Below are 57,671 nucleotides of genomic sequence, written 5' to 3'. Positions count from 1 at the left end.
CATGGCGATGGTTTGGGGTATGGCTGCAGTAATGTTGTTTACTCTGCTTTACTACCGTACTTTCGGTTTGATTGCGAACGTTGCGCTAATGGCTAACTTGGTGTTGATTATCGGTGTTATGTCGATGATTCCGGGGGCTACCATGACCCTGCCAGGTATTGCCGGTATCGTATTAACGGTCGGTATGGCAGTTGATGCCAACGTACTGATCTTTGAGCGTATACGTGAAGAACTTCGAGATGGACGCAGTCCACAACAAGCGATTCACCAAGGTTACGCGAACGCATTCAGCACTATCGCCGATGCCAACATCACCACACTACTAACAGCAATCATTCTATTTGCTGTGGGTACTGGTGCTATCAAAGGCTTCGCGGTAACGCTGTCTATCGGTATCTTGACTTCAATGTTTACAGCTATTGTCGGAACACGTTGTATCGTGAACCTGATGTATGGCGGTAAACGCGTTAAAAAACTGTCGATCTAAGGCTAGGAATTAATATGTTTCAGATTCTAAAAGCAGACAAAATGATCGACTTTATGCGTTGGTCAAAGGTTGCCTTTGTTTTTTCTATCTTGATGATTGGTACTGCTATCTTCACCCTAACAACGAAATCGTTGAACTGGGGGCTAGATTTTACTGGCGGTACTCTGATTGAAGTTGGTTTTGAACAGCCGGCACATCTTCCTGATATCCGTAGTGCACTAGAAGCAGAAGGCTTTGGTGATGCAACGGTACAGAACTTCGGTTCAGCTCGTGATGTAATGGTTCGTTTACGTCCACGTGATGGCGTAGCGGGCGAAACGCTTGGTAACCAAATCCTTTCTGCTATTGAGAATGGTACTGGTGAGCAAGTTGAAATGCGTCGTATCGAGTTCGTTGGTCCTAACGTGGGTGACGAATTAACAGAAGCGGGTGGCCTTGCTATCCTAGTTTCTCTTATCTGTATCTTGATCTACGTGTCAGTGCGATTCGAATGGCGTTTGGCGGCGGGTGCGGTATTAGCATTGGCGCACGATGTTATCATCACACTGGGTGTGTTCTCGATGATGCAAATCGAAGTGGACTTAACCATTGTCGCGGCATTGCTAACGGTAGTTGGTTATTCCCTCAATGATACCATCGTTGTATTTGACCGTATTCGTGAGAACTTCCGTAAGATGCGTAAAGGCGAAGCACCTGAAGTACTAAACAGCTCAATCACACAAACATTGAGCCGTACATTGATCACTTCTGGTACAACGTTATTCGTAGTTATCGCACTGTTCGTTCAGGGCGGCGCTATGATTCACGGATTCGCAACTGCACTTCTACTCGGTATTACTGTTGGTACTTACTCTTCTATCTACGTTGCATCTGCACTAGCAATGAAGTTGGGTATTACGCGTGAACATCTAATGCCACCACAAGTAGAAAAAGAAGGTGAAGAGTTTGACGAAATGCCTTAGGCCTTGGCTTAACAAGTTTCGCTAAACCAGAAAAACCGCTAGGTAACTAGCGGTTTTTTTACGTCTGTATTCTACGGGGAAGCTCAATGCAATTTAACGTTGAAGTGAGTTGTACTTCATTTCACTAAGAGACATTCGGATCGTATCTCGCATCTTGGAATCGCAGATACAAAAAAGCCTCGCAATCGCGAGGCTTTAGAATTTCTACGCTCTGCTATAAGAGAGCTTTAACGTAAGGTCTGAATTACTTCAGCATACCTTCGTTAGCGTTCTCACGAACGTGCTTAAGAATAGACTTAACACCACGTGCGCTTGAAGCAACAACATTACCAGAAGTCATGTAATCAGTACCGCCAGCAAAGTCAGTCATGATAGCACCAGCTTCACGAGCGATTAGGTCGCCAGCTGCTAGATCCCATGGCTTAAGGCCAAGTTCTAGGTAACCATCAACACGGCCAGCTGCTAGGTAACATAGGTCAAGAGCAGGAGAACCTGTACGACGGAAATCAGCACAGTCAATGAATAGACCAGAGATGATCTTCATGAAAGATTCAGAGTGTTGTTTTTGCTTGAATGGGAAACCAGTCGCTAGAACAGTACCTTGAAGGTCTTTTAGTTGAGTAACACGCATACGAGCGTTGTTAAGTTGAGCGCCAGCGCCACGTTGAGCTGTGAATAGCTCGTTTAGCATTGGGTCATAAACACAAGCAACTTCTGTACGACCGTTCATACGAACAGCGATAGATACAGAGAAGTGAGGGAAACCTTTTACAAAGTTGTTGGTGCCATCTAGTGGGTCAACGATCCATTGTACGTCAGAGTCTTTACCTTCAGTCAGGCCTTTCTCTTCAGAAATAATGCTGTGCTCTGGGTAAGATGCTTTGATTGTCTCAATAATCATGTACTCAGCTTCTTGAGCAATGTTAGTAACGTAATCGTTGTTACCTTTTAGAGACGATTCGATCTTATCAGTTGTTTCTAGAGATTTAGCAATATGGTTGCCAGCTTTACGCGCAGCGCGTATCGCAATGTTTAGCATTGGATGCATATGGTTTTTCCCACAAGATGTTAAAGAACAATTTAAAGCGGCGGCGAGTATACCAAAGTTTTACCAAAAGGGAAGTGGTTATTTTTTGAACTCTTGGTTTCACATTCCGCGAAGGGTCTGACCATTTTACTTTGCTATGTGTTAATATCTCGCGATTATTTTTAAAGTGGTGTCATATAGCATGTTAGACAATGTAAAAGTCGTTCTGGTTGGTACGTCTCATTCGGGAAATATCGGATCAGCAGCTCGCGCAATGAAAGTGATGGGTTTGAGTCAATTAGTTCTTGTAGACCCTCAATGTGAAGTTGACGAGCAGACCTTAGCACTGGCTGCTGGTGCAGGTGACATCGCAGAAAACGCGATGATTGTTTCTACTCTTGAAGAAGCAGTAAAAGACTGTGGCTTGGTTGTGGGTTCAAGTGCTCGCTCTCGTACGCTTGAATGGCCAATGCTTGAGCCTCGTGAGTGTGGTGAAAAGTTTGCGGTTGAAGGTCAGAAGCACCCAGTAGCATTAGTATTTGGCCGTGAACGTACTGGCTTAACTAATGATGAACTTCAGAAGTGCCACTTCCATGTATGTATCCCAGCTAACCCTGAATACAGCTCGCTAAACCTAGCAATGGCAGTGCAGACTCTGAGCTATGAAGTGCGTGTAGCTCACCTTGATATGGTCGCTAGCCAATATCAGCCACAGCAACAAGATGAGTACCCTCGTCACGAAGAACTAGAAATGTTCTACGAGCACCTTGAAAAAGTGATCATTGATACCCAATTTATCTCTAAGGATAAGCCAGGTCAGGTGATGAATAAGCTACGTCGCCTATTTAGTCGTGCTCGTCCAGAACTGCAAGAAATCAACACGCTTCGCGGTATTTTGACTTCGATTGAGAAGAGCAAAAACGACAAATAAAGCCCATACAACAGTTAAGGGTGAATACCTGACTAAAATAGTCAACTAAATACTTGACCAATTTAGTCGGGTATGGGAAGATTCCAACCACATAAACAATGTGGATACGGTGTGATATGAAACTTACATCTAAAGGAAGATATGCGGTAACAGCTATGCTAGATGTAGCACTGCATTCGCAAAAAAGCCCAGTTCCTCTGGCTGACATTTCAGAGCGACAAGGCATCTCGTTATCTTACTTAGAGCAACTATTTTCTAAGTTACGTAAAGCTGGCTTAGTTGCTAGTGTTCGCGGCCCTGGTGGTGGTTACCGTTTAGGTGCTGAAGCGAGCGACATCGCTGTTGGAACTGTGATTGCAGCAGTAGACGAATCAGTGGATGCGACTAAGTGTCACGGTCGAGCAGATTGCCAAGGTGGTAGTCGTTGTTTAACTCACACTCTATGGCGTGATTTAAGCTCCCGAATCAGCAGCTTCTTAAACGACATTACGCTCGGTGAGCTAATGAAAGATAACGAAGTTTTAGAAATTTCTGATCGCCAAGATATCGATCTTGCGGTTAATAATGGTTTTGCACATAAAAATACGAGCACTACAACGATTAGTGCAGCACCTCACGGTGTTAATGCCCGCTCTTAGCGGTCAGTTTTTACATTGGAGTAGAAAATGAAACTGCCTATTTACTTTGACTATTCAGCTACATGCCCAGTCGATCCACGAGTTGCTGAGAAAATGGTTCAGTGCATGACGATGGACGGTAACTTCGGTAACCCTGCATCTCGTTCACACCGTTACGGCTGGCAGGCAGAAGAAGCAGTAGATAATGCTCGTGAGCAAATTGCTGACCTACTAAATGCAGACCCACGTGAAATTGTTTTCACTTCTGGTGCTACAGAGTCAGATAACCTTGCTATTAAAGGTGCAGCGCACTTCTACGAGAAGAAAGGTAAGCACGTAATTACGTGCAAAACAGAACACAAAGCGGTTCTTGATCCATGTCGCCAACTAGAGCGTGAAGGTTTTGAGGTAACTTACCTTGAGCCAGAAGCAAACGGCATCATCGATCTAGACAAGCTACAAGCTGCAATGCGTGAAGACACTGTTCTAGTTTCTATCATGCACGTTAACAACGAGATTGGTGTAATCCAAGATATCTCTGCAATCGGCGAACTATGTCGTTCACGCAAGATCATCTTCCACGTTGATGCGGCTCAGTCTGCGGGTAAAATCCCACTAGACGTACAAGAGATGAAAGTTGACCTAATCTCACTTTCAGCTCACAAAATGTATGGCCCTAAAGGTATCGGTGCACTTTACGTTCGTCGTAAGCCACGTATTCGTCTTGAAGCACAAATGCACGGCGGCGGTCATGAGCGTGGTTTCCGTTCAGGTACGCTTGCTACTCATCAAATCGTGGGTATGGGCGAAGCTTGTGCTGTTGCTAAGCAAGACATGCAGAAAGATTACGATCACGCACTAGCACTTCGTGAGCGCCTATTGAAAGGTGTTCAAGATCTAGAAGCGGTAACGGTAAACGGTGACTTAGACCAACGTGTACCACACAACCTAAACGTGAGCTTTGCTTTCGTTGAAGGTGAATCTCTGCTTATGTCTCTAAAAGACCTAGCAGTATCATCAGGTTCTGCATGTACATCAGCAAGCCTAGAGCCTTCATACGTTCTTCGTGCTCTTGGTCTGAACGATGAACTGGCACACAGCTCAGTACGTTTCTCATTCGGCCGTTTCACAACGGAAGAAGAAATCGACTACGCGATTGCACAAATCCGTGTAGCGGTAAACAAATTACGCGACATGTCTCCTCTATGGGATATGTATAAAGAAGGGATTGATTTGAACACTGTTGAGTGGGCTCATCACTAATCTCACGGAAATAGAGGATTCGAGGTAACTATCATGGCATATAGCGAAAAAGTAATTGATCACTACGAAAACCCACGTAACGTAGGTTCGTTTGATAAAGAAGACCCAAGTGTAGGTAGCGGCATGGTTGGCGCACCAGCTTGTGGTGACGTAATGAAACTGCAAATCAAAGTATCTGCAGAAGGTATTATTGAAGACGCAAAATTCAAGACTTACGGTTGCGGTAGCGCAATCGCTTCTAGCTCACTAGTAACTGAGTGGGTTAAAGGTAAAAGCATTGATGAAGCAGCGGCTATCAAAAACTCTGAAATTGCAGAAGAACTAGAGTTGCCACCAGTGAAAGTTCACTGTTCAATTCTTGCTGAAGATGCAATCAAAGCAGCAGTTGCGGATTACAAAAAGAAGCACTAATCGCTTCTACAAGGTAATCACTTCAAAAAGTAATATTTGGGAGCACCCTTTGTGCTCCCCCTGAGTTCTCAATTTATATAAAACACAAGGTTGTAGTATGGCCATCACCATGACAGATACGGCAGCAAGCCGAGTTCAAGCTTTCCTAGATAACCGAGGTAAAGGTATCGGGTTGCGCTTAGCGGTAAAAACTACTGGCTGTTCGGGTATGGCGTATGTACTGGAATTCGTTGACGAGCTTAACGAAGAAGACGAAGTGTTCGAGCATTCAGGTGTTAAGGTCATCATTGATCCAAAGAGCCTAGTTTACCTCGACGGTACTGAGCTTGATTACGTAAAAGAAGGCCTAAACGAAGGTTTTGAATTCAACAACCCGAACGCGAAAGGCGAATGTGGTTGTGGTGAGAGCTTCAACGTATAAACGCTTCAATCGTTAAGCGTTTATAGTGAGCGAAGAATAAAATTAGGCTCTGATTGAAGAGCCTAAACTTAGGACCACCGTTACATGAATCATTTCGAATTATTTGGGCTACCACTTCAGTTTCAACTGGATGGTAGCCTTCTTTCTTCTCAGTTTAGAGATCTGCAACGCCAATTCCACCCTGATAAATTTGCCACTGCTTCTGAGCGTGATCGCTTGCTAGCCGTGCAAAAAGCTGCGCAAATCAATGATGCGTATCAGGTATTGAAACATCCAATCAGCCGAGCTGAGTACCTGTTAGTGCAACATGGTGAGGATATTCGCGGCGAGCAGCAGACCCTGCAAGATCCTATGTTCCTGATGGAGCAAATGGAATTGCGTGAAGAGCTTGAAGAGATCGCCGACAGTTCTGAACCTGAAGATGCTTTGTTTGCATTTGAAGGAAAGGTTAGCAAAATGTATAAACAACAATTAAGCGCTATCCAACAAGAACTCGACAGCGAAGCTTGGTTAGAAGCTGCAGACCGAGTAAGAAAGCTTAAGTTTATTGCAAAATTAAAGAATGAAATCGAATTAGTTGAAGATCGTTTGATCGGCTAGTTCGTATAACAAGGACACATCCATGGCACTACTTCAGATTGCAGAACCAGGGCAAAGCGCCGCTCCTCACCAGCACAAGCTTGCTGTGGGTATTGATTTAGGTACAACAAACTCATTGGTTGCGGCAGTGCGCAGTGGTGAGGCGAGCACACTGGTTGATCAACAAGGTCGCAGTATTCTGCCTTCCGTTGTTCACTATACGTCAGAGTCGTACACGACTGGTGATGAAGCTCGTGCAAATGCACAGACTGATCCTAAAAATACCATTATCTCGGTGAAGCGATTAATCGGTCGTTCATTGTCAGATATCCAACAGCGATACCCGTCTCTGCCATATCAGTTTGAAGAAAGTGATAATGGTCTGCCTGTGATTCGCACAGAACAAGGCAACAAGAACCCAATTCAAGTATCAGCAGACATTCTGCGAGCGCTAGGTCAACGTGCTGAATCAACACTTGGTGGCGAGTTATCTGGTGCTGTTATTACCGTTCCTGCTTACTTTGATGATGCACAGCGTGCTGGTACGAAAGACGCGGCGCAACTTGCTGGTCTTCACGTGTTACGTCTTCTTAATGAACCCACTGCAGCTGCGATTGCTTACGGCTTGGATTCAGGTAAAGAAGGAGTAATTGCTGTTTATGACTTAGGTGGTGGTACGTTTGATATCTCTATCCTACGCCTTTCTAAAGGTGTCTTTGAAGTTTTAGCAACAGGCGGCGACTCTGCATTAGGCGGCGATGACTTTGACCATTTAGTTGCGGATCATTTCCAAGAGCAAATGGGCTTATCAGAGCTAACTGCAGAACAGAATCGTATTCTTCTCGATGCCGCAACAGAAGCGAAGATTGGCTTATCTGAAACGGAAAGCGTTGAGGTTGACGTACTAGGTTGGTCTGGTTCATTAACTCGTGATGAGTTCGAAGCGATCATTAAACCTCTAGTTAAGAAAACACTGCTTTCATGCCGTCGTGCACTGAAAGATGCGGAAGTTGACGCGGATGAAGTACTAGAAGTCGTGATGGTCGGCGGTTCTACTCGCACATTGCTTGTACGTGAAATGGTGGGTGACTTCTTTGGTCGTATGCCATTAACCAGCATTAACCCTGATGAAGTGGTTGCGATTGGTGCATCGATTCAAGCGGATATCTTAGTCGGTAATAAGCCTGATTCTGAAATGCTGCTACTGGACGTTATCCCCCTGTCTCTTGGCATCGAAACCATGGGCGGCTTGGTCGAAAAGATCATCCCTCGTAACACCACAATCCCAGTTGCTCGCGCACAAGAATTTACCACGTTCAAAGACGGTCAAACTGCAATGACAGTGCACACCGTTCAAGGTGAACGTGAGATGGTTGATGACTGTCGTTCACTGGCTCGATTTGCTCTAAAAGGCATCCCGCCGATGACTGCTGGTGCGGCGCATATTCGTGTGACTTACCAAGTAGATGCAGATGGTCTACTATCGGTCACCGCTATGGAGAAGAGCACGGGTGTTCAAGCTGAAATCCAAGTTAAGCCTTCTTATGGCCTAAGTGATAACGAAGTAGCGAGCATGCTGAAAGACTCGATGACGTTTGCAAAAGAAGACATGCAAGCGCGTGCTCTTGCTGAGCAACGCGTAGAAGCGGATCGCGTTATTGAAGGCCTAATTGCTGCAATGCAAGCTGATGGCGATGAGCTGCTGGATGAGCAAGGTAAACAACAACTGGTTCAAGCGATTGAAGCACTGATTGAAGCGCGTAATGGCGATAATGCCGATGCCATTGAACTAGAAATTAAGAATACCGACAAAGCGAGTCAAGACTTTGCTTCTCGTCGTATGGATAAATCAATTCGTGCTGCACTGTCAGGTCAGTCAGTCGATAATATTTAATAGTTAGAGAATAGATAAACATGCCAAAGATTATTGTTTTACCTCACGAAGATCTATGTCCAGAAGGCGCTGTTTTAGAAGCAAAAACTGGTGAGACGGTTCTTGATGTTGCACTGAAGGCCGGTATTGGTATTGAACACGCATGTGAAAAATCGTGTGCATGTACGACATGTCACGTTGTGATTCGTGAAGGTTTTGATTCTTTAGAAGAGAGTGATGATCTAGAAGATGACATGCTAGATAAAGCATGGGGCTTAGAGATGGAATCTCGCCTTGGTTGCCAAGCAAAAGTGGCTAATGAAGATCTTGTAGTAGAGATTCCAAAGTACACATTGAACCTAGCGTCTGAAGATCACTAAGAACTTCTCTATGGTCATGGTGGTTTCGCCATGACTGATATTACGGTTTAACAAAACTGGCCTAAAATATAGATCATAAAGGTGACCAAGCGTCGCTAATAAATATAAGGAAGTGTTATGAGCTTGAAGTGGATTGATTCGCGAGATATCGCAATTGAGCTATGTGATTTGTACCCTGATACTGATCCTAAAACGGTACGTTTTACCGATCTACACCAATGGGTATTAGACCTTGAAGAGTTCGATGACGAGCCTAACCACTCGAATGAGAAAATCTTAGAGGCTATTATTTTATGTTGGATGGATGAGATGGATTAATCCTCTTGTCTAATTACTTGGTCGCGGGTTGGTATCAGTCAAATATAAAACGCAGCCAAGTTAACAATTCTTACCAAAAAAAGCGGACCTTATGGTCCGTTTTTTTATCAAAATGACATTTTCCTCCTACATAATGCTAACATCAGTGCGCTAATAAAAAATAATCAGAATCACACACTCAAAGTGGTTCATGACAAGGAGAAATCATGTCTACACAGATGTCAGTATTTTTAAGTCAAGAAGCTGCCCAGCCTCAGTGGGGAGCAAGAGCTATTTTATCGTTCTCAGAAGCAGGAGCGACCATTCACATTGGTGAAGGCCACGATCTAGGCGCAGTTCAACGTGCTGGTCGTACGCTTGACGGACAAGGTATCGCATTCGTTTCACTTCGTGGTGAAGGTTGGGATCTAGAAAGCGTTTGGGCTTTCTACCAAGGCTACCGTGGACCAAAGAAAAAGAATGCATTGGAATGGGATGCTCTTTCAGAAGCTGATCAAACTGAGCTTGAAGCTCGTATTCGTGCAACTGACTGGACGCGTGACATTATCAACAAAACCGCTGAAGAAGTGGCGCCTCGTCAATTAGCGACGATGGCAGCTGAATACATCAAATCAGTGGCGCCAGCGGGCACAGTAAAAGCAAAAATCGTTAAAGACAAAGATCTCCTAACTGAAGGTTGGGAAGGCATCTACGCGGTAGGCCGTGGCTCTGAGCGTACATCAGCAATGCTGCAACTGGACTTCAACCCAACAGGCGATGAAAACGCACCTGTATTTGCTTGCTTAGTGGGTAAAGGTATTACGTTCGATTCGGGCGGCTACAGCATTAAACCAGGTCAATTCATGACAGCGATGAAGGCTGACATGGGCGGCGCAGCAACGATTACGGGTGGTTTAGGTCTAGCGATTGAACGTGGCCTGAATAAGCGTATCAAGCTTATTCTATGTTGCGCAGAGAACATGATCTCTGGTCGCGCATTGAAGCTTGGCGACATCATTACTTACAAAAATGGTAAGACAGTTGAGATCATGAATACCGATGCGGAAGGTCGCTTGGTACTTGCTGATGGTCTGATGTACGCAAGTGCACAAAATCCTGAGTTGATTATCGACTGTGCAACGCTAACAGGCGCCGCTAAAAATGCATTAGGTAACGACTACCACGCACTATTAAGCTTCGACGATGAGCTGTCTCACCAAGCGCTAACGGCGGCAAACCAAGAGAAAGAAGGCCTATGGCCACTGCCTCTTGCTGATTTCCACCGTGGCATGTTGCCTTCAAACTTTGCTGATCTTTCAAACATCAGCACGGGCGATTACACGCCGGGTGCAAGTACAGCGGCTGCGTTCCTTTCTTACTTTGTAGATGACTACAAAAAAGGTTGGATTCACATGGATTGCGCAGGTACTTACCGTAAATCAGCAAGTGACAAATGGGCTGCAGGCGCAACCGGTATGGGCGTTCGTACACTAGCTCGTCTTCTTGTTGACCAAGCAAAATAATAATAAGAGTGAGCGGTATTTCGGTGTCGCTCATTCCTAAAACTCAGATCGAAAGATCTCAGTAATTTCAGTATTTAATAACAAAAAAATGAAGTGAAGGAATCCCTATGGCTCTAGAAAGAACGTTCTCAATTGTTAAGCCAGATGCAGTTAAGCGTAACCTTGTTGGTGAAATCTACCACCGTATCGAAAAAGCAGGCCTAGAAATTATTGCTGCTAAGATGGTTCGTCTTACTGAAGAGCAAGCGAGTGGCTTCTACGCAGAACATGAAGGTAAAGAATTCTTTGGTCCGCTAAAAGAGTTCATGACTTCTGGTCCTATCATGGTTCAAGTACTTGAAGGCGAAAACGCAATCGCTCGTTACCGTGAACTAATGGGTAAAACTAACCCAGAAGAAGCGGCGTGCGGCACTATCCGTGCAGACTACGCAATCAGCATGCGCTACAATTCAGTACACGGCAGCGACAGCCCTGAGTCTGCAGATCGCGAAATCGAATTCTTCTTCCCAGAATCTGAAATTTGCCCACGCCCAGCTCAATAATCGGCACAGCAAATCATTCTAAAGGCTTCACTTCGGTGAGGCCTTTTTTGTATGTGGATTTTACGTTAGAGATAGTTTACCTAGTCGTCATTCCCGATAGCGACGAAGGAGCGTAGTAGGGAGTCTGAGTTTGTTATTGGAGATTCCAGATACCCTCGTTCCTCAATTCTGGAGTGACGGGCTTTGAGGAGCTCGTGACCTGATGACGATGAATTGCGGGGACCACAATCTCGTAGTAAATCTTACCGAGCTGTTGGAGATTATTTACGTCATTCCCGAAAGCGACGGAGGAGTGTAATCGGGAATCTTTTCTTTAGATTGGGTAATCTCAAGCCGATAAATACAATTGTGCAATTTTTAATCGCTTAAGTTTGAATGTCTTAATAAACACAGGGTTTTACAGTGCTTGTTGAAGTTGCGTAAAGCCTGTACAATTCGCGCCCTTAATTATTGTTCCGTCATTGAGAGGCATCATGACCACAGCTAAAGTCAATCTACTCGATTTTGATCGTAAAGGTCTTCGTAAATTTTTCACAGAAGAACTGAATGAGAAAGCGTTTCGAGCAGAGCAAGTGATGAAGTGGATTTATCACTTCGGTGTCGATGACTTCGAACAGATGAACAACATCAACAAAAAACTGCGTGAAAAACTTCAACGTCGTTGTGAGATTGTTGCACCTGTTGTTTCTGAAGCTCAACACTCTTCAGATGGCACAATTAAATGGGCGATGAGCGTTGGCGACCAAGATGTTGAAACGGTATACATCCCAGATGGTGACCGTGCGACGCTGTGTGTATCTTCACAGGTTGGTTGTGCACTTGAATGTAAGTTCTGCTCTACAGCTCAACAAGGCTTCAACCGTAACCTAAAAGTTTCAGAGATTGTTGGCCAAATCTGGCGTGCATCTCGCGAAATCGGCCTAGAGAAAGAAACAGGTCGTCGTCCAATTACTAACGTCGTAATGATGGGTATGGGCGAGCCTCTATTGAACATGAAGAACCTAATGCCATCATTAGAAATCATGCTTGATGACCTAGGCTTCGCACTGTCTAAGCGTCGTGTAACTGTATCAACTTCTGGTGTTGTTTCTGGCCTTGACCAAATGACTGACAACATCGATGTGGCACTGGCTATTTCTCTACACGCGCCAAACGATGAACTTCGTAGCCAAATCATGCCGATCAACGATCGTTGGGATATTCAAGACTTCCTAGCATCTGTTCGTCGTTACATTGCATCTTCAAATGCTAACCGCGGTAAAGTGACGGTTGAGTATGTTCTATTGGATCATGTGAATGACGATATGGACCACGCTCGTGAACTTGCTGAGCTAATGAAAGATACGCCATGTAAGATCAACCTGATTCCATTTAACCCTTACCCGGGTTCGCCATACAAGAAGCCAAGCAACTCTCGTATTGACCGCTTCCAAAAAACGCTGATGGAATACAACTACACAGTAACCGTTCGTAAGACTCGTGGTGATGATATTGATGCCGCATGTGGTCAGTTAGTCGGTGATGTGATTGATAGAACCAAACGTACCAAAATGATCAAAGCAGCCTCAGAAGCGAACTTGATTGCCGGTGGTGTGATTGAAGTAAAAGCGGTATAAAACGCGAATTAAACCTAAACAAGCCAGAAGTCTTACTTCTGGCTTGTTGCTTTTCTGGGGTATAGTTTTTCTATTTTTGGACTTCTTGCCCACGCTTTCTTACATTTTTCGTCAAATTTTGGACAAAACCATGAGCTGACGGTAAATTTTGTTTAAAGTGTTTTTGCCTTGTAATGGCATTAGCTTATGATTAACTAATCTTAAATTAATTTAAGTGCTCGCTTGCTACTGATCATCAATATGTCTATTTAGGTTGGCTACTTGATAAACTAGCTTCCTGAGAAGGTCATCCATAACCATATGCGTGACGTTCGTCTTTAAGGGTTGATGATTTAGGTAACAGGAAAAATTCCACATAAAGTGGGTTGTTAGATTGAGCTTAAACGACAATAAAAACCGCTCTCGTCAACCTGCGATAATACTTTAGAAGTTCACTCTCTATGAACACAGAACACGAAACACAAACGCAAGAAACGATTGCTCCTGCTTTAGAAGCGGGAACGCTGCTTAAGAACAAGCGCGAATCTCTTGGTTTAACGCAAAAGCAGATTTCAGACCGCCTGAAACTTCGTATTACGTTGATCCAACAAATTGAAGAAAACCAATTCGAATCAGACCAAGTAGCGACGTTCATGCGTGGTTACATTCGTTCATACGCGAAATACGTCAATCTTGATGAAAAAGTGGTACTGAACGCACTTCACCATGCTGGTGATGCTCAACATCAAGAACAAGAAATGCTGAGCTTCTCTCGTAAAACAAAAACCGAGAAGCACAACAGCCGCATTATGATCCTTACTTGGAGCATTTTTGCTGTGATTGCTGGTATCTCTTCACTTTGGTGGTGGCAGAACCAACAACAAGACACGCTTTCTCAATCTCTAGTGAATACTGAGAGCTCAGAAGAGCTCGCTGTAGAAGAGTCACTTGATCCTGAATTTGCTTCTTTAGAAGTGATTGAAGCGGAGCAAAACGATGCAGCTGCCTCTGTTATCGAAGATACAGAAGGCCTTACTGCAATCAGTGACGCAGCAGATACTTCAGAGGCTTTAACGCAAACTGATGAGACTAACGCACAATCAGCAACAGAAACCGCAGATATAGCTGCTGCTGAGCCTGAAGTGGTTGAAGCAAGCACTGCTCCTGAAGCTGTAGCGAACGAGTTAGTGATGCAGTTCTCTGCTGATTGCTGGATCCAAGTAAAAGATGCAACGGGTAAAACCCTGTCGACTGGCATCAAAAAAGCAGGTCAGTCATTAAATCTATCAGGAACTGCGCCATATAAAGTGATTCTAGGTGCGCCAGAGGGCGTATCAATGACATTTGCAAGTGAACCTGTCGACCTTTCTGGGTATACTTCAGGCAAAGTAGCCAGAATAACCTTACCTTAGAGTTAATATGCAACACGAATCTCCTATTATTCGTCGCAAATCAACCCGTATTTATGTGGGTGATGTGCCGATCGGTGATGGTGCACCAATTGCTGTGCAATCCATGACCAACACAAGAACAACAGATGTAGCCGCGACCGTTGCTCAAATTCGAGCTTTGGAAAAAGTTGGCGCTGATATCGTTCGCGTATCTGTACCGACTATGGATGCCGCTGAAGCCTTTAAGCTAATCAAGCAGCAGGTCTCTGTTCCTTTGGTTGCTGACATTCACTTCGACTACCGTATTGCACTTAAAGTGGCAGAGTACGGCGTTGACTGTCTGCGTATCAACCCAGGTAACATCGGTAACGAAAGCCGTATCCGCTCAGTTGTTGATTGTGCACGCGATATGAATATTCCGATTCGTATTGGTGTTAACGGCGGTTCTCTTGAAAAAGAGATCCAAGAGAAATACACAGAACCTACAGCAGAAGCACTTGTTGAATCTGCAATGCGTCACGTAGACATCCTAGACCGTTTGAACTTTGATCAATTTAAAGTCAGCGTTAAGGCGTCTGATGTATTCCTTGCCGTCGGTTCTTACCGCTTGCTTGCTAAGCAGATTGACCAACCTCTTCATCTTGGCATTACCGAAGCGGGTGGTGCGCGTGCTGGTTCTGTGAAGTCCGCGGTAGGTTTAGGTATGCTTCTTTCTGAAGGTATCGGCGACACGCTGCGTATCTCGCTAGCGGCTGATCCTGTTGAAGAAATCAAAGTTGGTTTTGATATTCTTAAATCTTTGCGCATTCGTTCGCGTGGCATCAACTTCATTGCGTGTCCGAGCTGTTCTCGTCAAGAGTTCGATGTTATTAACACTGTTAATGCCCTTGAAGAGCGCTTAGAAGACGTGATCACTCCAATGGATGTGTCAATCATCGGTTGTGTGGTTAATGGCCCAGGTGAAGCTGAAGTGTCTCATTTAGGTCTTGCAGGTAGTGCACGCAAGAGTGCTTTCTACGAAGACGGTAAGCGTCAGAAAGAGCGATTCGACAACGATGACCTTGTCGACAAACTTGAAGCTAAGATTCGTGCAAAAGCATCAGTGCTTGATCAAGCAAATCGCATTGATGTAGAAAACTTAGAAGATTAATACAACGCGATGGGGTGTGATTGTCTATTCGCACTAACACCTGGTCGTGAGAAATTACGGAATAAATACTGTGGCTAAAAATATCCAAGCAATTCGAGGCATGAACGACTGCCTTCCAACTCAATCACCACTGTGGCAGAAAGTAGAAAGCGCAGTTAAAAACGTGGTGAGCGCATACGGTTACAACGAAGTACGTATGCCTATCGTTGAAGAAACAAACCTATTTAGCCGTGCAGTTGGTGAAGAAACTGACGTTGTTTCTAAAGAGATGTACACCTTTGATGACCGTAATGGCGACAGCCTAACGCTGCGTCCAGAAGGCACAGCTGGTTGTGTACGTTCATGTATTCAAAACAGCCTTATCAACCGTGATGAACAGCGCCTATGGTACATGGGCCCGATGTTCCGTCACGAGCGTCCTCAAAAAGGTCGTTACCGTCAATTCCACCAATGTGGTGTTGAGGTGTTTGGCCTAGACGGTCCAGACGTTGACGCAGAACTTATCATGATGACAGCACGTCTATGGCGTGAGCTAGGTATCGATAAGCACGTTCGCCTAGAGCTAAACTCAATCGGTTCTCAAGAAGATCGCGTAAGCTACCGCACTGCGTTAGTGGCTTTCCTTGAGCAACACATTGATGTGCTAGATGAAGACTGTAAACGTCGCATGCACACTAATCCTCTACGTGTACTTGATACTAAGAACCCTGATGTTCAAGCTATCTTAGGTGACGCACCTCGACTATCTGAATATCTAGGTGAAGAATCGAAGCAACATTTTGCTGGTTTATGTGAACTTCTTGACGCTGTTGGTATCGAATACCAAGTTAATGAGCGTCTAGTTCGTGGCCTAGATTACTACAACCGCACCGTATTTGAGTGGATCACTGATAGTCTTGGTGCTCAAGGTACAGTATGTGGCGGCGGCCGTTACGATGGTCTTGTTGAGCAATTAGGCGGCAAAGCAACCAATGCAGTTGGCTTCGCAATGGGTCTAGAGCGTCTGGTTCTGATGATGGAAACGCTAGAGCTAACAGAAGTTCGCCGTAGCGTTGATGTATACGTAGTTGCTGCTGGCGAAGGTACTATGATCGCGGGCATGCAGTTAGCGAATCAATTACGCGATACCGTTGAAGGCGTACGCGTAATGAACCACTTCGGTGGTGGTAACTTTAAGAAGCAATTCAAGCGTGCTGACAAAGTAGGTGCTGTTGTAGCACTGGTACTTGGTGAGAACGAAGTTGCTGACAATACAGTTGTGCTAAAAGATCTGGTTGGCGGCGAGCAAGAAACCGTGTCTCAAACGGAAGTTGCAGAGAAAGTTGCTGCGCTAATCTAATTAGCCATTGAGCAAACGCTCATAATGAATACTAACGTCAGCACTATGCTGGCGTTTAAAGAATTAAAGAGGACAGGAAGTGGAACTTTACGATAGCGAAGAGCAACAAGTTGAAGCCATTAAAGATTGGTGGAAAGAGAACGGTAAAGCCGTAATCTTTGGTGCGGTTATTGGTTTAGGTGGTCTATTTGGCTGGCGCTATTACCAAGATTCAGTCGTTGAAGCGCGTGAAGCTGCTTCAGAAAGCTACACCTCTGTAATTTCAGCTCTTGATGCTAAGGGCGTTGATGCTCAATCTGATATTCAAGCTTTCATCGACGCAAACAAAGATGCTGAGTACTCAGTACTTGCTGCTATGCAATTAGCAAAAGTACAAGTACAAGCGGGTGAGCTAGCAGCAGCACTTGAACAGCTAGAGTGGGCAAAATCGGCAACTAAGGACGCGGCACTTGCGCCACTACTTACTTACCGTGTTGCACGTATTAAAGCTGAGCAAGGTGAATTTGACGCAGCACTGGCTGATCTTGCTGCTATGACAGATGAATCTTGGAAAGGCCGTGTTGCCGAACTGCGTGGTGATATCTCACTTCGTAAAGGCGACACTGACGCAGCATACAGTGCTTACACAGAAGCACAGCAAGCTGTTGACGCTAGCCAAACGCTTCAAATCAAACTTGACGACCTAGCTAAATAAGGCGCTTTGAATGAAGAAGATGTTTCCAAAAGCGGCGTTGTGTGCGATTGCTCTTGGCCTACTAGCTGGCTGTGCGGGTGAAGAAGACACCGTAATCATGGCTCCAGTACCAACGGTAAACAGCGAGTTCACTCCTAGTCAGGAATGGTCTACGTCGGTTGGTGATGGTGTTGGTCACTACTTTTCAAAACTATCGCCAGAACTGGCTTATGACAAAGTGTTTGTTGCGAGCCGTGAAGGTATGGTTAAAGCGCTTGACCCTGAAACAGGTAAAGAGCTGTGGAAAGTCGATCTTGAGAAAGATGTACTGGCTCGTTTATCGGGTGGTTTAACGGCGGCTTACGGCAAAGTATTTGTTGGTTCTGAAAATGGCGAAGTGATCGCGATGGATGAATCAACAGGTGAAGAGCTGTGGCGTGTATCAGTGAATGGCGAGGTGCTTGCATCCCCTGCAACTGATAGCAACATGGTTATTGTTCATACCAGTCGCGGTATGTTGATCGCGTTAGATCAAGTAAGCGGCGAACAAAAATGGACCATCAGTACTGAAGTACCAAGCCTAACACTTCGTGGCGATAGCTCGCCTGTTGCGGTTTCTGGCGGTGTATTCTGGGGAACTGCAAATGGTCGTCTAGCTGCAGCTATCGTTGACCGTGGTCAGCTTATTTGGCAACAGCCAGTAGGTACGCCAAAAGGTGCAACGGAAATCGATCGTTTGGTTGATGTTGATGCATCTCCAATTGTTCTTGGTGGAACCCTGTATACTGTAGGTATCAACGGTCAGCTGATTGCAATCGATCTTCGTTCTGGTAAGCCAATTTGGAAACGTAACTATTCGTCAGCGATTGATTTAGCAAGTGATGGCAGCCGTTTGTTCGTTGTTACCGACAAAGACCATGTGGTTGCAGTTGATGCACGTAGTGGTACTGAACTTTGGAGCACTCCATTGTTAGAAAACCGCTTACTGACAGCACCTGCTATTATTAATGGGTATGTAGTCGTGGGTGATACAGAAGGTTATCTGCACTGGTTAGATCGTTCATCGGGTGAGTTTGTTGCTCAACAGCTTGTCGATGATAGCGGCTTTGCGGTTGCACCAATTGAACTGCCTGAAGGCTACTTAGTGACGACTCGCAATGGCGATGTAAAGAAACTAACGATTAGCCAATAAAAGCGTGATATAATTCACAGTCGGCTCCTGGTTGGTAACAGCCAGGAGCCGTTTTGTTGTTAAAAATTAATAAACCGTGTGGTTATAGGTAAGAGTTTAAACTTGCGAACAAGTGCTTACCTATAACTACATTTAGAGAAGAAATTGTAGAGGTTGTTATGGTACCTGTTGTTGCTCTAGTAGGGCGTCCGAACGTAGGTAAATCTACGTTATTTAACCGATTGACTCGAACTCGTGATGCATTGGTTGCGGATTTCCCTGGCTTAACGCGTGACCGTAAATACGGTCATGCTCACTTTAGCGAGCATGACTTTATTGTTATTGACACTGGCGGTATCGACGGTACTGAAGAAGGTGTTGAAACTAAAATGGCTGAACAGTCGCTAGCGGCGATTGATGAAGCTGATGTCGTTCTATTTATGGTAGATGGCCGTGCGGGTCTAACACCTTCAGACGTGGCGATTGCTAAGCACCTACGTCAACTAGAAAAGCCTTCAATGCTAGTAGTAAACAAGGTTGATGGTATCGACCCTGATGCTGCAAGTGCTGACTTCTGGCAACTAGGCGTAGAAGACATGTACCAAATCGCTGCGGCGCACGGTCGTGGTGTTACTGCACTTATTGACCTTGCTCTTAACCCATTCGCAGAAGCGCTAAAAGCGGAAAATGGCGAAGTAAGCGATTTGACTGAGTTTGAAGACGAAGAAGAAGAGCAGGTTGAGTTTACAGAAGAAGAAGCTGAAGAAGAATTCAAGCGCCTTCAAGATCAACCGATCAAGCTAGCGATCATTGGCCGTCCTAACGTAGGTAAATCAACGCTAACTAACCGTATTCTTGGTGAAGAGCGTGTGGTTGTTTACGATATGCCAGGCACAACTCGTGACTCTATCTACATCCCAATGCAACGTGATGAGCGTGAATACGTTTTAATCGATACTGCGGGTGTTCGTCGTCGTAAAAACATCAACGAAACGGTAGAAAAGTTCTCAGTGGTTAAAACACTGAAAGCGATTGAAGATGCTAACGTTGTATTGCTGCTTATCGATGCTCGCGAAAACATCTCTGATCAAGATCTAAGCTTGTTAGGCTTTGCGTTGAACGCTGGTCGTTCAATTGTTATTGCTGTAAACAAGTGGGATGGCCTAGATAATGACGTTAAAGAACGCGTTAAGAAAGAGCTAGATCGTCGCTTAGGCTTTGTTGATTTCGCACGTATTCACTTTATCTCTGCACTTCACGGTACAGGTGTTGGTCACTTATTTGAGTCTGTACAAGAAGCTTACAAGTCAGCGACGACTCGTGTTGGTACTTCTGTTCTAACTCGTATCATGAAAATGGCAACTGATGATCACCAACCGCCTATGGTTCGTGGCCGTCGTGTGAAACTGAAATACGCGCACGCTGGTGGCTATAACCCACCGATTATCGTTATCCACGGTAACCAAGTACGTAACTTGCCAGATTCATACAAACGATTCTTGATGAACTACTACCGCCGTTCACTAGAGATTATGGGTACACCAATTCGCATTCAATTCCAGAACAGCGAGAACCCATTTGAAGCTAAGACTAACAAGCTGACAATCTCTCAAGAGCGTAAACGTAAGCGTATGATGAGCATGGTTAAAGGCCGTAAATAGTCCTTTCCAATAGATTTGATACCCGAGCCTGTCTCGGGTATTTTTTTAAGCAAAATTCACGTTAATCCACAACGGCACATTTTTGTTTCGCTGTGGCTTAACGAATCAGACTAGATTCCAAAAGAAGAACGATATGACCACTAGCGATTTGATTACACAAGCTCAAGCAATCACGCCAACCATTACTCAATTCTGTCATCAAGCGTGGCAACTGACGGCGAAAGCGTTGTATGTAGAAAGTGACAGCAGTAAAACCTACCTGATCTATGATGTGACGCCTTTTCACCCTGTAAGTCATATTTGGCCTGATCACCCGGCAGACCAAGGGTTTGTGACTGTTGGTGACGTTCAATATTCAGTGGAAGACTGTCTTGTTGGTGCAATAGAACAATCTACTGGCAAGCTTCATATCGCAGCAGATATTCCTGTTAAGCGTGATGCGGAAGGCTGGGCGTTTGTGGTTGTCCACCAGCTACCCGCATCTGCTTCTATGATTAATGTTAACGACGAAGTGGTGTTGTCGGTAGATAAAGAGTATCAAGCAAGCTTGAGTCGTGGTCACAGTGCGGGGCACATTGCTTTCTTAGCGTTGAATAAAGTATTGGCTGAGAGCTACTGGCGTAAAGATGCCGACAGAAAAGATCCGCTCGGAAGTTACGACTTTAATAGCTACGCACAAGTGACCAGCTTTGTGACTCCTGAGCTATGTACTGATAAGTATCGTTTGGGTAAAACTCTGAAGAAGCGCGGCTTGAACGTTGCAGACATGCTTGCAAACCTTGAAGGTATCGAAGCCGACATTAACCAGATGATTTCAGGTTGGCTCACACAATCGACTCCAGTCGCGATGAGACTAGAAGGTGAGGCACTCACTGACTCTCGTTACTGGGAATGGCAACTGGATGCTGAGACGTTGGTGTCGATTCCGTGTGGTGGTACTCACATAGAGAACACCTCAGAGCTTAATGCATTATCGGTTAAATTAACCCAGCTAGATGACCAACACATTGAAATGCTGACGCATGTAATTCGATGATTTAGGTTACAGATCGAAATGACTTGTGCTGTTTATTTTGTTTTTGGATGTTACTTTTAATATAAATGACTATTTAAAATTGAAATGCAGCACATGTAACTTATGCTTTCGGTGTGTGGTGATATAAATATTCTTTTTGGGGTAGATCGCTGATCAAAATAGATAAAGCGAAAGATCAACCTATGATCTTCGATTGTGTGTGGTACTAATTTAGTGTGTTATTATTAACCAATAACAAGCTTGCATAAGAACAAGCTGTACCCGATTACACAATTGAAAGCCTTAGTGAATGGAACAACAATTTTTATTAGAAGGCCATCGAGCCGTTAATAGTTTGCTGCGGAAGCTTGCTCTTGGGATGGATCGCAAAGATTTAAATCACAAGATTATTCAGCTTACCGAGCAGCTTTTTGGGCAGCGTATGGCTTCAATCTTGCTGCTCAACTCAGAATCTAAAACTCTACACCTTGAATATGCCCCTAACCTGCCTGATTTTTACAATCAACAGATAGAAGGGGTGGGAATTGGTGCTGGGATTGGTTCCTGTGGTGAGGCCGCTGCGCTTAAGAAAGCAGTGATGGTCTCCAATATAAATGCACACCCAAACTGGGCACCTTTCTTAGTGTTAACCAACAAAGCTAACTTGCATGCTTGTTGGTCGGTGCCAATTATCTCATCGCGCGGTAATGTATTAGGTACCTTTGCCATTTATAGCCAGTACATCTCAGAGCCACATGAATTTGAGCTCGAGATCTTGGAACTATTGGCTTCCCTATATTCGGTAGCACTAGAAAAGTTTGAGTTGGAGAATCAGCTTAACTTTTTCGCCAATCGTGATTCTCTTACCCATTGCTTGAATCGTCGGGCACTGTTCAATGAAGCCGAAAAAGTATTGGCTAAACGATGTTTTGCACAGAAGGTGATGGCGTGTCTGTTTGTCGATGTCGATAAATTCAAATCAATTAATGACACCTACGGTCACAGCTTTGGTGATGATGTGCTATTGGCGGTTGCTAGAGTGCTTGATGATGCTACTACGGCGTGTGCCAAGATAGGCCGTTATGGTGGTGATGAGTTTGTGGTGTTCTCTTGTTTTGATGATCAAGAAAGCGTTGTTAACTTTTACCACAGCTTAGAGAAAGCACTACAGCAAGCGCTTTACATTAATGATGTGCAGTTCTCAGTGAGTGTTGGCCTTGCTTGTGAAAAAGATCCTCAAGGATTAGACCAGTTGATCGCACAAGCTGATAAGAACATGTATCAAATCAAGCAAGCTAAGTCTCAGCAGTAGTAGATTGTTGAAATAGTAGTGAATTAGGAAATGCTAATGAGTGAAAATATCTGCCCTAAGTGTCAGTCAGAGCTAGCTTGGGATGGCAAGTATCACTGTGAAAGTTGTCAGGCTCACTTTACTAAAGTTGGGTTTTGCCCTGAGTGCAGCAGCCAACTTGAGAAGCTTCAAGCCTGTGGTGCCGCGAGCTATTTTTGTAATGCTGACTGTAACGAGCTTAAGTCTAAATCGAGAGTAAAGTTCGAGTTCCAAGCTGCGGACTAACTTGAGAGCGATAACAGTAAGTATCGTAACCATAGCTTTCATTAAGAGGCCCAATACCTATATATTGGGCCTTTTTTGTGCTCACTCTGGGGTTATGTATCATCTTGGGTCATTCTTATTGTCACTGCACCAGTATGAAACATAGTGACATGGTTGCTATGCACGCTATTGGTGTGGTCTGTTTTTAAATCCATTTAATACAATCACTTATGTTTTTAATGGTTACTTATTGAGTTTGGCACTCTTCTTGTAACTCTGTAATTGAATAACAAAAATACAATTATGGAGTACTATCATGAACAAGGTGTTCAATTTATCGCTAGCTGCACTGTGTACAACACTTTCATTTTCTTCTGCATCAGTGTTTGCGGCTGACGAGACCATAAAGGTCGGCGTCCTACATTCACTATCTGGCACCATGGCGATCAGTGAAACCACACTGAAAGATACCGTGTTAATGCTCATCGAAGAGCAGAACAAAAAGGGCGGCTTGCTAGGTAAAAAGCTTGAGCCTGTAGTCGTTGACCCTGCGTCAAACTGGCCTCTATTTGCTGAAAAAGCGCGTGAGCTTATCGAGAAAGAGAAGGTCGACGTGGTTTTCGGTGGTTGGACATCGGTATCTCGTAAATCCATGCTGCCGGTATTCGAAGAGCTCAACAGCATCCTTTTCTACCCAGTTCAGTATGAAGGTGAAGAGTCTTCTAAAAACGTTTTCTACACGGGCGCAGCGCCAAACCAACAAGCGATTCCTGCCGTGGATTACTTAATGGAAGAGCTGGAAGTTGAGCGTTGGGTACTAGCAGGTACCGATTACGTTTACCCACGTACGACCAATAAGATCCTTGAAGCCTACCTAAAAGATAAAGGTGTCGCAGAAGAAGACATCATGATCAACTACACGCCATTTGGTCACTCTGACTGGCAATCTATTGTTTCAGACATCAAAAAATTCGGTGAAGCAGGTAAGAAAACCGCAGTGGTTTCTACTGTGAACGGCGATGCGAACGTCCCTTTCTACAAAGAGCTTGGCGCTCAGGGCATTTCATCTGAAGACATCCCAGTTATTGCATTCTCTGTTGGTGAAGAAGAATTGTCAGGTATGGATACTGAACCACTGGTTGGTCACCTAGCGGCTTGGAACTACTTCATGAGCGTTGATACCGAAGCCAATGAAGAGTTTGTTGAAACGTGGCAGTCATTCATTCAGAGTGAAAAACGCGTCACCAATGACCCAATGGAAGCGCACTATGTTGGCTTCAACATGTGGGCGCAAGCGGTAACCAACGCAGGCACAACCGATCCTGAATCTGTACAAGATGCCTTGATTGGCGTGTCTGTTCCTAACCTTTCTGGCGGCTACTCTACCATGCTGCCAAACCACCACATCACTAAACCTGTCCTGATCGGTGAAATCCAAGACGATGGTCAATTCGATATTGTTTGGGAAACCACAGGCCTTGTTGCGGGTGATGCTTGGTCTAGTTACTTACCTGAATCAGCGAAGCTGTTCTCTAGTTGGTCTAAGCCATTCTCATGTGGTGCGTTTAACGTCGAAACCAAGAAGTGTTCTGGCGGTAACTAGAGCGTTGATTTAGGAATATTGAGCCTTCTTGTTTGGGAAGAACGTCTCTCTGTATGAGGTGTAGCAAACGGAAGGCTCATCGTATCAACTAACAATAATTCTCCACATGTCCATTGAGCAAAAATAACAATATCTAGCTAGGTGGATTAAGGAAGCAGGGATGAAAAACGTATTGAACGTATTTAAGGCGCTATTGCTTATGGCAGTCAGTGCTCAGTTGGCTTTTGCTGGAATAACGGATGAAGCTAGCTTTACCAAGGCGCTAGTTGGTAAGAAAACATCGGATAAAGAATTGGCTATCGATTGGGTCATTGAGGCACAAACTGAAGACGTGTCGAAACCTATTTTGGATGGCTGGTTAAACGGAAATCTCTATTACTTTAATGACAAACAGAGCGAGCAATATAAACAGCTCTACCTGATTCAAAGCATTAAAACAGCAACCTCGGCTCAGTCGGTGTGGGATGAGTCAAGCCTCAGTATCGAGAATGCTAGGCAGTTTAAGAAGGTTCGCGTGAACAACAAGCTTCGCGGGATCTTGCGTGGGGAAATTGCCTCGATTGGACTGAACAGCAGTAACCCAGATACACGTTATAAAGCGGTTCTGGATCTGCTCGGTACCAAAGATCCTGACATTATCGATCGTTTAGCTGTGCTGAGAACCAGTGAGTCAGAGGGCAAAGTCGCTGAGTTGATGGACTTGTCGTTAGCCATTTTCACCTCTCTTGATAAGAGCGCCACAATTGAAGCTCGTGTGGCTTCAATTGAACGAGTTGGCGACTTCAAACAATCCGTCGTGCTAAAGACGCTAAACCAGCTGCTCAACAGCGAACAAGATCCAAAGGTCTTGGCTGCAACTGAACGTGCAATGGACGATTATCAACAGAGCCAAGCACTCTATTCGGGTGTTGAGACCGTGTTCTTTGGCTTGAGTTTGGGCTCTGTGTTGGTGTTGGCAGGCATAGGCTTGGCGATCACTTTTGGTGTGATGGGCGTAATCAACATGGCCCATGGCGAGCTGATCATGATTGGCGCTTACACCACCTATGTACTTCAGTTGCTAATGCCGAACCACATCGGTTTAGCGCTGATTCTATCTATTCCGGCTGCATTTATTGTGTCTGGTCTGGTCGGTATTGCGATTGAGCGCAGTGTGATTCGTCATCTCTACGGCCGTCCACTGGAAACCTTGCTCGCGACCTTCGGTATAAGCTTGATCTTGCAACAAGCCGTTCGCTCTATTTTCTCTCCACTTAACCGCTCAGTGAGCACGCCTGAATGGATGTCTGGCGCACTTCAATTGAACCCAATGTTATCTCTGACCTACAACCGACTTTATATCATCCTGTTCTGTGGTTTGGTGTTCATGGGCTTGTTGATGGTTCTGAAAAAGACACCACTAGGTTTACAGGTTCGTGCCGTTTCTCAAAACCGTGGTATGGCGCGTGCGATGGGTATTCGATCTGAACGAGTTGATGCGATGACCTTTGGTTTAGGTTCTGGCGTAGCGGGTGTCGCGGGTGTGGCACTGTCTCAGTTGACTAACGTTGGCCCGAATATGGGGCAAGCGTACATCATCGATTCTTTCATGGTGGTGGTGTTCGGCGGAGTCGGCAACTTGTGGGGAACACTCGTCGCAGGCTTAAGCCTTGGTTTATTCAATAAGATCTTAGAGCCCTGGGCTGGCGCAGTACTCGCTAAGATTTTAGTACTGGTTTTCATCATTCTATTTATTCAAAAACGCCCACGCGGATTGTTCCCGCAACGTGGTCGTGCGGCTGAAGGTTAAGGACAACATCATGCAGTCTAAATCATTTGTACTTTCGGCGATGCGTGGTGATAAAGGTGGCCAACTGACCATCCTTACCATTCTTGCGGCCGTGATTCTTATTCCACTGGCTAACACCATGTTGCCAAGTGGACACCCACTTCATGTTGAGACCTTCACTATCTCACTAATGGGCAAATACTTGAGCTATGCGATGTTGGCTTTGGCGCTCGATCTGGTGTGGGGCTACCTCGGAATACTGAGCCTAGGCCACGGCGCTTTCTTTGCGCTTGGCGGTTATGCGATGGGCATGTACTTAATGCGTCAGATTGGTGACCGTGGGGTTTATGGTGATCCAATCCTACCTGACTTTATGGTGTTCCTTGATTGGTCAGCGTTGCCGTGGTTTTGGCAGGGCTTTGATCAGTTCTGGTTCGCTTGTCTGATGGTGGTGTTGGTGCCGGGCGCATTGGCTTATTTGTTCGGTTATCTGGCTTTTCGCTCTCGTGTGTCAGGGGTTTACCTCTCTATCATGACTCAGGCATTAACTTACGCATTGATGTTGGCGTTCTTCCGCAACGAGATGGGCTTTGGTGGTAATAACGGATTGACGGATTTCAAAGACATCATCGGCCTGAGCTTGCAGAGTGATGCCGTTAAGATTGGCCTGTTTGTCGCGACGGGTATCTCGCTGATCCTAAGCTACATCGCGTGTCGAATGGTAGTGACCAGTCGATTAGGTCGTGTGGCACTGGCGATTCGTGATACCGAGTCTCGTACTCGTTTTATGGGGTACGACGTCGATGGCATCAAGTTATGGGTCTTCGTTTTGTCTGCAGTTATCGCGGGGATTGCGGGTGCTTTATATGTTCCTCAAGTCGGCATCATCAACCCGGGAGAGTTTGCGCCACTTAACTCGATTGAGATTGTGGTTTGGGTTGCATTGGGCGGTCGCGCCACTCTGTTTGGTGCCATTGTTGGTGCGTTGATCATCAACTACGCCAAGAGCTGGTTTACGGTTGAATTCCCAGAGGTGTGGCTTTTCGCTCTAGGTGGTCTATTCGTTCTCTCGACCATGTACTTCCCACAAGGTGTGATTGGCTTTGTCAGTGAAAAGTGGCAACAGTTACGCAAGGCATCGACTTCAAAAGGCGAAGGACAAGGTAAGGATGATCAACATAAAGGCAAGGAGGTGATCGCATGACCACATTTAACAGCGTAAAGGAATCGGTTCAGGCGTTCACTCGTCGAGACGAAGTTTTTGATTACCTCAAACCCGATGTTCATCCAGCCATCGATACCCGTCACAACGTGTTGTTGTACGTGGAAGGCGTTAATAAAAGCTTCGATGGTTTCCAAGCGATAAACGACCTCAATCTTTATATCAAAGAGGGCGAACTGCGCTGCATCATCGGTCCGAATGGCGCAGGTAAAACCACCATGATGGACATCATTACAGGCAAGACTAAGCCCGATACTGGAGAAGTGTGGCTAGGTTCGAACATCAATCTACTCAAGATGAACGAAGCTGAAATTGCTAATGCAGGTGTTGGACGCAAGTTCCAAAAGCCGACGGTAATTGAATGTTTAACCGTGTGGCAGAACCTTGAGTTGGCGATGTCGGGCGATCGCTCTGTGTGGGCAACTTTCACTGCTGTGATGTCTGGTGAGCAGAAAGACAAACTCACCTCGGTACTTGAGCTTATTCACCTCAAAGACGAAGCGGCAAACTTAGCGGGTAACCTGTCTCACGGACAAAAGCAGTGGTTAGAGATCGGTATGTTACTGATGCAAAACCCTAAGCTGTTGCTGGTGGATGAACCCGTTGCAGGTATGACTCACCAAGAGATGGATCGCACCTCTGAACTGCTCAACTCGCTGGCAGGCAAGCACTCGGTGGTCGTGGTTGAACACGATATGGATTTCGTTCGTTCGATTGCTAGCCATGTCACCGTGCTCCATCAAGGTCACGTGTTGGCTGAAGGCACCATGGATCAAGTGCAGGCTCACCCTGAAGTTAAACAAGTTTATCTCGGAGAATAGGATGTTAGAGGTTAAATCAGTTAATCAATATTACGGTGAGAGCCACACCTTATGGGACTTGGATATGCAGATCCCTGAAGGTAAATGCACGGTGTTAATGGGGCGCAATGGCGTCGGAAAAACCACCTTGCTGCAATGCATCATGGGGCTGGTTAAGGTTGAAAGCGGCGACATCTCTTTATCGGGTGAGTCGCTTTTGAAAACCGATGCCGAGGATCGTCCACGCCAAGGGATCGGCTATGTACCACAAGGTCGCCAGATCTTCCCAATGCTCACTGTTCAAGAAAATCTAGAGGTCGGTTTACCGATTCGTAAAAAGGGTGACCGCAAGATCCCTGAATTCATCTTCGATATTTTCCCAGTGTTAAAAGAGATGCTACATCGTCGCGGTGGTGATTTATCGGGTGGTCAGCAGCAACAGCTAGCGATTGGGCGTGCGCTGGTGGTTAATCCAAAGCTATTGATCTTGGATGAGCCGACGGAGGGTATTCAACCCAATATTGTGCAAGAGATTGGCGACATCATTCGCATGCTCAACGAGAAAATGGGGCTCACGGTTCTGTTGGTTGAACAGAAGCTGCCGTTTGCAAGAAAGGTCGGTGACCGTTTTTGTATTCTCGACCGTGGACGCCAAGTGGCAGAAGGTGAAATGACAGGGCTCGATGAGTCTTTGATTAAGGAGTACCTAACCGTATGAATTCTCTCTTTTCTCCGAATGAAGTAAGCAAGGCTTCTTTAGTAGAAGCCTTGTCTCTGAATGAAACCATCGAACAAGATATTCGTGATGGTTGGCAAGCGAGTTTAAACCTCACCTTTGTCGATCGCGGTGATAAAACCGTATTAAAGAATCGTCAGCAGTCTGGTCCGCTTGCGGTGCAACGCCCCCTGTATCCTGATGGGGAAACGTGTCACACCTACTTACTCCATCCCCCCGGCGGAGTGGTAGGTGGTGACACTCTCAATATTAACGTGAATCTTGAGCACGGTGCTCACGCGTTGATTACTACACCTGGTGCGACCAAGTTCTATCGTTCCAACAACAAGTACGCCAAGCAGAAGCAAACCTTACGTGTGGAGAAAGGGGCTCGCTTGGAGTGGGTGCCGCAAGAGAACATCTTTTTCCCCAATGCGCATGTTCGACTCGATACTGAAATACGCCTAGAAAAGGGTGCACAGTTTTGGGGTTGGGAGATGCACTGTTTTGGACGGCCTGCACAGAATGAGGGATTCGAGCATGGTCACCTCGTTGGGAAGACGGAAATCTATCTTGATAATCAAAGGCTTCTGACTGAAGGTTTTAATTTTCACGGTGGCGATAAGTTAATGATAAATATGGGGTTACTTGATTATTCAATGATGGGGACTTTTTATATCACCTCAAATGAGAAGCAAGATTTAGAGTTGGTACAGAGCTTGCTCTTATCTATTACACAGCAAGCTTCACAGCAATCAGTTACATCAAAAACGTCGAGTGAACCCACATTAATATTGGGTGCGACACAGATAGAAGGATTGATTGTGGTGCGAGCCTTGGGTTATTGGAGTGAAGACATCCTCCAGGCCTTTGGTCAGATATGGCAAGCAACTCGCTCTCATTTATGTGGTACGACTCCTGATTTACCAAGGATTTGGGCGACTTAGCGATTAGCCCTATTTGTACCGAGGGCGACTTCCGGCCCTCGGTACATTTTTTCAAGCTTGCTGTGACTGAATCCCACTTACTGCTCATGCGTTTCTGAGCAATAAGAAAACAACACTAACAGCGGGCGGCTAAATGGAATTAACACCAAGAGAAAAAGATAAGCTACTTATCTTCTGCGCAGGAATGCTGGCACAGCAGCGCAAACAAAAAGGCTTAAAACTCAACTATCCAGAATCTATTGCACTGATCAGCAGCGCCATTCTAGAAGGTGCCCGCGAGGGTAAAACCGTTTCGGAACTGATGGATTTTGGACGCACACTGCTTACCGTCGATGACGTCATGGAGGGGATCCCTTCCATGATCCCAGATGTACAAGTCGAAGCCACTTTTCCTGATGGCACCAAGCTGGTGACCGTTCATGAACCTATCGTGTAGGGAGAAGTAATATGGCTGGTTCCACCAAACATTATTCAGGCTTAGTTCCCGGGCAAGTCGAAACCGCTCCGGGCAACATTACTTTAAATGAAGGCCGAGACACGACGTCGGTTAAGGTGCAAAACATTGGCGACCGTCCTGTGCAAATCGGCTCTCATTACCATTTCTATGAAGCAAACCCTTCTTTGATCTTTGACCGAGAAGCCACTAAAGGATTTCGACTCAATATCCCTGCAGGTACTGCCACTCGTTTTGAACCGGGTCAGTCACGTAGCGTCGAGTTAGTGCGTTACGCCGGTAAGTTAGAGATTTATGGCTTCCAAGGAAAGGTGATGGGCAAGCTCTAAGCGCTCCCATAGAAAGAATTAAAACAACAAAGGATTGATCATGGCGACGATATCCAAACAGGCTTATGCCGAAATGTTTGGGCCAACAATCGGAGATCGAGTGCGTCTTGCTGATACCGATTTATGGCTAGAAGTTGAAAAGGATTACACCGTATACGGCGACGAAGTGAAGTTTGGCGGCGGTAAAGTGATTCGTGATGGGCAAGGGCAAAGCCAACGTCCAAGTGCCGAAACGCCAGATTTGGTGATCACTAACGCGATTGTGTTGGACTACTGGGGAATTGTAAAAGCGGATGTCGCAATCAAAGACGGCCGAGTTCAAGCGTTGGGTAAAGCGGGTAACCCAGACGTTCAACCAGGCGTCGATATAGTCATTGGCCCGGGCACGGAAATTTTGGCAGGTGAAGGCTCGATTCTCACCGCGGGTGGTATCGATTCACACATTCACTTTATCTGCCCACAACAGATTGAAGAGGCGCTGGCGTCGGGTGTGACTACCATGATAGGTGGTGGTACTGGGCCAAACACAGGCACCAATGCGACGACCTGTACACCTGGTCCGTGGAACATGCACCGTATGTTGGAGTCGCTCGACCAATTCCCAATGAACTTTGGTTTACTCGGGAAAGGCAATGCTAGCCAACCGGAAGCATTGCGTGAACAAGTCGCAGCCGGCGCAGTGGGCTTGAAGTTACATGAAGACTGGGGAACAACACCTGCATCAATTGATACTTGCTTGAGTGTTGCTGACGAGATGGACGTACAAGTTGCGATTCATACAGACACCTTGAATGAGTCAGGCTTTGTTGAATCGACTTTGGGTGCGATCGGTGATCGCGTGATTCATACCTATCACACCGAAGGTGCAGGCGGCGGCCACGCTCCCGATATTATTCGCGCAGCAGGTGAGCCGAATGTTCTGCCTTCTTCTACCAACCCGACACGACCTTACACCGTTAATACGGTCGATGAGCACTTGGATATGTTGATGGTGTGTCACCACTTGTCACCGTCGATTGCTGAAGATGTCGCGTTCGCTGAATCGCGTATTCGCCGTGAAACCATTGCTGCAGAAGACATTCTTCATGATCTTGGCGCGTTTTCGATGATTGCATCGGATTCGCAAGCAATGGGTCGCGTAGGCGAGGTGGTCACCCGTACTTGGCAAACTGCGCACAAGATGAAGGTGCAGCGTGGCAGCCTTAAGGAAGATTCTGACTACAGCGATAACTTCCGTCTTCGTCGCTACGTTGCAAAGTACACCATTAACCCAGCCATCACTCACGGTATGGCGCATGAAATCGGTTCGATTGAAGAAGGCAAACTGGCTGATCTAGTGCTGTGGAAACCAGCTTTTTTTGGAGTGAAACCAAGTGTGATTTTGAAAGGCGGCATGATCGCGATGGCACCGATGGGCGATCCTAATGCCTCTATCCCAACACCTCAGCCTGTTCACTACCGTTCTATGTTTGGTAGCTATGGCAAGGCGTGTCAGAACACATCGATGCTATTTGTTTCCAAAGAAGCCAAGGCACAGAACATCGATAAGCAGTTGGGACTAAAGAGCCTGATTGGTGTAGTCAGCAACTGCCGAAACATCAGCAAGGCTGACATGAAGCTGAACGACTGGATGCCGAAGATTGAGGTTGATTCTCAGACGTATCAAGTACGCGCTGATGGTGAACTGCTGACGTGTGAGCCGGCTGAAGAACTGCCAATGGCTCAGCGGTACTTTCTATTCTAAGCCTTTGACTAAAGAATCTTATTTTAGTGACCCTATTTTGAACGTTATAAATCTCACAAGGAGATTGAGGTAATAGCATGATTGAACTTACTCAAATTCAAGTGGAGTTGAACACGGCTCCAGATGGCTTTTTAAGCCTACCGATCGATAGCCGCATCAAAAGTCGCCTTAAAGTGACATTGGATGATGGCCGTGATGCCGGGCTGTTTTTACCACGCGGTCATATTTTGCGTGGCGGGGAACAATTAACTAGTGAGTGTGGTTTAACCGTTGAAGTGAAAGCGGCGCCGGAAACCGTGTCGACTGTTTACTGTGAAGACTCGCATCTGTTAACTCGTGTTGCTTACCACCTTGGTAACCGACATGTGCCACTGCAAGTCGAGGCGGGCTGGGTGCGTTATCAACACGATCATGTTTTGGACGAAATGGTTGAAGGTTTGGGGGCGACAGTGACGACCGAAAAACAACCTTTTGAACCTGAAGGTGGCGCTTATGGCGGTCGCTCAGGTGGTCATCATCACCATCATTAATCGAGTCATTTGAGACTCACCCATTTATTAGATACAACCACGATATTAATAACTATAAACGCAAGGAACTCGCGATGAACTTTAAAACAGCTGCAGGCTTATGCACTTTCACACTGGCTTCTCTAACAACATCGACATTGGCTTTGGCTCACCCGGGACATGGTTCGCATTCGGTTCATGAGTCTCACTCATTTATGTCTGGCCTAACTCACCCGGTAACAGGTATGGATCACCTGATCATGCTGATCGCTTTCGGTCTGTTAATTGGCGCACTGTCGTTTTCAACCAAGATAAAAGCCGCGTTGATTGGCGGTGGATTGGCTTCACTAGTCGTTGGGCTTATCGCAGGCCAAGCCTTAGGTTTCTCTGTATTTGTTGAACCAGCAATCATCGCTTCTCTGTTCGTCGTCAGTTTATGTCTATGGCACGTATTCTCACCATCAACCAAGCGTGTAAACAGCGTATTAGTCGCTTCCATTGCGATGTTGTTTTTTCATGGTTACGCACACGGCGTTGAAGCTGCGAGCAACCTAACTCAATTTGCAACAGGTATGAGCATCACTGCTTTGGCATTAATGGTTGTCGGTACGTTTGTTGGGCGCGCAGTTTACTCTAAATGGTTGTCAGTCGGTGTTGCTTCAGCAAGCGCAGTATTACTGTTAGGCGCGTAAGCTCTCGAACTTTTCGAATTTAGAAGACAGAGAGCAGAGTATGAGCACAACAGAAAATGTCGCGATTTATCGTCTGTTCCAATTGATCAGTCCCTCTTTGCCGATTGGTGGTTTCACTTATTCGCAAGGGCTAGAGCTAGCGGTTGAGGCGGGGTGGGTGACAAATCGCGATAGCATGGAGCAGTGGCTCAATACCATCGTCAGTTCCAGTGTCGCGACCTTGGAATTACCTATCTTAGAGCGTCTTTATCATGCTCTAGAAAAAGGTGAACTCGATGAGATTGAGCACTGGTGTAACTACTTGTACTCAAGCCGTGAAACCAGTGAATTACGAGCAGAAGAAAAGCAGCGCGGGCATGCATTGAATACCTTGTTAAAGCGCTTAGAGATCGATATTTCGCTGGTGGATTCTGTTGATAGTCACCCAAACCAGCTGTTAGGAATGTGCATCGCGGCTCAACATTGGGATATCGATTTAGAAAGCCTTAAGCAGGGTTATCTATGGAGCTGGCTTGAGAATATCGTTACGGCGGGAGTCAAACTGGTGCCTTTAGGCCAAACCGATGGGCAGTTGGCGCTGATTAATATCACTAACACCTTTCCTGAGGTGATTGAGAAAGCACGCATGATAGAAGATTGGATGATAGGTAGCTTTTCGCCTTCGATGGCATTAGCGAGTTCACTGCACGAAACACAATACACACGACTATTTCGTTCGTAGCGATCAGCGCTAACGAGGTAGCAAGAAAAGAATATAAGGAAGTAGATTATGGAAAGTTATAAGCAACCACTTCGAATTGGTATTGGTGGCCCAGTGGGGTCTGGTAAAACCGTACTGTTGGAAGTGCTGTGTAAGGCAATTCGCGACAAGCTAAACATTGCCGTAGTAACCAACGACATTTACACCCAAGAAGATGCAAAGATACTGACACGAGCTGAAGCTCTCGAACCTGACCGTATTATCGGTGTGGAAACAGGCGGTTGTCCGCACACTGCGATCCGTGAAGATGCGTCGATGAACCTCGCGGCAGTCGAAGAGCTGGCTAAGCTACATAAGAACCTTGATGTGGTGTTTGTAGAGAGTGGTGGTGATAACTTGAGTGCGACGTTCAGTCCTGAGTTAGCCGACCTTACTATCTACGTGATTGATGTAGCTGAAGGGGAAAAGATCCCACGTAAAGGTGGTCCGGGTATCACACGTTCTGATCTGTTGGTTATCAACAAGATCGATTTGGCACCGTATGTTGGTGCGTCACTTGAAGTCATGGAGCAAGACACACAACGTATGCGTCCAACCAAGCCTTACGTGTTCACCAACCTCAAAGAGAGCCAAGGGTTAGACTTCATCATCAACTTTATCGTGACCGAAGGGATGCTAACCATGAAAGAGCCTTCTACTACTGAGTAGGGTTGGAATCATTGAGTTTTTAAGCCGTTAGATACTAAAAAGCCCTGTCGATTATCGATAGGGCTTTCTGGTTTCAAACGTTCGAGTCAAACTTAAAGCTCGCTCTTAGTAACTCTTGTGGTCACTTGCGACTCAATCACACCGTCTTCAACTTGAGTGGTGATCACTTCACCCACTTCGACATCGTTAATCGATGATACCGTCTTGCTCGATGCAGAATGAGTAATGCTGTAACCACGTTTTAGAGTAGCCAGCGGGCTCACTGTTTCTAACTTCTCTGCAGCCATAGCGAGCTGGTGGCGAGTCGTTAGTAATGTCTTATCCATCGCATCTAATAGCTTTTGCTCTGAACGTTGCAGATGCAGTTTCTGTTCGCCAAGGCGTTTCACTGGCGAGTTCAAGTGAAGCTGGTGCTGTTTACGTTCAACACGCTGTGCATGCTGCTTCAAGTATTGAGCCATACCGCGACGCAGACGCATGTCTAGGTCATCAAGTTGCTGACTCTGCTTTTGCAGTTGGTAGCTCGGGTGTTGTTTCTCTAAGCGGTATTTCAACGTTTGAGTCGATTGCGCTTGTTTGATTAACACATGACGAATCGCACTGACTAAGCGAGCACGTTTAGACGCGAAAGCTTGTTCTTTATGACTGTTATCACGGCTAACTAATTCAGCGGCTGCTGATGGTGTTGGAGCGCGCATATCTGCGACGAAATCGGCGATAGTGACATCAACTTCGTGGCCAACTGCGCTGATAATCGGGATTTGGCTTGCTGCGATTGTGCGAGCTACGATCTCGTTATTGAAGCACCATAGGTCTTCTAAAGAACCGCCGCCACGACCCACAATCAACACATCACACTCATTGCGTTCGTTAGCTCGTCCAATTGCTTGTGCAATCTGAATAGCTGCCTCTTCGCCTTGAACCATGCTTGGGTAAACCACCACTGGCAGCGAAGGATCACGCCTCTTCAAGACATCAAGGATATCAAATAGCGCTGCACCGGTTTTCGATGTGATAACGCCAACACGCTTTGGATGCTCAGGAAGCGGTTGTTTACTTGATTGAGCAAACAGTCCTTCTGCGGCTAGGTTCATCTTCAGCTTTTCAAACTCTTGCTGAAGTTTACCGTCACCCTCTGGCTGCATGCTTTCGATGATCAGTTGATAGTCACCGCGTGGCTCATAAAGAGATAGGCGAGCTTTGACTAAAACTTGGTTGCCGTTCTGAGGTTTAAAGGTGACTCGGCGGTTATTGCCACGAAACATAGCGCATTTAACTTGAGCGCGAGAGTCTTTAAGCGTGAGGTACCAGTGACCAGAGACAGGTGCAGAGAAGTTTGAGATTTCACCAACGAGCCACACTATTCCCATTTCGTTTTCTAATAGGAGACGAACCTCTGAGTTGAGGCGAGAAACAGTAAAGATGTTTGGATTAGTCATAGAAGCACTATCTTTCCTTGAAGGAAGGTCTTTCTTGGAATCTCACAGGGCGTGAGTATGGAAGATAGCGGCAATATAATACATAGCAAGGGGGTAAATGCAAATTAAAAATACAAAAATGTGTAGCCAAGCGATTTCGCCGTGCGTATAATCCGTCTGCAATATCAAATCCAAATCACTTTATTATGCGAAACGATAAAGTTGGGTTTACTCCTTTTAACACCTTTGTTGTGAGATATTGCAAATGCTACGAATCGCAAAAGAAGCTTTAACTTTTGATGACGTTTTACTCGTCCCAGCACACTCAACCGTTCTTCCGAACACAGCTGATCTTCGCACTCAGTTAACGAAAAACATTTCTTTAAACATCCCAATGATCTCTGCATCTATGGATACTGTTACGGAAGCACGCCTAGCAATTGCCCTTGCGCAAGAAGGTGGTATTGGCTTTATTCATAAGAATATGTCAATCGAGCAGCAAGCTGAAATGGTTCGCCAGGTTAAAATTTACGAAGCTGGTGTGGTTTCTCACCCAGTAACTGTAAGCCCTGACGCGACAATCGCTGATGTTGTAGCCCTTACTCAAAAACACGGCTTCGCCGGTTTCCCTGTTGTTACTGAAACAAACGAATTGGTTGGTATCATTACTGGCCGTGACGTTCGCTTTGTTACTGATCTTTCTAAGAAAGTTGATGTAGTAATGACGCCTAAAGCTCGCCTTGCTTCTGTTAAAGAAGGTGCAACTCGTGAAGAAGTTCAAGAGAAAATGCACGAAGCGCGTGTTGAAAAAGTTCTTGTTGTAAATGATGACTTCCAACTGACTGGAATGATCACTGCAAAAGATTTCCACAAAGCAGAACGTAAACCAAACGCTTGTAAAGATGAGCGCGGCAGCCTACGTGTAGGTGCAGCTGTTGGTGCTGGTGCTGGTAACGAAGAGCGCGTTGCTGCTTTAGTTGAAGCTGGCGTAGACGTTCTACTTATCGACTCTTCACACGGTCACTCTGAAGGCGTACTTAACCGTATCCGCGAAACTCGCGCTGCATACCCTGACCTACAAATCATCGGTGGTAACGTAGCAACTGGCGCTGGCGCTCGTGCTCTTATCGAAGCGGGTGTTAGTGCAGTTAAAGTTGGTATCGGCCCTGGTTCAATCTGTACGACTCGTATTGTTACGGGTGTTGGTGTTCCTCAGGTAACAGCAATCGCAGACGCAGCTGAAGTTGCAAACGAATACGGTATTCCAGTAATCGCAGATGGCGGCATCCGTTTCTCTGGCGATATCTGTAAAGCTATCGTTGCTGGCGCATCTTGTGTGATGGTTGGTTCTATGTTTGCAGGTACTGAAGAAGCACCGGGTGAAGTTATCCTTTACAACGGTCGTTCTTACAAGTCTTACCGTGGTATGGGTTCTCTTGGCGCTATGTCTCAAGGTTCTTCTGACCGTTACTTCCAATCTGACAATGCTGCAGACAAGCTTGTTCCAGAAGGTATTGAAGGTCGTATCGCATACAAAGGTCGTCTAAAAGAGATCGTTCACCAACAGATGGGCGGTCTACGCTCAAGCATGGGCCTAACCGGTTCTGCAACTGTTGAAGACATGCGTACTAAAGCTGAGTTTGTTCGTATCTCTGGTGCGGGCATGAAAGAATCTCACGTACACGATGTTCAAATCACGAAAGAAGCACCTAACTACCGTTTAGGTTAATAATACGTCCAAACGTTTGAATAATGTGCTGATTTAGTCGGCACATTAATATACCAATCGTAGTAAATAACGGGTCATCCTAGCTTGTTAAAAAGCTCGATAACTTCGTTAGAATTTTTGATTGTAGAATAACTACTTATCAGAACTCTTTGTCGAATAGAGCAGCCTTGTTCTCAAGCTTTTTTCCTGCGCTATTCCTGAACACTTACTTACTGTGATTGGTATCATATCTACCGCCTGTTTTGTTGAAAGTCCGATTTTCTCAAAATACGGGGTTAAAGATATCCAACGAAAACGTTTGCTTTATTTCTTGAAGAGTTAATCAGAGGTGAGTAAACTCGCCTCCGTTTTATCACATAGCCAATAAGACTGCTTACAATGACTAAAAATATTCATGACCAACGTATTCTAATTCTGGACTTCGGTTCTCAATACACACAGCTAGTAGCTCGTCGTATTCGTGAGATCGGTGTTTACTGTGAACTTTGGAGCTGGGACGTAGACGAAGCGGATATTCGTGAATTCAATCCAGACGGTATCATCCTATCTGGTGGCCCTGAAAGTGTAACGGAAGAGAACTCTCCACGTGCACCTCAGTACGTATTTGATTCAGGTGTTCCTGTATTTGGTATTTGCTACGGCATGCAAACTATGGCTGAGCAACTTGGCGGTAAAGTAGCAACGTCTACTGAGCGCGAGTTCGGCTACGCTGCTGTACAAGTGACTGGTGAATCTGCACTTTTCGCTGACCTTGAGTCTACTCAAGATGTTTGGATGAGCCACGGTGACAAAGTAGTTGAAATCCCAGCTGATTTCACAAAGATCGCTGAAACAGACACTTGCCCATACGCTGCAATGGCAAACGAAGAGAAGAAGTACTACGGCGTACAATTCCACCCAGAAGTAACACACACTAAGAACGGCCTGAAAATGCTTGAGAACTTCGTTCTTAACGCATGTGGTTGTGAAGGTCTGTGGACTTCAGCTTCAATTATTGAAGATGCTGTTGCACGTATTAAAGAACAAGTAGGTGACGACGAAGTTATCCTTGGCCTTTCTGGTGGTGTTGATTCATCTGTAGTTGCGATGCTTGCTCACCGCGCTATCGGCGACAAACTAACATGTGTATTCGTAGATAACGGCCTTCTTCGTTTAAACGAAGCAGAGCAGGTTATGGAGATGTTCGGCAACAAGTTTGGCCTAAACATCATCAAAGTAGACGCTGAGCAACGCTTCCTTGACGCTCTTGAAGGCGAAGCTGAACCAGAAGCTAAGCGTAAGATCATCGGTCACGTATTCGTAGATATCTTCGATGAAGAGTCTAAGAAACTGAAGAATGCTAAATGGCTTGCTCAGGGTACTATCTACCCAGACGTAATCGAGTCTGCTGCATCTAAGACAGGTAAAGCACACGTAATCAAATCTCACCACAACGTTGGTGGTCTTCCTGATGATATGGAAATGGGCCTTGTTGAGCCTCTACGTGAGCTATTTAAAGATGAAGTACGTAAGATTGGTCTAGAGCTTGGTCTTCCATACAACATGCTTTACCGCCACCCATTCCCGGGTCCAGGTTTAGGTGTTCGTGTACTTGGCGAAGTTAAGAAAGAGTACTGTGATTTGCTGCGTCGTGCTGATGCTATCTTCATTGAAGAGCTTCATGCTGCTGACCTTTACCACAAAGTATCTCAAGCATTCACGGTATTCCTACCAGTACGTTCAGTTGGCGTAATGGGCGATGGTCGTAAGTACGATTGGGTTGTATCTCTACGTGCTGTAGAAACTATCGACTTCATGACTGCTCACTGGGCACACCTACCATACGACTTCCTAGGTAAGGTATCTAACCGTATTATCAACGAAGTTAACGGCATTTCACGTGTTGTTTACGATATTTCTGGTAAGCCACCAGCAACTATCGAGTGGGAATAATCTCTTAGAGATTTAACCAGCGTTGATTCAAACCCTAAGCCTCGAACTCAGTTCGGGGCTTTTTTCTATTCGATTCATTATATTGATTCATTGCATTAAAGGCTTATGAGCAATACCTCGAAATCAAATGAACAATACCTAGAAACCAAATGAGTTGGAAACTAGATATCAGCTCAAGAAACCATGAGACGCTTTGTTGTGTTGAGCTATATATCAAAAATATCACTCGCACTTTTTATAAATTCATACAGCTACAGCTAGGCCATTTCACATGTGAAGCATACTCTTTGATGGACTTATTAAGGACAGATAAGAGAATCCATCATGTTAAAAATCAAATATTTGGCGACAGTACTGGGCTGCACTTTGGCAGCACAAAGTCATGCGTCTTTGAACATTCAACCTGATCCGCAAAACCCGAATGGTTACCTTGTTGAAAAGTCGGCATTACAAGCTGCTGAACAAGCGAAAACCTCGGATCCTATGTACGCGATCTGGTCACAAGCATTACAAACTCGTTCGAACACTATCGTTGAAGCGATTGAACTCGGTTCACCTTCTAACCCTGAAAACGTAAAACGGGTTGAGCGTGTATTCCCTCAATCTGAATGGGATTTCCTTACTCAGATGGCGGCGCCAGAATACACTTACACTCGTTTCTTGCGCGCGATTGGTAAATTCCCAGCCTTCTGTGGAGAGTACACTGATGGCCGTGATTCTGATGCCATCTGTAAGAAATCCATCATCACCGCTTTTGCCCACTTCTCTCAAGAGACGGGCGGTCACATTGCAATAGACAACACTTCTGATAACCCATTAGCTCTTGAAGAGTGGCAGCAAGCGCTGGTGCATGTTCGTGAAATGGGGTGGTCTGAAGGGCAAGAAGGCTACACAACAGGTTGTGGCCAGAACGATTGGCAAAATGCACGCTGGCCATGCGCCGCGGGGCAGGGCTACTTCGGTCGTGGTGCTAAACAGCTTTCTTACCACTTTAATTACGGTGCATTCTCGGAAGTGATGTTCGATGGTGACGCAACCGTGCTGCTGAATAATCCGGGCTTAGTGGCGGATTCTTGGTTGAACTTGGCTTCTGCTATTTGGTTCTTCTTAACCCCACAAGCGCCTAAGCCAGCTATGCTGCATGTGATTGACCGTACATGGACGCCATCTCAACGTGAACTGGATGCAGGTATTGGTTATGGCTTTGGTACCACAATCAATGTGATCAACGGTGGTATTGAGTGTGGTGAACAGAATAAAGACAAAGGCCAACCAGTTAACCGCATTCGTTACTGGGAAGGGCTCGCGGCGCACTATGAAATTCCTGTAGAAGCTGATGAAGCGAATACTTGTTGGCAGCAAACTCCATACGGAAGCTTGAACCTCAACGGCGCAACAGATGTGCTGTACACCAACTGGGATGGTAACTGGAAATACTACGCAGACCGCCCTGAAGGCTATTCATTTGAATGTGAGCTTGTTGGATTCCAAACGGCTTATTCAGCGCTGGTTGCTGGGGATTACGAGAAGTGTGTGACTAACTTCTATGGATCTCATGCAAGCTGGCCTGAAGTGAAGGTGGTCGATAAGCTTGATCCGGTAGACCCAGGAACCGATCCGGGTGGCAATGGTTGGAACGCGACTAAGGTTTACAATGCGGGCGACCAAGTGACTCACAACGGTGCAACCTACGAAGCGAAATGGTGGACACAAGGGGATGACCCTGCCAATGGCGGCCCTTGGAAATTAGTGGCGGGTGAGCCAACACCACCCGTAGTGACTGATCCTGCGCCAGTCGACCCAGCTCCTGTTGATCCTGATCCGGTAGAGCCAACACCAGTTGACCCGCCTGTTACCGAGCCACCTGTCGTTGTTGACCCGTCGGTGTTTATCACATGGCAAGCGGGCGTTAGCCAAGTGAGTAACGGTGACAAGGTGACACATAACGGTAAGTGCTTCGTGGCTAAAAATGCTCCGGGTGTTTGGGAGAGTCCTGTTCAGTCGAATTGGTTCTGGGATGAAATCAGTTGTAATTGATAGTCTGAATACCGAAAAGGCGGTTTAAATGACGAGTTCAATATTACGACTGTAGCGATATAAATAATTGAAAGCCGAAAGTTTTTACTTTCGGTTTTTTTTCGTTTCGAACTTGGTGGCCTAGGAAGGTCGACTGGTCTATTAGGCTATGTTAAAGCGTATTTAAAGACTAATTATCCAGTTAGAGAATAAAGTCCTGTACAAATGATGGCTGTGAATTTATATTCAAATTTAATTTATATTTATTCTTTTATTTTAGGGTTAAGGTGTACCTATGGAACAGACAGATATCACGTCACTCATCCCCATTGTGATTACTTTGGTGTTGTCGTTGGCGACAAGGAATGTAGTGATAGGCCTATTTGCAGGCGTGCTGAGTGGTGTGGCAATGCTCACTGGTATGTTTAGCGAACTTAACCCGCTTGATACGTTTGGTACCATGGTGAAAGGTTACTTAGTCCCTCAACTTACCGACAGCTATAACGCAGGTGTGATCATGCTGTTGGTGTTCATCGGTGGCTTTGTTGCTTTGATGGAGAAGTCGGGAGGTGGTGTTGCGTTTGCCAAGCGTGTTACCCAATGGGTAAGCAATAAATGCCAAGCTCAAATCTCAGCATGGTTTGGGGGAATCGTTATATTTTTCTCTGACTTAGGTACTCCGTTAATTGTTGGTCCTGTCTTTCGTCCCCTTTTCGATAAACTAAAACTTTCAAGACAGAAGCTAGCATTTATCATCGACTCAACATCATCACCTGTCGCGATTCTTATCCCTTTTATCGGGTGGGGCGTTTACATCATGAGTCTGATTCAAAAAGAGTTTACCGCCTTGAATGTCAATATGTCTGACTGGGATGCCTTTATCGGTGCGATTCCTTTCCAGTTCTACGCATTCTTAGCGATTTTCATTGTTCCTTTGGTTTCTGTTAAAGGTTTAGACTTCGGACCAATGGCAAAAGCTGAACGTGATTGCCAAGCGGGAATTAATTCTGGCGTGAATAGCGAATCACTTAATCCTTTCTCGCATAAAAATGCAAAGGCATCTTTTGTCTGGGCACCGCTGCTGGTGATGGTTGTGGTGTTATGTGCCATGTTGGTTCCACAAGGCTTCCCGTTCCAAAAGGTTGCAGGTTCTTCATTCAGAGCAGCTTTATCATCGGCTTATTTCTTTGCCGCGATTACCTTAATCACGCTGATGGCTTACTACGGAGTAAGAAAGCTTTCAGATGGTGTTTCTGTGTACTTAAAAGGTATGGGAAACATGATGCCAGTGGCAATAATCTTGGTATTAGCTTGGGCGTTAAGCACTGTCGGTAAAGAGCTGGGTGCAGCGGCTTATATTGCTGAACAAGCACAGAGTGGCTTTCCATACTGGTTAGTACCTGCGGTCGCGTTTCTACTGTCTGCCATTATCTCATTCGCAACGGGCTCATCGTGGGGAACCTTTGCGATTATGATGCCACTTGTCATTCCAACTGCGATTGCTATTGATGCTCCACTTTTGGTTGCGATTGGCGCGGTGCTCTCTGGCGGTCTGTTTGGTGATCACTGCTCACCGATCTCTGAAACCACCATTCTATCTTCAACAGGGGCAGGGTGTGATCAGTTTGAGCACTTTAAGACACAACTGCCTTATGCGTTGATGAATGGTTCTATTGCTCTGGTGAGTTTCGTAGTGGCTGGTTTTACTGGAAGTTCGTTGGTTGTGTTAGGTGCGCTTGTCGCTCAGTTGGTTGTTGTAACGCTGCTGGCCAAGCGTGATGCAAGTAAGCATGCTCAATCAGAGGTGCAATCTCAAGTCTCTGAATCTAAAGCTCAACAAGCGTAGTTTAAGATGACGGGTGAGTGAATAGATACGGGATGCGAGTAAACGAGTAACGAAAAGCTCGCTCTCTTGTTCTTCATCTCACTTACTCGAACCTAAGTAATCCTCGTCATTCCCCACAGTGAGGGACGAACGTGATAGGGAATCTCTTTAGTGCGCCAAACGTGCTTATATCGAAGAGGAGATTCCAGGTACCTCGTTCCTCGATTCTGGAATGACGACTGAGAGCTAGGTACGGGATGTGAGTAAACGAGTATCGAAGAGCTCGCTCTCTATTGTCTAAGCTTGCTATTAAGCAGTCTCGCATACTCAAATCTAAAGACTCTTTTCGTGTCTCGTATCTCGTTACCCGCACCTTTTTCATATGCATATCACTTATTTCAATCTCAATACGCTCCTCTTATCCCGCTTACTCGAATCTACAGACTCTTTTCGCATCCCGTATCTCGTTACTCGCATCTTTTTTATAGCGTGACAGGGAATTTGTTTACTTATAGTTTCTATGAATTGATTGGTGTTGTTATGAAACTAATTTTCCATAGGATCATTTATACAATCTTAGTTTTCGATAACTGGATTACCTAGTTGAGCGGTTTATAGATTAAAATTTTCTTACAAATTTTATCGATTTTTTTTAATCAACCACTTTAATAAGGTAAATTCGCAATGTCGACCAAACTAGCTAACCCAGCGCCACTAGGCTTAATGGGTTTCGGTATGACCACTATTCTTCTTAATATCCACAACGCAGGTTTCTTTCCAATCGATTCAATGATTCTTGCTATGGGTATTTTTTACGGTGGTTTGAGCCAAGTTATCGTGGGCACAATGTGTTTCAAACGTGGTGACACGTTCGGTACAACTGCGTTTACTTCTTACGGCCTATTCTGGTTGTCTTTGGTTGGTTTAATCGTGATGCCTTACATGGGCCTTCCTGCAAGCCCTGCTGCATTCATGGGTTGGTACCTACTACTATGGGGCATCTTCACAGGCTTTATGTTCATCGGTTCTCTATGCTACCCAGTTGCGAAGCAAGTAGTATTCGGCTCACTGACTATCTTGTTCTTCCTACTTGCAGCTCGTGATTTCACTGGCAGCTCACTGATCGGCACTATCGCTGGTTTTGAAGGTATCTTCTGTGGTGCTTCAGCTATCTACTTTGCAATGGCACAAGTAATCAACAACGAATACGGCCGTACAGTACTGCCTATCGGTGAGAAGAAAGCACCTCAAATGGCAACACAAGAAATCGCTGCTTAATACTCTAACTCGGGAACAGTTAGTTTGTTATAAGCCGTTTATTGGTTATGAATAAAACAAAAGGGGTTAGCCGAAATGGCTAACCCCTTTTTTATGCGTTATGAATAGCGCTATTTGTCAAAGCGATCTATTTGCTAAGGAAAGCTTAAGCTGAAGGTTGCTCTACAGGTTTAGTGTCTGTAGTTTCTGCTTCAGGAGACTTGCCTGTTTTACGCTTGTACTTCTCTTCCCAGTAAGTTGCACCTTTAATGCCGAGTTTTACAGGGTTGAATGTGTACTCAGTTACGCCTTGTTTCTGCTGTTCTTCGTAGTCAGCTAGAGCTTTAAGCGCAGGCTTAGACATGAAGAAGATGATCAGAATACCCACGATGTTTAACCATGCCATCAAGCCAACACCAACATCACCCATTGCCCATGCAAGGTTCGCTGTTTTAACTGTGCCATAGAAAACCGCAGTGATAAGAACAAGCTTAAGTACGAACATCATGCCAGGGATCTTGATGGTACGACGTAGGTAAGCAATATTCGTTTCTGCGATGTAGTAGTAAGCAAGAATCGTTGTAAATGCGAAGAAGAACAGAGCAAATGCGATGAATGGCTTACCAATGCCTGGTAGTGCACTTTCAATAGCAAGCTGTGTAAATACAGGACCATTCGCACCGATGTTTGCTGCTAGGTTCTGAACAAGGAATACCCCCTCAGCGCCGCCGTGAACGTTGTATGCACCAGTGATGATGATCATGAACGCTGTAGCAGAACATACTAGAAGAGTATCGATGTAGATAGAGAATGCTTGTACCAAACCTTGCTGAGCTGGGTGATCAACACTTGCAGCCGCTGCCGCGTGAGGACCAGTACCTTGACCCGCTTCGTTTGAGTAAACACCACGCTTAACACCCCAACCAATTGCAGCACCGAAGCCTGCCATAGGTGTGAATGCATCACCAATAATCATTGCGAAAACAGTTGGCACTTGGCTGATGTTTAGCAGAATGATAACGAACGCGATAATGATGTAAGCCAATGCCATGAAAGGAACAACGATCTGTGTGAAGTTCGCAATACGTTTAACACCACCAAAGATGATGAAAGCAAGGATGATAGCAACAACAGTACCGGTGAAAATTTTAGCGAAACTGAATGTACCGACAGCTGTTTCAATCATATCACCTGAGCCAAATGCAGCTTCTACAGCATTACCAATACTGTTTGACTGAACACCTGGAAGCAAAATACCACATGCAAAAATAGTCGCGATTGCGAAGATCCATGCGTACCACTTCTGACCCATTGCTTTTTCAATGTAGTAAGCCGGACCACCACGGAACTGGCCTTCGTCTTCTTCTTTGTAGATTTGCGCTAGCGTAGATTCTGCATAAGCAGTCGCAGCGCCAAAGAAGGCTACAACCCACATCCAGAATACTGCACCTGGGCCACCGAAACCGATAGCGGCAGCAACACCTGCAATGTTACCTGTACCTACACGGCCAGATAGCGAAACGGCTAGAGCTTGAAAAGACGAGATGCCTTTTGATGAGCTTTTACCCGATAGTAGCAAGCGCCACATTTCAAAGAAGTGACGGATTTGAACAAATCGAGTCATGATGGAGTAGAACAAACCTGCACCTAAACATAGGTAGATAAGTACTGGGCTCCAGATTATTCCATTCAAAAAATCAACGAATGACTGCATGAGTATTTTCCCTGTTAGTTTTACTTATGATTGTTTTTCGAACAACACAATACTTCACTTGTAACCCAAGTGTTAAATTATTTAACTGCTCATTAGGATTACTGTGACATAAAGCAAGTTATAGAGGGCGTTTGTTAATGCTTAGTGCTAATTCTATAATCATTCCATTTAACTTGATATGCAACTAGTTTTGCTTTGTGGTGTTTTGCAAAGTGAATAAATAGTGATTAATACAAAAAGGGGGAATTTGAGGTGCGCATAAGAAACGAAATTGCGAAAAATAACGATTAAAGCCGCTTAGCATGAACGGCTGATATAGGAGTGGTGGGATAAGTAGGTTGGAATATATCACCTCTATCGTATGAACTAGCAGGCCTAAGAGATTGTGATTTTTGAAAGTTCGATAATTAAGGCTTTCATGTTTACCTAGTGAAAGTTGCTTATTTGATGCCTGTTTCAAACAACCACGAACCCTCGCACCTGCAATTCTTTAGTGAAGTCAGACTGAGTGTTTGGTTCGCCGTGAATCAAATGCACCTTTTTCGGTGGAGTCGCGATGCCCTCTATAAATCGATAGAGATCCTCTTTATCGGCGTGAGCCGAGTAGCCAGACATGCCATGAATTTGAGCATTCACTTCCACTTGTTTGTTGTCGATTGAAACCTGCATTTCACCTTGTTGCAACTCTCGTCCGAGCGTCCCTTGCGCTTGATAGCCCGCTAAAATTACATCGGTTCGTATATCGGGAAGCAAAGCCGATAAGTAGTTCATTATCCTGCCGCCCTGACACATTCCTGAAGCTGCAACCACAATCGCGGGTTCACCTGTCGACTTAAGGCGATTAACGATTTTCTTGTGCATTCTATGCCCATCAACAGTAATGCACTGCTCAAATGCAAGTGGGTGACGTTTCAGTTCTAGCCGTTGCTTTGCTTCTTGTCCCCAGAGTTCTTTAAAACGTCGATAGGAGCGTGTCACTTTCTCTGCCATCGGAGAATCGAGGATGATAGGAATGTCGGCACTGAGTTGATACTCATAGATCAGGTGTTCGATATCAAATAGCAACTCTTGTGTTCGACCGATACTGAAGGCCGGAATTAGGATGACACCCCCATCGAGTAGTGAACGATCTATGATCGCTTTAAGACGCTGTGCTCGTGTTGCAATATCATCATGTGTACTGGCGCCATAAGTGGATTCGATAAACAGATAGTCGGCCTGTTGTGGTGGTTTTGGATCGGGCAGCAGTGGTGTGTTACTTGGGCCCAAGTCGCCAGAAAACACAACTACTTCTTGATTAGGTAACTTTATCTCGATATAGGCAGAACCTAAGATATGTCCAGCAGGTTGAAAACGAGCATACAGAGTATTTGGCCTACTATGATCCTTTCCGTTATTTTGCTGTTTAGAGGTGATAGGAAACCAATCTCCATAAGGCTTGGGCGCAATTAGCGAATGAATCTTTTTAAGGATGAGTTTGGATTGTTTATGACTGAGCCCTTGCAGCTTTAGTCCGTCTTCAATCATTAAAGGGGCAAGTTCAGCCGTCGCTTGAGTGCAATAAATCGGTTGGTTAAAGCCACTGGCGAGTAACCAAGGTAATCGGCCAATATGATCAATGTGAGTATGGGTTAGCAGCAGGGCATTGAGGTGGGATGTTTCAAAATCGATATCAAGAGGGCGGCTGTCTTCTCCTTGAAGCTTTTTACCTTGAAGATCTAAACCTTGAAAAAGGCCACAGTCGATGAGCACCGCTTGGCCTGAATCTCTTAACTCGTGACAAGATCCGGTGACAGTATGTTTGCCGCCATGGTGAATCACTTCCATCGTTTACTCCCATTGCTCTATAAAGCCGTTAACGCCTGTTTTTATTTTGCGGATAAGCGCCAGCAAGTAAAACAAGAACAATGAGAGTTGCGATCGTTGAGTATCTTTTTAAGTAACTGAGCGATGACTCAGTGGGTTCGCTGTGAGTTAGTTCGTAGAAGAGCGGTCTGAATCCAACTCTGGGTTTTGCTGCGCCTCTAAACGAGCCACTTCGGCATCAAGCTCTGCTATTTTCTCTGCCATGAGTGCGTGACAGCGATTGGCCAGCTCCCTTGCATCACTAAGCTTGTATCCGGATACATCGATAGGTTCCAGCATCTCGGTGATCACAATGCCATTATTGGCACGATTAAAGTCGATCTTATTGTGCGTGGTGCTCGTGCACATCGGGGTGATAGGCACGCCGGCTTCAATCGCCATTCGGAAAGCGCCTGTTTTGAATGGCAGTAATCCACGCCCTTTACTACGGGTTCCTTCAGGGTAAACCCAAACAGACAGATCTCTCTGATGAATCGCTTCCGCCACTTGCTTGATGGTATCGCGTGCTTTGGATTTGTCTTCACGGTTAATCATGATGTTACCGGTGATCCAATACAGCAGGCCAAAGAAAGGCACGTACAACAAATCGCGTTTGCCCAATGAAACAGTGCGTGGTCTTAGCATTCCTGGATCGGTCACAAAGTCTAATATGCTTTGGTGGTTAGATATGTAGACGCTGTTTTCTGGTGTCGGGGCATTGTCTAGGCCGCGCTGTACCAGTTTTACACCGATGATCTTTTGGAGTTGGTTGAACCAACGACAGAAAACGTACACATGCTTGGGGTTCTTGGGGCTAAACAAGCAGTAAACAAAAGCACATAGAGTGGTGAAAATAATAAACACCGTAGCCAAAATAATACGAAGAACAGCAAGCACAATTCACTCCTTACTCACCGCAGATGGCAGTGATTAAATAGTTTTAGATGCTTGAAGTTTTCACTCTATTTAACCGAATTGCAACAATTAACTGTGATAGGGGGCAATTTTTAGATCTTTATATAAAACAAGGACTAACAATGGGTGTTTGACATGGTTATCGAGCTTACACGTGTTCACCAGTAATGAGCCATGATCACCAATACTGTTTATTTGGATCCGATTTTTCTACCCATTCTGGATCTTGACGAGCTTCTAGGTAGAGTTGTAGACCGTTATAAGACATGAAAGCTGCGGGGCCGCCAAGGTGTTCAAAATAGTCAAAATAATCATCTTCAAGCGCACATAGGTGAGCTAAATCTTCCACCTTGTTTGCGATTGCCCATTGAATCGCAAATACTGGAGCTGTTGAAGCTGCAACCGAGACTTCTTCGATATCTGGGTTAAACATCGCGTTAGCCTGTTCCAGCAAAATCTCTTGTTGTTCTGATTCTTGCTGCAGCACCTCGTCGATGATCGCCAAGCGCTTGGTATTCGAGACATTCTTATTCAGCTTCGCAATTCTCAGTGCGTAGCTAAACCTTTCTGATGAAACAATATTGATCAGCTCCGACAGCAGTTCTTTGTCTACGCCTGCAGCCTTGGTGAAATAGTCGATACAAGAATGGATTGAAGCATAACGAGTGCCTTCAAATTCAAAGCCACTGGTTTCGTCGTAGGCCTCAATGGCGGTGTTATCAACCGACAAAGGCCAGCCTTGATACTCGACTCGCTGCTTGGCTATTTGATACATCTTCCAAGCGCTGCGCCCAAACCCGCCAAGCGTCGAACCCGAGAAATCAGAATCAATAAGCTCTTGCTCCGTCCAGTTCTCACCGATGCCAAGGTGCTTAGCGTACTTGTCTATCAGAGTGTGTTTTATCTGATCGCGCACCGCCCAAATCGAAGTCAGGTCTTTCGCATACTTCACATTCGCGCACTCTTTACATGCAGGCAGTGCTATCGGCGCATGACCAACCTTGGAAAAAAGCGAAGTAGTTTTAGGAAACTCAACGCTGTTATTGGAAGGTTCACCACAAAACCAACAGGTGTGGCGTAGGTTGAACGGGATGTCTATGTATGAGTATGTGTTAACTGTCAATTTTGAACCATCATGTTTTATTGCGGTTGAGCTTGTAGGTGTGAACTGGCTACTTCAAGTTTTACAACTATAGAAGCCAACGCTTGATGTTTGCTGAGTTCGCAAGTGCTAGCTGATATTTCTTGGGAGTCGAAGAGAGTTTCTTGTTATCCACGCAAACATCTAAGCGTTTGAGCAAATACTTAATCAGTGCTCGTCGGCAACTAATTGTGAGTGGAGAATCATGCATTCCATAATCGACTTTCACAATGTGTTGCTGTGCAGGTGATAAATGTGGATTTGGAATGATTTCAATTACTTCTTCTGTTGTCCAATCTTCATCGTCTTCGATGTTAATATCTGATTCATTGAGCAGTTCAGGCTCTCCTCTAAATCGGCTTAACACGAAATCTAAGAACATTGCTCTTTCTTCACAATATGCTCTTACATGCCAACGGAACCCATCAAATACGATGGTGTGTGGAACGATGTTTCGACCTCGCCCCTCAGGGTTATCCATTGAAACATACTCAATATCAACTCTACGCCTTTCTCGTGCTGCTTGTAGAAGTCTACGAACGATTATAGGGGCTATTTGCCTATCTGGGACTGAAAGGACAATAGAGTCAGCAAAGCCAAGATCTTTTAAATCAAAGCCGTCTACATGGTCACTGTTGTATTTGTGTAGTAGCGACAAATACTCGTTAGGAGTGCCTTTTGTAAACTTTGGCGCAAAATGATCAGTAAGACGGTAGCCTTTAATACTACGATCATGAACAAGTGGTGGAGAAGAGAAGTGCTCCTGATAAGCTTTGATGTCTCTAGAGGCTTGCTGTCGCTTAATGTTGAAAGAGTTACATAGGTGATTAGTCGTAACGCGACCCTCCCATAATGCGACAACCTCGATTAATTTGAAGCGCAGTAACTGATCCCACTTTATTGTCATAACAATTATCTAATGCCTGAAAATGATACATGTTGATGTGTACAGAATATACGTACATTTTTTACATGGGTATAGTACACACTCAACGGTTAAAATTGCGTAGTGTTACGTAACGCAATGTAAGCTAAATCATACTTTTCTAATACTAAACACAATATTTGTTTGTAAAGCGAGTAAGATAAACAATTTGCATATGGTGGTGCTTATTCATCCACTCATTCCATTTTTTTATGGTTGTAAGTACCGTTACTTTTCCGTGTTTGATACTATTTATCTCCACAAAAAAAGTCCGTTTAATCCAATTTTGAAGAGATTCCTTTGAACTTAGAAAAAGCCCTCAGCATACTTTCTAAATCATCGCCCTACGCGGTAAGTACAGAAAGAGAGCAAACACAAGATCATCTGGCTAAATATAAGAGCCATGTGTACATCACTACAGATATAGAAGTCGACTTTAAAAAGTCGCTATTGTCCTCAAAGAAAAATGACATCATTTTCTTGTGTGGTAGTAGTGGTGACGGTAAGTCTGAGATCCTGACTCAATACAGCCAGAAGCATAAAGCGACGCATGAGTTTCATCTTGATGCGACCCACAGCTTTAATCCAAATCAAACCGCAATAAATGCACTGGATGAGCGATTTTCACAGTTCAAAGGAAATGAAAAGCCACTTGTTGTTGGTATTAATATTGGAATGTTGGGTAACTATGCTGAGGAAGGTGCCGAGCAACATGACGATATTAAATCTTCTATAAAAGCGTTCTTGGAAAACAAAACGGACGATATTCCAACGAACCACATTTTTTTAGATTTCGAACAATACCCGAAGTTTACGCTGGGCCATGAAGTTAGCACTTCTGACTTTGCAGCTAAGTTTTTAGCTCAATTGACTGAGCCAACGCTAAATAACCCGTTTTACGCACTTTATGACAGTGAAGTTCAAAAGCTAGGTCACAGCAAGCTCACAGCAAACTATGCGTTGCTGGGGCTAGAATCTGTGCAGAAGAATATTATTTCTTTGCTACTGAAAGCTCGCTTAATCAAAGATCAGTTCCTAACAGCACGAGCGCTACTGGACTTTGTGTACCAGATCTTAGCGGGCGATGATTACCTGTTCGATAATCTATTCTCTGGCTCAGATAACGAGCTTTTAGAGCATATTCAAAGCTTTGATCCAAGCAATATTCACACTCGTAAAATCGACGAATTCGTTCTTCAGTTTGGTTTGGGAATTGAAGACCAAGGCTTTACACAACTTAAAGATCAGGTGAAAGCACAAGGTGTATTTGATGTGCTCACTGCTGCTTCATACCTGCGCATGGTTTATCTGTTGAAAGACGAAGCGCAATTTGCGAATGATTACATTAATGAGCTGAAAGCAGACTTTGATAACTCTTTGGTCGATCAATACGCAAACATCTGGCTTCTTCACCGTGAGTTTGATGGTTCAGGAAAGCAGAAGAAAGAGCTGAATAAGTTCTATAAAGACACTCTCATTTCAGCTGTGCATCGCTACTGTAACCGCAATTCGCCATCACTCGATAAAGACCAATTCTTTATCTCTGAATACAACGGCTTCAAAACAGCGGCTGAACTTGAAGTGAAACCTGATTTTTCATCGATTAAAACACAAGCGGTGAGCAAGATAGGCTCATTTAACGCTCATATTCGAGTCGACGATCATTCACTTCTGCCAATGCCTATTAGCATTAATTTACTCGAGTTGTTGGAAAAAATTAACCAAGGGTACCGTCCGAATAAGCATGACAAAAATGCCGTACTTTTGTTGGATGAAGTGATTGAGCAGATCATCACGGTAGCGAATGAAAAGAATACTCTGTTTATTCTGAAAAACGATAAGCGCTACAAGATCGTGAATGAAGATGATGAATATTTCGAAGTGAGTGGTTTATAAAATGACAATGGATAATTACACCCAACCATTTAATCAATCGTTGCCACAAACTGCGGAAGGCGTACCGAATAAAAACAGCCTAAGCAGCTACTTACCTATTCGAACCAAGGGTAACGATTTTGATTTTGATGCTGTCATCGGCTTGGTTCTACGTGGGCTTCTGCGTAAAAAGGTAGAAGGTTATAGCTACGAACAGTTTGTGTCCGATTGCCAAAGTGCGTTTGAAGAAAAGCTTGGTGAAGAAGAGTTTTGGCAAGTGCTAGAAGATATGTATTTTGAAAACAAAGACATCTTTACAGTGAGCCCTGAACTCCTTCTGTTCCGTGCACAAAAAGGTGAATTTGCAGCAGGTGATTCACGTGTTGCTTCTATGTATACCAATTTACTTCAGAACATGCGTGTAGAAGAGTTTGATGCCAAATTAAACTTTATTGAACGTGAAATGCTTTCTACGCTTCGTGGAAAAATGAAGTCTGACTCGTCATTGCAAGCGAGCGAGAAACCGTATCTACCTTATCTTTCGAAAGCATTCCGTGACGACCTGAAATTCTTGGCTAGTCGCCCTAAGTATCTGCTTAGTGAAATAGAGTCGTTCCTGTCTTTTTATGGTTTCGCATACACTGCGCAGTTGAGTTTAGCGCTAACAGATTGGCGTAGTGGTCAAGAGCCAGTGGCTAAGCCTCTCTATTTCATTATGGATCATGAGCGTGCCAGTAATGAGCGTACTCATATTAAGAATCATGGCTATAAGCTGTTTAATGAGTCAGCCACTCGACTGTTCCCTATGCTGACGATGCTTGAGCTACTTCAGCCGGGTGTTGGAGATAAGAACGCGATAAAAGTACCCCTGTGGGAGATATCGAAGGGTATTCAAGAGTCGAAATCGACGCATCTAAAAGAACAACTAGAAAACTTTGCCAGAGCGTTTAAGTCACAGCGTAATCTCGACACAGCTCTAGATGAATCTGAACTGGCGCTCGACTGGCTCGGTAACATAATGAAGCTCGCATCCGCACAGTTTAGCTTCGGCGAACGTTTCAATATCAACAAGAAGTATGTGTCAGAAGTAGAAAAGTACCTAGCGTCTCACTTCATTCAAAGTCGAGGCCGCAGCGGTCGAGTATTAGTGCTCAACCAAGACTACATCATCTTATTGACCAACCTTGTTGTTGGAGAAAAGGATAAACTCCGTTTCCACGAACTGATCACGGCCTTTGAGCAACGTGGCATTTTCGTTGATAAACAAACAGAACAAGAACTAATTAAATTCTATGAGCGCATTGGTAACGTAGAGCGCATGAGTGATAGTGGAGACGCAGTATATGTCCGTAAAACAATTTGAGACCTTTCTAGTAGAGCAGTTTTTAGCTGATGCTGAAACACATATTAAGGCAGGTTTCCGCTATCAGTTTAAGTCGCCAGATAATGAAAATAGCATGCGCTTGTATCAGGCGATGACGGCTCATTCTGAAAACAGCATTGATGCAACTAACGATATCAAGTTGCCATTCATTGAGCTGTCTGGTTGCAAAATCGTACCTGTGATTCATAGCGAAAACCCAGCAGAGTTTGAAGGCTTCACTGAAAACTACATCTCACATCTGCGTGACGAAGTGGCGAGTCAATCAGGCTACTTAAAAGGTTGCGCACTAGTTGTGATCCACAACAGCTTGCTTGATACCTTGATTAATTCTGCAGAAGACTTGGCTCAAGTGGGACAGGTTTGGAGCGCATCAAAGATCAAAGCGGCAATGAAAGGGTTAATTGATCAGCAAGACAAAGGGCGCGATGTATCGAATTGCCTTCTTGATGACCAATTCGATGCCATTTTAGAAGATGGCGCAACCATGTTTGGTTTCGAGTCTCTATACAAAGCCGTTGAAGACGGTGACTTACGCTTCAATGAGTTGGGTATGTTTGAAGATCCGCTTGTAGCTGAAATGAGTGGTAACCCTAAGCAAATTAAAAAACGCCTAGAAGATAACCGTGCGCTTTATGAAGAGCTATCTTTTGAAGTTGAGCACTTTGGTGGTCAGCTTCAAGACCGCTTGAAATCATTCGGCGAGAAATTTATTAAAGAGAACTTCTCAGAAACAGATGCATGGAAAGACGTTGAGCTCGAAGCATTCCTACAAGAGAAAAAGCGCAATGCTCAGCAGCAACTTGTTCTTGAAGAGGAGCAAGCTAGCGATGGCATGACAATCACTGCACGTAACCGTGCAGAGACCAAAGCGGGCATGCGTGACCGCCATTTAATCATCGAGTTAGATGAGGGTGTAAATGAGTTTGAACTGAAGTTGCTCTTCCAAGGTGCGAGCAATCTTGATAAAAGCCAATTTAAAATTCAGCCAGCAAAAGCGCTTAATAACGAAGAAGTAATTGAAACACGTAACAGTTTTAAAACGACACGAGCTAGCTTGAAAGGTACGTATAAGCATGAGCCACTGTTTTTTAACTTAGCTCTAAAGCGTGAGAACAAATCTGAGGTTTATAACTTCCGTTGTTTAGTGGTTCGTAAAGGCGAGTTCTATATTGAGCCATTCAAAAACATCTTCTTGGTAGAGCCTGCGCCAGCAAAGCAGCGTTTAACCTTGAACATGGAAGAGAACAAACTGCAAATCAGAGCCAACGAAGGCAGCGCATGTTCACTGCTTGATGCTAAGCAGGTTGTTGATGTAGCAGATTACGCTGTAGTGGATTTTGAATCCTTAGCCAATGAAGCTGATGAAATTGATTTTTCCGTAAAATCTGGCGATAACCAGCTTAAGTTTAATGTTGAAGGTGCAGTAGCGACTGATTCATTGAGTTTGCCTTTACTGCTTAATAGAGGTCGTTATCACAAGCTTTTCAAAGATGAATACAACGGCGAGTTTTATTCTAAAAAAGGCAAAGTGGGTATCGATAATAGCGAGTTCGTTGTACCAGGTGTTCGTTTAAAGCTGCTTCGTTGGGAAGAAGAGTTCATCAACCAAAAAGTTGTTTCTATTGCTGATTCGGGTGCGCTTAAGCTTGATGAGCTGCAAGCGATTGATGAGGCTATTCACTCTTCTTACGTTGAGCTTTTTGATTACCTTGAGCAGCGCCGTAGTACGCCATCATTGGCGTCTTGGGGCGATGAGTTTACAACACTCGTCCAAAATACAGTTGATGCTTGCTTAGCGTATTTTGAAGCAATTCCAACAGGTAGCATGCTGACAAAAGATCAAAAATCAGCGTTGAAAATCGGATTGGTACAATCTGAAGGTGAAGAGTACTACTCACCTTTCCACCCGCTTATTTTGGCTTATTACCTCAACCTAAGAGGTGCGATTCGTGATGATAAGAGCTTTGCTCAGCTTCCTGATGTCACTTTTGAACGCTTGTCGCCAAAAGGTTTGCTGCCATATGTTTACCATCCAAAGCATGAGTTTTCCTACAACCAACAGGTGAAAGAGAACGCGTTTTGGATCAAGAGCGTGCCTCAAGAGAAAAGCTCTCTTACGTTCGTTCGCAAGCTGGTAAAAGAGAAAATCGACGAGTTCCAAACGGCATTCAGCCAATTGTTCACTGGCTCTGAGAAGAGCATTATCGTTAATGCGGTGAACCAAGACAGCGCTGAAGAGTTATTTATGGGGCTGGTGGATTATGTCCGCAGTAACCAAGATCAGGCTGCGTCGATTCATATTAATCTGTATGACGACAAGTTAGCGTTTAATGCGTTTGACCGATTCGCAGAAACAGCCAATTACGATGAATTGAAAGAGTGGTTAGAGCTGAACAAGGGTAAAGTTCGTGAAGTTGCCGATACTATTATCGATATTCTTCGCACGCGATTAACTTACAGCAAGTTCACTAATGCCCAAGCCGAAAAAGATGGTCAGTCTTATGCACATCTGTCCTTTTTCCGTAATAACGACAAAGTCGATTGCTCAGACATTGCGATTGAAGATATGGCATCAGGCATAGCTTGTGACGGTCTACTAACGGGTGATGCTTCTGAAAGTAAATCTGGCTCGTACTTTACG

General features: G+C 45.0%; 51 protein-coding genes (2 of these 51 running past the window's edge). 44 read left to right on the top strand and 7 right to left on the bottom strand.

Annotated elements, in window-relative coordinates:
* Positions 1-487, top strand: the 3' portion of a protein-coding gene (secD, locus tag L4C44_RS18655) for a protein translocase subunit SecD (protein ID WP_428805560.1). The gene continues 1,370 nt to the left of window position 1, outside the view; the window shows 487 of its 1,857 coding nt (coding positions 1,371-1,857); its start codon lies off the left edge, out of view; the stop codon is at positions 485-487.
* A 14-nt stretch (positions 488-501) separates the two neighbouring features.
* Positions 502-1,449, top strand: a complete 948-nt coding sequence (gene secF / locus L4C44_RS18650; RefSeq protein WP_327784201.1) for a protein translocase subunit SecF — start codon at positions 502-504, stop codon at positions 1,447-1,449.
* Positions 1,450-1,693: 244 nt separating this feature from the next.
* Here secF and suhB read toward each other — a convergent pair whose 3' ends face one another.
* Positions 1,694-2,497, bottom strand: a complete 804-nt coding sequence (gene suhB, locus L4C44_RS18645) for an inositol-1-monophosphatase (protein WP_017062836.1) — start codon at positions 2,495-2,497, stop codon at positions 1,694-1,696.
* Between the two features lie 181 nt (positions 2,498-2,678).
* Here suhB and trmJ point away from each other — a divergent pair, with 181 nt between their 5' ends.
* The 34 genes from trmJ (at position 2,679) to ureG (ending at position 35,054) form a co-directional block, all read left to right on the top strand.
* A complete protein-coding gene (gene trmJ, locus L4C44_RS18640) occupies positions 2,679-3,407 on the top strand; it encodes a tRNA (cytosine(32)/uridine(32)-2'-O)-methyltransferase TrmJ (protein ID WP_146489671.1) in 729 nt (242 codons plus the stop codon).
* Positions 3,408-3,523: 116 nt separating this feature from the next.
* Positions 3,524-4,045, top strand: coding sequence for a Fe-S cluster assembly transcriptional regulator IscR (iscR, locus tag L4C44_RS18635; RefSeq protein ID WP_010440512.1), 522 nt, complete (start codon positions 3,524-3,526; stop codon positions 4,043-4,045).
* Positions 4,046-4,072: 27 nt separating this feature from the next.
* Positions 4,073-5,287, top strand: a complete 1,215-nt coding sequence (locus tag L4C44_RS18630) for an IscS subfamily cysteine desulfurase (RefSeq protein WP_017629866.1) — start codon at positions 4,073-4,075, stop codon at positions 5,285-5,287.
* A 33-nt stretch (positions 5,288-5,320) separates the two neighbouring features.
* Positions 5,321-5,698 (top strand): Fe-S cluster assembly scaffold IscU, encoded by a 378-nt coding sequence (gene iscU, locus L4C44_RS18625; RefSeq protein WP_004735094.1) that lies wholly within the window; start codon positions 5,321-5,323, stop codon positions 5,696-5,698.
* 97 nt (positions 5,699-5,795) lie between these two features.
* The gene (gene iscA, locus L4C44_RS18620) at positions 5,796-6,119 is read left to right on the top strand and encodes an iron-sulfur cluster assembly protein IscA (RefSeq protein WP_010440519.1); all 324 of its coding nucleotides are present in this window, start codon (positions 5,796-5,798) and stop codon (positions 6,117-6,119) included.
* An 84-nt stretch (positions 6,120-6,203) separates the two neighbouring features.
* A complete protein-coding gene (gene hscB, locus L4C44_RS18615; protein WP_428805559.1) occupies positions 6,204-6,719 on the top strand; it encodes a co-chaperone HscB in 516 nt (171 codons plus the stop codon).
* Between the two features lie 22 nt (positions 6,720-6,741).
* Positions 6,742-8,592, top strand: coding sequence for a Fe-S protein assembly chaperone HscA (gene hscA, locus L4C44_RS18610; protein ID WP_428805558.1), 1,851 nt, complete (start codon positions 6,742-6,744; stop codon positions 8,590-8,592).
* A 20-nt stretch (positions 8,593-8,612) separates the two neighbouring features.
* Positions 8,613-8,951, top strand: coding sequence for an ISC system 2Fe-2S type ferredoxin (gene fdx / locus L4C44_RS18605; RefSeq protein WP_017629863.1), 339 nt, complete (start codon positions 8,613-8,615; stop codon positions 8,949-8,951).
* A gap of 117 nt (positions 8,952-9,068) precedes the next feature.
* Positions 9,069-9,269, top strand: coding sequence for a Fe-S cluster assembly protein IscX (iscX, locus tag L4C44_RS18600; RefSeq protein WP_004740335.1), 201 nt, complete (start codon positions 9,069-9,071; stop codon positions 9,267-9,269).
* 206 nt (positions 9,270-9,475) lie between these two features.
* Positions 9,476-10,771 carry an aminopeptidase PepB gene (gene pepB, locus L4C44_RS18595; RefSeq protein ID WP_061039920.1) on the top strand — a complete coding sequence of 432 codons (1,296 nt, stop codon included), beginning with the start codon at positions 9,476-9,478 and terminating at the stop codon, positions 10,769-10,771.
* Positions 10,772-10,878: 107 nt separating this feature from the next.
* Positions 10,879-11,313 carry a nucleoside-diphosphate kinase gene (ndk, locus tag L4C44_RS18590; protein ID WP_373949901.1) on the top strand — a complete coding sequence of 145 codons (435 nt, stop codon included), beginning with the start codon at positions 10,879-10,881 and terminating at the stop codon, positions 11,311-11,313.
* Positions 11,314-11,786: 473 nt separating this feature from the next.
* Positions 11,787-12,929 (top strand): dual-specificity RNA methyltransferase RlmN, encoded by a 1,143-nt coding sequence (gene rlmN, locus L4C44_RS18585; RefSeq protein ID WP_017629861.1) that lies wholly within the window; start codon positions 11,787-11,789, stop codon positions 12,927-12,929.
* A 440-nt stretch (positions 12,930-13,369) separates the two neighbouring features.
* Entirely contained in the window at positions 13,370-14,320 is a 951-nt protein-coding gene (gene rodZ, locus L4C44_RS18580; RefSeq protein WP_428805557.1) for a cytoskeleton protein RodZ, read from the top strand.
* A 7-nt stretch (positions 14,321-14,327) separates the two neighbouring features.
* Positions 14,328-15,449 (top strand): flavodoxin-dependent (E)-4-hydroxy-3-methylbut-2-enyl-diphosphate synthase, encoded by a 1,122-nt coding sequence (gene ispG, locus L4C44_RS18575; RefSeq protein WP_048658835.1) that lies wholly within the window; start codon positions 14,328-14,330, stop codon positions 15,447-15,449.
* Positions 15,450-15,519: 70 nt separating this feature from the next.
* The gene (gene hisS / locus L4C44_RS18570) at positions 15,520-16,788 is read left to right on the top strand and encodes a histidine--tRNA ligase (protein ID WP_017062514.1); all 1,269 of its coding nucleotides are present in this window, start codon (positions 15,520-15,522) and stop codon (positions 16,786-16,788) included.
* 79 nt (positions 16,789-16,867) lie between these two features.
* Complete coding sequence (locus L4C44_RS18565; protein ID WP_061019465.1) at positions 16,868-17,482, top strand: YfgM family protein; 615 nt, start codon at positions 16,868-16,870, stop codon at positions 17,480-17,482.
* Positions 17,483-17,492: 10 nt separating this feature from the next.
* Positions 17,493-18,653 (top strand): outer membrane protein assembly factor BamB, encoded by a 1,161-nt coding sequence (bamB, locus tag L4C44_RS18560; RefSeq protein WP_060983301.1) that lies wholly within the window; start codon positions 17,493-17,495, stop codon positions 18,651-18,653.
* A gap of 158 nt (positions 18,654-18,811) precedes the next feature.
* Complete coding sequence (gene der, locus L4C44_RS18555) at positions 18,812-20,293, top strand: ribosome biogenesis GTPase Der (RefSeq protein WP_017629857.1); 1,482 nt, start codon at positions 18,812-18,814, stop codon at positions 20,291-20,293.
* 133 nt (positions 20,294-20,426) lie between these two features.
* Positions 20,427-21,329 carry an alanyl-tRNA editing protein gene (locus tag L4C44_RS18550; protein ID WP_428805556.1) on the top strand — a complete coding sequence of 301 codons (903 nt, stop codon included), beginning with the start codon at positions 20,427-20,429 and terminating at the stop codon, positions 21,327-21,329.
* A gap of 289 nt (positions 21,330-21,618) precedes the next feature.
* Positions 21,619-22,620 (top strand): sensor domain-containing diguanylate cyclase, encoded by a 1,002-nt coding sequence (locus tag L4C44_RS18545; protein ID WP_428805555.1) that lies wholly within the window; start codon positions 21,619-21,621, stop codon positions 22,618-22,620.
* 36 nt (positions 22,621-22,656) lie between these two features.
* A complete protein-coding gene (locus L4C44_RS18540; protein WP_372384628.1) occupies positions 22,657-22,884 on the top strand; it encodes a zinc ribbon domain-containing protein in 228 nt (75 codons plus the stop codon).
* Positions 22,885-23,179: 295 nt separating this feature from the next.
* Positions 23,180-24,466, top strand: coding sequence for an urea ABC transporter substrate-binding protein (gene urtA, locus L4C44_RS18535; protein ID WP_428805554.1), 1,287 nt, complete (start codon positions 23,180-23,182; stop codon positions 24,464-24,466).
* A 160-nt stretch (positions 24,467-24,626) separates the two neighbouring features.
* Positions 24,627-26,255, top strand: a complete 1,629-nt coding sequence (urtB, locus tag L4C44_RS18530; protein ID WP_048663731.1) for an urea ABC transporter permease subunit UrtB — start codon at positions 24,627-24,629, stop codon at positions 26,253-26,255.
* Positions 26,256-26,265: 10 nt separating this feature from the next.
* The gene (gene urtC, locus L4C44_RS18525) at positions 26,266-27,438 is read left to right on the top strand and encodes an urea ABC transporter permease subunit UrtC (protein ID WP_428805553.1); all 1,173 of its coding nucleotides are present in this window, start codon (positions 26,266-26,268) and stop codon (positions 27,436-27,438) included.
* Positions 27,435-28,277 carry an urea ABC transporter ATP-binding protein UrtD gene (gene urtD / locus L4C44_RS18520; RefSeq protein WP_146489680.1) on the top strand — a complete coding sequence of 281 codons (843 nt, stop codon included), beginning with the start codon at positions 27,435-27,437 and terminating at the stop codon, positions 28,275-28,277. Before urtC ends, urtD begins: the two co-directional genes overlap by 4 nt.
* 1 nt (position 28,278) lies before the next feature.
* Positions 28,279-28,974, top strand: a complete 696-nt coding sequence (gene urtE, locus L4C44_RS18515) for an urea ABC transporter ATP-binding subunit UrtE (RefSeq protein ID WP_008222775.1) — start codon at positions 28,279-28,281, stop codon at positions 28,972-28,974.
* Positions 28,971-29,918, top strand: coding sequence for an urease accessory protein UreD (locus tag L4C44_RS18510; RefSeq protein WP_428805552.1), 948 nt, complete (start codon positions 28,971-28,973; stop codon positions 29,916-29,918). Before urtE ends, L4C44_RS18510 begins: the two co-directional genes overlap by 4 nt.
* Positions 29,919-30,051: 133 nt before the next feature.
* Complete coding sequence (ureA, locus tag L4C44_RS18505; RefSeq protein WP_004735119.1) at positions 30,052-30,354, top strand: urease subunit gamma; 303 nt, start codon at positions 30,052-30,054, stop codon at positions 30,352-30,354.
* Positions 30,355-30,365: 11 nt separating this feature from the next.
* Positions 30,366-30,701 (top strand): urease subunit beta, encoded by a 336-nt coding sequence (locus L4C44_RS18500; protein ID WP_171367592.1) that lies wholly within the window; start codon positions 30,366-30,368, stop codon positions 30,699-30,701.
* Between the two features lie 40 nt (positions 30,702-30,741).
* Positions 30,742-32,445: an urease subunit alpha gene (gene ureC, locus L4C44_RS18495; protein ID WP_428805551.1), complete on the top strand. Its 1,704-nt coding sequence runs from the start codon at positions 30,742-30,744 to the stop codon at positions 32,443-32,445.
* 77 nt (positions 32,446-32,522) lie between these two features.
* The gene (gene ureE / locus L4C44_RS18490) at positions 32,523-32,975 is read left to right on the top strand and encodes an urease accessory protein UreE (protein WP_105059088.1); all 453 of its coding nucleotides are present in this window, start codon (positions 32,523-32,525) and stop codon (positions 32,973-32,975) included.
* 74 nt (positions 32,976-33,049) lie between these two features.
* Positions 33,050-33,646, top strand: coding sequence for a HupE/UreJ family protein (locus L4C44_RS18485; RefSeq protein ID WP_428805550.1), 597 nt, complete (start codon positions 33,050-33,052; stop codon positions 33,644-33,646).
* 40 nt (positions 33,647-33,686) lie between these two features.
* A complete protein-coding gene (locus L4C44_RS18480; protein ID WP_327784186.1) occupies positions 33,687-34,367 on the top strand; it encodes an urease accessory protein UreF in 681 nt (226 codons plus the stop codon).
* A 48-nt stretch (positions 34,368-34,415) separates the two neighbouring features.
* Positions 34,416-35,054, top strand: a complete 639-nt coding sequence (ureG, locus tag L4C44_RS18475) for an urease accessory protein UreG (RefSeq protein WP_428805549.1) — start codon at positions 34,416-34,418, stop codon at positions 35,052-35,054.
* Between the two features lie 92 nt (positions 35,055-35,146).
* On the opposite strand, the gene xseA is transcribed toward ureG, so the two are convergent.
* A complete protein-coding gene (xseA, locus tag L4C44_RS18470; protein WP_428805548.1) occupies positions 35,147-36,493 on the bottom strand; it encodes an exodeoxyribonuclease VII large subunit in 1,347 nt (448 codons plus the stop codon).
* A gap of 244 nt (positions 36,494-36,737) precedes the next feature.
* Here xseA and guaB point away from each other — a divergent pair, with 244 nt between their 5' ends.
* The 5 genes from guaB (at position 36,738) to L4C44_RS18445 (ending at position 45,252) form a co-directional block, all read left to right on the top strand.
* Positions 36,738-38,201, top strand: coding sequence for an IMP dehydrogenase (guaB, locus tag L4C44_RS18465; RefSeq protein ID WP_017062496.1), 1,464 nt, complete (start codon positions 36,738-36,740; stop codon positions 38,199-38,201).
* A gap of 378 nt (positions 38,202-38,579) precedes the next feature.
* Positions 38,580-40,133 (top strand): glutamine-hydrolyzing GMP synthase, encoded by a 1,554-nt coding sequence (guaA, locus tag L4C44_RS18460; protein WP_146489687.1) that lies wholly within the window; start codon positions 38,580-38,582, stop codon positions 40,131-40,133.
* Between the two features lie 324 nt (positions 40,134-40,457).
* Positions 40,458-42,170, top strand: coding sequence for a glycoside hydrolase family 19 protein (locus L4C44_RS18455; RefSeq protein WP_428805547.1), 1,713 nt, complete (start codon positions 40,458-40,460; stop codon positions 42,168-42,170).
* Between the two features lie 274 nt (positions 42,171-42,444).
* Complete coding sequence (locus L4C44_RS18450) at positions 42,445-43,995, top strand: Na+/H+ antiporter NhaC family protein (protein WP_428805546.1); 1,551 nt, start codon at positions 42,445-42,447, stop codon at positions 43,993-43,995.
* 663 nt (positions 43,996-44,658) lie between these two features.
* Complete coding sequence (locus L4C44_RS18445) at positions 44,659-45,252, top strand: acetate uptake transporter (protein ID WP_060983311.1); 594 nt, start codon at positions 44,659-44,661, stop codon at positions 45,250-45,252.
* Between the two features lie 145 nt (positions 45,253-45,397).
* Here L4C44_RS18445 and L4C44_RS18440 read toward each other — a convergent pair whose 3' ends face one another.
* From L4C44_RS18440 to L4C44_RS18420, 5 genes are all read right to left on the bottom strand, one after another.
* Positions 45,398-46,945 (bottom strand): alanine/glycine:cation symporter family protein, encoded by a 1,548-nt coding sequence (locus L4C44_RS18440; RefSeq protein ID WP_428805545.1) that lies wholly within the window; start codon positions 46,943-46,945, stop codon positions 45,398-45,400.
* A gap of 456 nt (positions 46,946-47,401) precedes the next feature.
* A complete protein-coding gene (locus tag L4C44_RS18435; RefSeq protein WP_428805544.1) occupies positions 47,402-48,772 on the bottom strand; it encodes an MBL fold metallo-hydrolase RNA specificity domain-containing protein in 1,371 nt (456 codons plus the stop codon).
* A gap of 147 nt (positions 48,773-48,919) precedes the next feature.
* The gene (locus tag L4C44_RS18430; RefSeq protein ID WP_061019473.1) at positions 48,920-49,687 is read right to left on the bottom strand and encodes a 1-acylglycerol-3-phosphate O-acyltransferase; all 768 of its coding nucleotides are present in this window, start codon (positions 49,685-49,687) and stop codon (positions 48,920-48,922) included.
* A gap of 196 nt (positions 49,688-49,883) precedes the next feature.
* Positions 49,884-50,828 carry a hypothetical protein gene (locus L4C44_RS18425; protein ID WP_428805543.1) on the bottom strand — a complete coding sequence of 315 codons (945 nt, stop codon included), beginning with the start codon at positions 50,826-50,828 and terminating at the stop codon, positions 49,884-49,886.
* 67 nt (positions 50,829-50,895) lie between these two features.
* The gene (locus L4C44_RS18420; protein ID WP_428805542.1) at positions 50,896-51,753 is read right to left on the bottom strand and encodes a helix-turn-helix transcriptional regulator; all 858 of its coding nucleotides are present in this window, start codon (positions 51,751-51,753) and stop codon (positions 50,896-50,898) included.
* Between the two features lie 318 nt (positions 51,754-52,071).
* Between L4C44_RS18420 and dptF the strand changes: the two genes are divergently transcribed.
* The 3 genes in view from dptF to dptH are tightly spaced (at most 1 nt apart) and all read left to right on the top strand, a layout consistent with a single transcriptional unit that may run on beyond the window.
* Complete coding sequence (dptF, locus tag L4C44_RS18415) at positions 52,072-53,667, top strand: DNA phosphorothioation-dependent restriction protein DptF (protein WP_428805541.1); 1,596 nt, start codon at positions 52,072-52,074, stop codon at positions 53,665-53,667.
* Position 53,668: 1 nt separating this feature from the next.
* Positions 53,669-55,009, top strand: coding sequence for a DNA phosphorothioation-dependent restriction protein DptG (gene dptG / locus L4C44_RS18410; RefSeq protein WP_428805540.1), 1,341 nt, complete (start codon positions 53,669-53,671; stop codon positions 55,007-55,009).
* Positions 54,990-57,671 carry the 5' portion of a DNA phosphorothioation-dependent restriction protein DptH gene (gene dptH / locus L4C44_RS18405; RefSeq protein WP_428805539.1) on the top strand. The gene runs 2,415 nt beyond the window's last position, so only the first 2,682 of its 5,097 coding nucleotides appear in the window; the start codon lies at positions 54,990-54,992; its stop codon lies beyond the right edge, outside the window. The genes dptG and dptH overlap by 20 nt, the downstream gene beginning before the upstream one ends.

Origin of the sequence: Vibrio satsumensis (genome assembly GCF_050337435.1) — a bacterium.
GTDB lineage: Bacteria > Pseudomonadota > Gammaproteobacteria > Enterobacterales > Vibrionaceae > Vibrio > Vibrio satsumensis.
Note: the sequence above shows the minus strand (reverse complement) of the source record. Positions and strands in the feature narration are given on the sequence as shown.

What these genes read in the sequence shown, in the direction of transcription:
- urtB (WP_048663731.1), top strand. Translation starts at nt 24,627, where the DNA reads ATGAAAAACGTATTGAACGTATTTAAGGCGCTATTGCTTATGGCAGTC.
- L4C44_RS18450 (WP_428805546.1), top strand. Translation starts at nt 42,445, where the DNA reads ATGGAACAGACAGATATCACGTCACTCATCCCCATTGTGATTACTTTG.
- L4C44_RS18445 (WP_060983311.1), top strand. Translation starts at nt 44,659, where the DNA reads ATGTCGACCAAACTAGCTAACCCAGCGCCACTAGGCTTAATGGGTTTC.
- L4C44_RS18435 (WP_428805544.1), bottom strand. Translation starts at nt 48,772, where the DNA reads ATGGAAGTGATTCACCATGGCGGCAAACATACTGTCACCGGATCTTGT.
- L4C44_RS18550 (WP_428805556.1), top strand. Translation starts at nt 20,427, where the DNA reads ATGACCACTAGCGATTTGATTACACAAGCTCAAGCAATCACGCCAACC.
- hscB (WP_428805559.1), top strand. Translation starts at nt 6,204, where the DNA reads ATGAATCATTTCGAATTATTTGGGCTACCACTTCAGTTTCAACTGGAT.
- rodZ (WP_428805557.1), top strand. Translation starts at nt 13,370, where the DNA reads ATGAACACAGAACACGAAACACAAACGCAAGAAACGATTGCTCCTGCT.
- iscA (WP_010440519.1), top strand. Translation starts at nt 5,796, where the DNA reads ATGGCCATCACCATGACAGATACGGCAGCAAGCCGAGTTCAAGCTTTC.
- urtD (WP_146489680.1), top strand. Translation starts at nt 27,435, where the DNA reads ATGACCACATTTAACAGCGTAAAGGAATCGGTTCAGGCGTTCACTCGT.
- L4C44_RS18500 (WP_171367592.1), top strand. Translation starts at nt 30,366, where the DNA reads ATGGCTGGTTCCACCAAACATTATTCAGGCTTAGTTCCCGGGCAAGTC.
- iscR (WP_010440512.1), top strand. Translation starts at nt 3,524, where the DNA reads ATGAAACTTACATCTAAAGGAAGATATGCGGTAACAGCTATGCTAGAT.
- L4C44_RS18485 (WP_428805550.1), top strand. Translation starts at nt 33,050, where the DNA reads ATGAACTTTAAAACAGCTGCAGGCTTATGCACTTTCACACTGGCTTCT.
- L4C44_RS18420 (WP_428805542.1), bottom strand. Translation starts at nt 51,753, where the DNA reads ATGACAATAAAGTGGGATCAGTTACTGCGCTTCAAATTAATCGAGGTT.
- iscU (WP_004735094.1), top strand. Translation starts at nt 5,321, where the DNA reads ATGGCATATAGCGAAAAAGTAATTGATCACTACGAAAACCCACGTAAC.
- iscX (WP_004740335.1), top strand. Translation starts at nt 9,069, where the DNA reads ATGAGCTTGAAGTGGATTGATTCGCGAGATATCGCAATTGAGCTATGT.
- L4C44_RS18545 (WP_428805555.1), top strand. Translation starts at nt 21,619, where the DNA reads ATGGAACAACAATTTTTATTAGAAGGCCATCGAGCCGTTAATAGTTTG.
- pepB (WP_061039920.1), top strand. Translation starts at nt 9,476, where the DNA reads ATGTCTACACAGATGTCAGTATTTTTAAGTCAAGAAGCTGCCCAGCCT.
- rlmN (WP_017629861.1), top strand. Translation starts at nt 11,787, where the DNA reads ATGACCACAGCTAAAGTCAATCTACTCGATTTTGATCGTAAAGGTCTT.
- secF (WP_327784201.1), top strand. Translation starts at nt 502, where the DNA reads ATGTTTCAGATTCTAAAAGCAGACAAAATGATCGACTTTATGCGTTGG.
- trmJ (WP_146489671.1), top strand. Translation starts at nt 2,679, where the DNA reads ATGTTAGACAATGTAAAAGTCGTTCTGGTTGGTACGTCTCATTCGGGA.
- ureG (WP_428805549.1), top strand. Translation starts at nt 34,416, where the DNA reads ATGGAAAGTTATAAGCAACCACTTCGAATTGGTATTGGTGGCCCAGTG.
- ispG (WP_048658835.1), top strand. Translation starts at nt 14,328, where the DNA reads ATGCAACACGAATCTCCTATTATTCGTCGCAAATCAACCCGTATTTAT.
- der (WP_017629857.1), top strand. Translation starts at nt 18,812, where the DNA reads ATGGTACCTGTTGTTGCTCTAGTAGGGCGTCCGAACGTAGGTAAATCT.
- L4C44_RS18455 (WP_428805547.1), top strand. Translation starts at nt 40,458, where the DNA reads ATGTTAAAAATCAAATATTTGGCGACAGTACTGGGCTGCACTTTGGCA.
- L4C44_RS18510 (WP_428805552.1), top strand. Translation starts at nt 28,971, where the DNA reads ATGAATTCTCTCTTTTCTCCGAATGAAGTAAGCAAGGCTTCTTTAGTA.
- L4C44_RS18480 (WP_327784186.1), top strand. Translation starts at nt 33,687, where the DNA reads ATGAGCACAACAGAAAATGTCGCGATTTATCGTCTGTTCCAATTGATC.
- urtE (WP_008222775.1), top strand. Translation starts at nt 28,279, where the DNA reads ATGTTAGAGGTTAAATCAGTTAATCAATATTACGGTGAGAGCCACACC.
- urtC (WP_428805553.1), top strand. Translation starts at nt 26,266, where the DNA reads ATGCAGTCTAAATCATTTGTACTTTCGGCGATGCGTGGTGATAAAGGT.
- guaB (WP_017062496.1), top strand. Translation starts at nt 36,738, where the DNA reads ATGCTACGAATCGCAAAAGAAGCTTTAACTTTTGATGACGTTTTACTC.
- hscA (WP_428805558.1), top strand. Translation starts at nt 6,742, where the DNA reads ATGGCACTACTTCAGATTGCAGAACCAGGGCAAAGCGCCGCTCCTCAC.
- xseA (WP_428805548.1), bottom strand. Translation starts at nt 36,493, where the DNA reads ATGACTAATCCAAACATCTTTACTGTTTCTCGCCTCAACTCAGAGGTT.
- L4C44_RS18440 (WP_428805545.1), bottom strand. Translation starts at nt 46,945, where the DNA reads ATGCAGTCATTCGTTGATTTTTTGAATGGAATAATCTGGAGCCCAGTA.
- ureE (WP_105059088.1), top strand. Translation starts at nt 32,523, where the DNA reads ATGATTGAACTTACTCAAATTCAAGTGGAGTTGAACACGGCTCCAGAT.
- dptG (WP_428805540.1), top strand. Translation starts at nt 53,669, where the DNA reads ATGACAATGGATAATTACACCCAACCATTTAATCAATCGTTGCCACAA.
- ndk (WP_373949901.1), top strand. Translation starts at nt 10,879, where the DNA reads ATGGCTCTAGAAAGAACGTTCTCAATTGTTAAGCCAGATGCAGTTAAG.
- suhB (WP_017062836.1), bottom strand. Translation starts at nt 2,497, where the DNA reads ATGCATCCAATGCTAAACATTGCGATACGCGCTGCGCGTAAAGCTGGC.
- guaA (WP_146489687.1), top strand. Translation starts at nt 38,580, where the DNA reads ATGACTAAAAATATTCATGACCAACGTATTCTAATTCTGGACTTCGGT.
- fdx (WP_017629863.1), top strand. Translation starts at nt 8,613, where the DNA reads ATGCCAAAGATTATTGTTTTACCTCACGAAGATCTATGTCCAGAAGGC.
- urtA (WP_428805554.1), top strand. Translation starts at nt 23,180, where the DNA reads ATGAACAAGGTGTTCAATTTATCGCTAGCTGCACTGTGTACAACACTT.
- bamB (WP_060983301.1), top strand. Translation starts at nt 17,493, where the DNA reads ATGAAGAAGATGTTTCCAAAAGCGGCGTTGTGTGCGATTGCTCTTGGC.
- ureA (WP_004735119.1), top strand. Translation starts at nt 30,052, where the DNA reads ATGGAATTAACACCAAGAGAAAAAGATAAGCTACTTATCTTCTGCGCA.
- ureC (WP_428805551.1), top strand. Translation starts at nt 30,742, where the DNA reads ATGGCGACGATATCCAAACAGGCTTATGCCGAAATGTTTGGGCCAACA.
- L4C44_RS18630 (WP_017629866.1), top strand. Translation starts at nt 4,073, where the DNA reads ATGAAACTGCCTATTTACTTTGACTATTCAGCTACATGCCCAGTCGAT.
- L4C44_RS18540 (WP_372384628.1), top strand. Translation starts at nt 22,657, where the DNA reads ATGAGTGAAAATATCTGCCCTAAGTGTCAGTCAGAGCTAGCTTGGGAT.